Source organism: Microbacterium sp. ZXT2-5, assembly GCF_055329545.1.
This window is the reverse complement of sequence record NZ_JBUZWD010000001.1, coordinates 1440426-1498096: the sequence shown is the minus strand read 5'-3', so window position 1 is coordinate 1498096 and position 57671 is coordinate 1440426. Positions and strand designations below refer to the sequence as shown.

Here is a 57671-nt window from a genome sequence, read left to right as displayed (position 1 = left end):
CGTTCGAGGTCGGCGAGCACTCCGGCCGGGTCGGGGAGCATGCCGGTGATCTGCCGCGGCGTGATCTCGTCCTGACCGCGTAGCCCGCCGGACATGTGCTCGGCCGCGCCGGGCACCCATTTGGCGATCACGCCGGTCAGCACCTCGAGTGCCGGCTTGTGGTCCGCGATGTCGGCCATCCGCGAGTCCACCGTGAATTGGCGGACACCCTCCGGGTCCACCTCGAACGGCTCCCTCCACTCGTGAGTGCCCGCCGTAACCTTGAAGGTCATGCCCGAGGGGAGCACGACGTCGGCCGTGGTCCCGACCGGCACGGTCGCGAAGACCCGCACATGACCGTCGGCCAGCGCCCACCCCGCGGCCGCGGTGCCGTAGGGGGTCTCGAGCTTGGCGGAGGCGGACGTCAGCCCGCGCCGCGGCGGCTGTGGGGCCACGCGGATGCGCCGGTATCCGGGCGCCGCGGAAGCGAGACCGGCCACCACGCGGTGCATCCAGTCCGCGACGGCGCCGAAGGCGTAGTGGTTGAACGAGGTCATGCCGCTGGGATTGACGGTGCCGTCGGGCAGTAGTGAGTCCCACCGCTCCCAGATGGTGGTGGCGCCCTGTTCGACGGTGTACAGCCAGGACGGGGCGTCCGTCTGCAGCATCAGTCGATAGGCGACGTCGGCGTGGCCCGTGGCGCTGAGGGCGTCGGTGATGATCGGCGTGCCGATGAACCCGGTGGCGATCTTGTAGCCGTTGCCCGCGACGATCTCCGCCAGCCGGTCGGCGGCGCGCTGCCGCTGGTCGGCGTCGTCGAGCAGGTCGAAGGTGATCGCGAGGGCGTATGCGGTGGCCGAGTCGGAGAGCAGGCGTCCGGAGCCGGAGACGTACTCGCGGACGAACGCCCGCTTTACCTCGTCGGCCAGCGCACCGTACTTCTCGGCTTGGGCGGTGCGCCCGAGGAGTAAAGCGGTGTCGGCCACGATGCGCGAGGAGCGTGCGAAGTAGGCGGTGGCGACGATCTCGGGGTAGGTCTGCGCCTGTTCGGGGCGGTTGGCGGGGGCGGTCGGGTCGAGCCAGTCGCCGAACTGGAAGCCGGCGCTCCACACCCGGTTTGCGCCCGCGGCCGCGGTCACTTCGTCGACCCAGGCGACCATGCTGTCGAACTGGGCTTCGAGTACGCCGAGGTCGCCGTAGGCCTGGTAGATGGTCCACGGCACCACGGTGGCCGCGTCCGCCCATCCGGCGGTGGGGCCGGTGTAGCCGGTGACGATGGCGGGGACAACCATCGGGGTGCCGCCGTACTTCTTCTGCTCCGCGGCGAGGTCCTTCAGCCAGGAGACCAGGAACCCGGCGGAGTCGTACAGGTACGTTGCGGTGGGGGCGAAGACCTGCAGGTCACCGGTCCAGCCGAGCCGTTCGTCGCGCTGGGGGCAGTCGGTGGGGATGTCGACGAAGTTGCCCTTCATCCCCCAGACCACATTCTCGTGCAGCCGGTCGACCAGCGGGTTGTCGGTTTCGAACGAGCCGGTCCGGTGCATGTCGGAGTGCATCACCTCCGCCGTCACCGCGGCGGGGTCGAACTCGCCGGGCCATCCGGTGATCTCTGCGTAGCGGAAGCCGTGGAAGGTGAATCGGGGCGCCCACGTCTCCTCGCCGACGCCGGCGAGCGTGTAGGTGTCGGTGGCCTTCGCACCGCGCAGCGGTTCGAGGGAGAGTTCCCCGTGCTCGAGGACCTCGGCGTGGCGGAGCGTGATCGTCGTGCCGGCGTTGCCGGAGACGGTGATCCGCAACCGGCCGACCAGGTTCTGTCCGAAGTCCACAATGGTGGCGCCCGATGGGGAGGTCAGCACGTTCTGCACCGCGCGGGTCTCGACGACCCGCACCGGCGGGCCGTCCGGTGAGACCAGCTGCACGTCGCCGAGGTCGCGCACCGCCACCGGCGCCCAGCCCGCGGCCGAGGCATCCGTCGTCGACCAAGCCGGGTCGAATGCCCGGGCGTCGTAGTCCTCCCCGTTGTAGAGGTCCGCGGAACGGATCGGGCCGGTGCCGGCCATCCAGTCCGAGTCGGAGGCGACGGTCTGCCGGGTGCCGTCCGCGTAGTCGATCTCCAGCTGCACGAGCACCCCGAGATCGGTGCCGTAGAGCGCCTTCTTCTCGCCCCAGCCGAGGTAACCGCGCCACCATCCGTCGCCCAGCCAGGCGCCGATCGCATTCACGCCGGCCCGCAGCAGCTGGGTGACGTCATAGGTGGTGTACCGCAGCCGGGACTCGTAAGCAGTCCAACCGGGAGCCAGCTCGTCATCACCGACTCGCTGCCCGTTGAGCTCGAGCTGGAACAACCCGTGGCCCGTCGCGTAGACCCGCGCCCGGACCACCTCGCCGCGCTGCGCGGTGAAGGACCCGCGCACCAGGGGTGAGGCGATGTCGGGATCAGCCGGACCGACCAACTGCGCGGACCAGTCCGATGCTTCCATCAGTCCGGCCTCGACAACCGCCCAGTCGCTCCATCCGCTGGCGGACCCGTCGTCGCCGTGTACGCGGACACGGACCTCCTGGCGTTCCCGCGACCTCAGCGCGCCGAACGGCCACGGGACGAGCACGGACTCGCTGCTCTCGACGCGGATGCTCTCACCGCCGCGCTGCTGCACCTGGTAGGCGGCCTGCGACCAGCCGTCCGGGGCATCCGTCGTGATCCACGACAGACGAGGGCGGGCGTGACCGATCCCGAAGGCGTGGCGGTGGTGCTCGAAGCGGACGGGTGTGACGGTGAGAGACATCAGCGACAGTGCTTTCTGCGGGACGGGTCAGCGGACGGAGCGGATGCGGAGCACGACGGCGCCGGCGAGGACCACCGCGACGGCGGCGACGATGAACAGCAGCGTGTAATTTCGCTCGTCACCCGTGACGCCGATGAGCAGGATCCCCGAGGCGACGAGCGGGGCGATGGACTGCGGGATCGAGGTGGCGAATCCGGTGATGCCCATGAAGCGACCGGCGTCCGTCTCTCGCTCGGGCAGCACGTCCAGCAGCAGCGCCTGGTCGACCGCGGCGAACAGGCCGAGTCCGACGGAGGTGATCAGCGACCCGGCGATGAGGAAGGTGATGTCGGTGGCGAACGCCTGCAGCAGCATCCCGGCCGCCATGATTACCCCGCCCAGCAGCACGAACAGCCGTCGCCGCTTCAGACGGTCGGAGAGGAAGCCTCCGCCGATGGCACCGAGGGTCACCGCGAGGATGCCGCCCAGGCTGAGCGAGGCGATGATGCCCGCGATGGATTCGACGCTGATGCCGAGGCGGTCGGCGAAGAAGAACGCCGTGTAGGTCGTGTTCAAGGTGATGCCGGTGTAGAAGAGGAAGCGGCCGAGCCAGTTCCACGAGAAGTCGGGGTGCTTGCGCGGGTTGTAGATGTACTTCGACAGCAGCTGAACGACCGTGATCGGATCCTTCGGCAGCGCCCGGCTGTCGTCCTCGTGGACGAGCATCACGAACAGCAGGACAAAGAGCACACCCACCGCACCCGGGACCAGGAACAGCAGGAGCGGGTCGCCGGTGAAGAACTGGGCGAGGATCACGCCGAAGACGGGGGCGATCTGCGTCGCGAAGCTGGTCAGGCCGGCGACCTTGCCGCGCTGCGACTCGGGCAGCCGGTCGGCGGTGGAGATCTGCAGGTTGCTGAGCGTGGTGCCCCAACCCCACTGCGCGAGGACCCAGCCCAACCCCACGATGAAGACATTCGGCGCAAGTGCCATCACGATCAGCGAGAGCACGCCCACGAGCATCCCACCCACCATGAAGGGCCGGCGGCGCCCGATCCGGGTGCGGGTGCGGTCGCTCCAGATGCCCATGAACGGCGAGGTGAGCATCACGAACAGCGCGCCGGCGCCGGTGATGTACCCCAGGTACTCGGGGTGGCCGGGGGCCAGCGTGTTGACGCGGATGGTGAGCGAGATCGCCAGCGGCGTGATGAAGGCCATGAAGACGCCGAACTGCGCCAGCACCATGAACCAGATGTAGCGAGCGCCCACCTTCGGCAGCTCGGGAGCCGGGTGGGCCGCCTCGTCCAGCTCCACGGCATTGGCCGTCGGCGCGGGGATGGTCGCAGGAAGAGGGGTGATGAGCGGTTCTTCGTTGCTCGGGGTCATTTCAAAGACTCCATTGTCAGGATGAGTTGCTAGCGCGTGCTAGTTGCTGATTCAGGATGCTACGGTATCTCCACTAGCACGCGCAAGTCGCACGAGGAGATCAGATGCCCGGAGCACAGGCCAAGCGAGTCACCGCGGCCGATGTCGCCCGATCTCTGGGCCTGTCACGGGCGACCGTAGGATTCGTGCTCAACGACACCCCCGGTCAGACCATTCCGGCGGCGACGCGGGACCGCGTTCTGGCGGAGGCGAAGCGGCTGGGTTATCGCGCGAACAGTGCGGCGCAGGCTCTGGCGAGCGGCCGGAGCCGGATCGTCCTGCTGGTGTTGCCGGATTGGCCACTCGACTACAGCATGCGGACGCACCTCGACGAGGCCTCGCTCGCGCTGGATGAAGCCGGTTACTCGCTCGTCACGATGACCCCGCATCCCGGCGGGCAGGCGCGACCGCTGTGGGAAACGCTCCGCCCTGACGTCATCATGGGTATGGCGCCGTTCACCCGGGAACAGCTCACCGAGATCCGCGCAAGCGGTGTGCAACACATCATGCCGCCGGTCGCCGCAGGCGAGGAAGGTGCTGACGGGGAGCTGGGCTTCGTGGACGGGCCACGGCTGCAGGTGGAGCACCTCATTGCACGAGGGCGTCGACGGCTCGCCTTCGCAGGGTCGGGCGATCCGCGGATCGCGGATCTCGTCGCACAGCGACGCGACCTCGCACGACAGACACTGCAGGCACACACGGGCTCGGGGTTCGTCGCCGAGGCCACGATCAGCGAGGACACCGCCGCGGACCAGCTGCGCGGCTGGATGGACCGCAGCGTCGACGGCGTAGTCGCCTACAACGACGACATCGCGGCCATGCTGCTGGGCGCCGCGCTACGGTCCGACATCGCGGTACCTGAACGGCTGGCGATCGTCGGACACGATGACACACCCCTCGCCAGACTCCTCGTCCCCGCACTTTCAACCGTGCGAGTCGACAATGCAGGTCTCGGCCGATTCCTCGCCCAGCTGGCACTCAGCGCAGCCACCGGATCCGCTCCTCCGCTCGCCGGTCCCGAGACCGACGCTCACCTCGTGGTGCGCGAAACGACCTGAACGAGACGGCGCATAAGGCGCGCCCATTAGCCCGCGTCGATCCGCGAAGCCTCAGACGGCCTGGCGTCGAGTTCGGGAAGCTCCTGCCAATCCTGGCGCCCTTTGTCCTCGGTCTGATCGCCAACAAGCAGAGTGGCGCGGCAGGCCCGGCCGGCTCCGGTACCTCCGCGGGCGGAGGCGGCATGGGGACATCATCGGTGGATTGCTCAGCGGCGGTGGCTCCGGCGGGGAATCCTCCGCGGGCGGCATTGACATCGGCGGACTTCTCGGCGGGCTCTTCGGCGGGAAGAAGTAGGTCCGTCCGCAGCGGAGCACCCCAAACAAGCATTCCCCGGCAGCGGCCGGACGCGGGCGGCCATCGGAGCGTTCGGTCGCCATCCGTATGCGGGCATTGCGCGGAAGCGGTTCCACGCCGTGCAGACGTAGCCTTCCGCGTGGAAGGCGCTGCCGCGAACTCTGCTGATGAAACCCGACATCTCAGCGATCGTTGTCTGGCCGATCCATCAAGTATCACTTTTCAAGATGGGATTTGAAGACAAACTAGACATCCAGCTAGCTGCACTCTAGTCTCGCTCTTAGAACGTGCATGAAGGGGAGACGTAATGAACGGCACACTCAGCATCCAGGGCGACCTGGCCCTCCTCAGCAAGCTCGCGTTGAAGATCGACGCCTGGTTTCCAGGCGCCCTTGAGACGTCGGTGGACTCCGACGCGTGGGGAGGTTGGACAGTTGATCGAATGGCACTGCTTCTTGGGCGCGTACACCCCTGGCAATTGCTCCTCGTGAGCTTCGTCGCTCGCGCCGGAGGAACGCGCAGGGATCCCGAAGTTCGCGCGCTGTTCTCCATCGGCGATAGCGGGCTCAAGGGGCAGACTGGTGCAATCTCCAAGCACATCGAGGCGATGAAGAAGACAGGTCTGCTCCCGGACGACGCGAGTCATGTCCTGAAGGTGGATCGCGCGGGCGCGGTGCCGATGTTCATGATTCCGACCGATCTCATGCCGATCGTCGAGGCTGCGTTGAACCTGCCGCAAACCGAGCGCGCCCTTGACGACGCTCGCCGCACGCAGCAACTCGACGAGCGCACCGCGCGTGCGACTGGCGAGGGTGGTTGAGATCATGGTCGAGCTTGTGGAACCCGAAGGACTTCGACGGGCGGCGACGCCTGGACACCAAGACCTGCGTGCGTGGCGATTTCGGGAGAGGTGGTGGAACGATGACACCTCCACTGTGCTGGCATGGGCCACGGAGCATGGCTGCGTATTTCACGAGGCGCACTGTGGCCACACCCCGAAGCTTGACGATCCCACAGCGAAGTGTCGGATGGACCAAGTACGTGCGGTCTTCGACCTCGAGCACGAGAAGGGCACCTTCCGATACTTCGGATTCTGCGGCCACTGCCTGACGGAACGCATCGCCCACTATGGGTGAGTGCCGGCCGAGCACGACCTCGCCCAACTGGAGACCATGCGGAGGTTGCTAAACGATCTCCGGGTTCTACGGGAGAGTCCGGACCAAGGCAGAGCTTGCGCGGAAAGTGGGGCGTTACGACAGCGGTGCGATCAGTCCGCGAGCGCTGGATCGTTTGCTCGGCTACTACCGTCACGCGCGTGGCGACGAGGAGGATGACCTCACAGCCTTCGTCGTCGACTAGCGCCTCCCCACGACGACCCTCGACGGACCGCCGCGGTGCCTCCCCTCGATGCTGACGATCCCGTTGCGTGCAGCGCAGGTAGAGGGACCATGGGGTGCGGCCGGAGCGTGATCCTGGGAGGCTCATGGTTGTGTCTAACGGAGAGCATCCCTCGGATTCGCGAGCTCAGCGGGAAGCTGAGGTGGCGATTATCGCCGCCCTCAGTGCGCAACTGGGCGAGCCGCTCGCGAAGACTTCGGTTCCGACGGGCAATGGCGGCCGGGTCGAGCTAGATGGTGCCACGGCCGATCTCAGCGTCCTGGTCGAGGCTTACGCGCATCAGGGAGCGCTTCGGGGCGGTCAGTCGAAGAAGCTCGCGACCGATGCGTTGAAGTTGACATGGATTGGCCGTCAGGTGGGTGCGAAGAGGCTCATCCTCGCGGTCGCCGACCACGCCGTTGAGTCGTACCTTCACCGACCGAAGGCTTGGCTGACGCAGGCGCTGATCGACATGGGGGTCGAGGTGATCCGCGTTGATCTCGACGATGCCACAGTGACCACTCTCCGGACCGCGCAGACGGTGCAATTCCGATGACCGACCATTCCGCAGCTGATTCCGGTCGATCGTCGACGGCTCGTGACATCATCGTCCGTGCTGAGGCACTCCGCCGACTGCCCTCAACCCGCAGCGATCTGGCGGATGAGCTCGATCGTGGGCTTGCCTTGGCGCGCGACGGTGATCCTGACGCAGCGCGGGTCCTGACTGCCGCGGTCGACGCGGTCGGCAACTTCAGACACATTGTTCCCGTCGATGAAGGTTTCGCGCTCAGCCTCTACGTGAGGGGACTGCTCGACAGCGCGTACTGGGCGCTGGCGTCGCCGTCCACGTCCCCCGACGTTGCGGAGCGCATCCGCGAAGCCGAGCAGCTTATCGCGCGGGGCCGCGAAGAAGGTGTCTCAGCCCTGGAGGCTGCACTGTCCGCGACTCGGTGACGGACAGACTCGACGATCCATATGCGGGCGATGCACGGTGAGGCACCGTGGCGTGCGTCGTCGATTCCCAAGACGGACACTCCAGGCAACCCCGACAGTTGGCGGCGCAGACTAACCAGCAGCGCCCCGTCGCGATCGTGCGGCGGTCTTCACAGCTTCGGCGGCATCCAGGAAGGCGCCTTCTGGGTCGGCGCCGGCGCGAATCCTCTGAATCGCGCCGGACACGAAGCGATCCTCGGACGCCACACTCGCGTTAGCCAGGGCGTAGGCCGCGTCGGCGACGTAGCGCGACGGAGCAATGCCGGCTCGGATCATGTACTTCCAGGTGTTCACCCGAATGGTAACGGCCTGCTCGGTTATAGAGATGCTCCCTGATGCGGAACCACGTTTGTTGACCGCTGCTGTGTACTCCGGGGTGCCGGGCGTGAGGCCACGCTGGGCTGCCATCGCCGTGGTTACTCGCCTCGCGAATGCGCGCCGCAAGTCTGCGGCTTCGGTTCCTTCCGTTTCACCCACGGCGTTGTATGCGAGGCGGCATTGGTCGATGACGGGGAGACGCAGGTAGTTCGCGAGCGATGAGCCGCCCGCGTCGTCGCTCTCATCGGTCATGCGGGGATTCTCCCAGAGTCGATTGCGGGTTCACAGTCTGATGAGTCCGTGATCGCCCCGAGCATCCTCAAACGGGCAACGCACGTAAGCGGGACGACACTAACCGTCTTCCGGCCGTTCGGTCGGCATCCCTAAGCGTGCACGACCGGTCCGCTTCTCTCGCTGGACAGTCAGTGCGGGCAGCGCGAGACTGGCCGCATGAGCGGGGTTGCCCGTGCGATTCGAACGCCGGATCAGCGCTTGCGGGTCTTCGTGAGTTCAACGTTGCGTGAGCTTGAGGCGGAGAGGCGCGCCGTCCGGGCATCCATAGAGCGATTAGCGATGGCGCCAGTGATGTTCGAGCTGGGCGCGCGCCCGCATCCGCCACGGGAGCTTTATCGCGCGTATCTGGAGCAGAGCGATATCTTCATCGGCCTGTATTGGGAGCAGTACGGGTGGGTCGCGCCTGGTGAAGCGGTGTCGGGCTTGGAGGATGAGTGGAATCTCGCGCCGGACATCCCGAAGCTGATTTATTTGAAGTTCAGCGAGAACCGGCAGGAGCGGCTGGAGGGCCTGCTGACGCGGATCCGAGAGGACGATCAGGCGTCATACGTCACGTTCCACGAACCGCACGAGCTTTCCGACCTTGTCACCAGCGACCTCGCGACCCTTCTGGCCGAGCGCTTCGACACGACGAGCCCGCGGCAAGGTCGACTCGGTGAACCCGAGGTTGACGTGGCGTCCACCGCGATGGTCGGCCTACCCACACCGCGGACATTGCTACGAGGCAGAGACGCCGAGGTCGCTGAGGTAACCCGCATGCTCGGCACCGACGAGCATCGATTGGTGACGATCACGGGTCCTGGAGGGATAGGTAAGAGCCGGCTTGCCGTCGCCGCAGCGCGCGCGGCGGATGCGCGGTTCCCAGACGGCATCGCGTTTGTCAATCTCGCCCCGGTGGTCGACCCACAGCTCGTCATGGACGCCGTCGCTAAAGCTCTCGGCGTGAGGGACCCCAGAAAGCGGTCACCCGATGAGGCAGTTCGTACTGCCCTCGGGGATCGTCGAATGCTCCTGGTTCTCGACAACGTCGAGCAGGTCGTGGCTGCTAGCCCGAGGCTGGCGGAACTTCTCGCCGCCACGAAGGCATCGATCCTCGCGACGAGCCGGGTCCCGTTGCGGGTCGGTGGCGAAGAAATCGTCGAACTCGGACCGATGCCCATCGACGTGGCAACGCAGGTCTTCCTGGAGCGGGCACAAGTAGCTAAGCCCGGCTTCCATGAAACCCCCGAAAACGCCGACGCAATCGCGTCGATCGTCTCTGCACTCGACGGCGTCCCGTTGGCGATCGAACTCGCGGCGGCGCGCATACAGGTCATGAGCCCTGGAACGATGGTCGAGCGGCTCGACCACACCTTGCCACTGTTGGCGGGCGGTGCGCGGGACCTGCCGGCACGCCAACGCACGATGCGTTCGACCATCGAGTGGAGCACCCAGCTTCTCGACGAGGTCGCACGTCAGCTGTTGCTGCGGCTGGGCGTGTTCCAGCGGGGCTTCTCTCTGGAGGCAGCCATCGCCATGGCCCAAACCGCGGACCCGACGGAGGCGCTCGACGCCCTGAGCGCGTTGGTGGAGGGCAACCTTATCCGCGAGCAAGACCACGGCGAACGGGCCTGGTACACGATGCCGGGCACCATCCGCGAGTATGCGCGAGACACACTCCAATCCAACGGCGATGCGATCAACGCGCGCGACCTGCATGCACAGTTTTACCTGGAACTGACCGGTCAGGCCGGGCGAGCGCTGATGACCGCCGAGCAGCGACGCTGGATGTCGCGACTGGTCGACGAACGCGATGAGTTGCGTGCCGCGATCAACCACCTCATTTCGACCGACCGGCCCGACCGAGCCATGGACTGCATGTGGCCCGTGCTCTGGTTCTGGTGGGCAGGTGACCAGCTCACCGAGGTCGCCGGATGGGCTGAGCGCGCGATAGACAGCGGGGCGCTATCGGGGCGGGCGCTTGCCATCGCTAGCTTCTACGCGTATTGGCCGGCGACGTGGTTCGGACAGTCGAACGCCTCGGTGCGGCGGAGGTTGAGGAACGCCGTCCAGTTCTTCCGTACCACTCACGATCCGCTCGGTGAAGCCGTCACGCTCATCGCCTTGATATCGGCCAAGTTGGCAAGGCCGATCCCCGACTATCCCGGTGCACTAATAGACGCCCGCCGATGCCACCAATTGATGGTCGCGACAGGTGACCCGTTCGGCCGCGGGTTCGCCGAGACAACCCTCGGGTATCTCTCACTGGCCCGACGAGATTACGCCGGCGCACGGCGACGATTCGGCCAGGCACTCGTGCTCTCGGGCTCGATCAACGACCAACTGGGTGCGTCGGTCGCGCACTACAACCTCGGATGGGTTGGGGTACTCACAGGCGATCTTCCTGAGGCCCGGCACGAATTCCTCGAGCAACTCCGCATGGCCACCGAAATGGACAGCGCCAATGGCGTCGCCTTCGCCATGGAGGGCTTGTTCGCCGTCGCGACGAAGCAAGGTCAAGTCGAACGCAGCGGGCTTTTCTTCGGGGCCGCCGAAGTCATCCGGGAGCGGAAGGGACTCTTCTACGATCAACGGTTCGCCCTGCATGCTCGGACCCTCCGCGCAGTCCGAGCGGGATCGACGGCCGAATCATTCGAGGCGGCCCGACAAGCCGGCCGGAAAGCCGACCTCCGCGACGTCATCGCGGTGGCCTTCAGCAGCGCCACTCTTCAGTAGTCCCGGCGCCGATCGGGGACGCGAGGATCCCCAAGCGAGCATTGCCCGCGAGCGGGGCCCGTTCGTGCGGTTGGCATCCTCAAACGACGCCCACGTGCGGGGGCCGGGAATCGCCCAACGGCGACGCTGTCTCGGCGGGCACTGATGTCAGGGTATCTGCCTCGAGCTGACAACGACTCCCTCTCCGACGCCAGAATTCGCGCCCGCCACACATGTGGCAGCCCGCACTCTGCGAGCTGAACTCCGAGCTGATGCACTTCAGTTGCGTACTCTTGCGGTACCTCCTCCCATAGGCGTTGGAGCACGGGTTCGACCGTGGCACCTAGCGTCACGTTAGGAAGGACACTCGCGCGGACAGAGTCAGGCCATCTTGCGACGCGGACGATGTCCTCCTCGGCAAGTAGTTCCGCGGTGTTGATCACCCGCGCGAAATCGAAAACGTCGCCTCGCGGAGGGTTCGACAGTCAGTTCGATACTGCGGACCCCAGCACCGCGCCCATACGGCGTGCCGCGAGCCGCGGGAGGGCTGCCGGTTGGGGGACAAGTGACACCAAGGCCGACTAGTGCCATCATTCCCACAGGGGTTCCCGCAGTGGGGAGCGATCATGGGGAAGCTTGCTGTGCTGTTGATCGGCGTGAGCCGAGTCGCAGATCTGAAGGAGCTGCAGGCGGTCGAGCGCGCGATCGACGACATGGAAGCATGGGCACGAACGCAGACGCCGCCGCCCGACATCCGGCGAGTAACAGACGCCGACGGCGGCGAGGTGACGATCGATCGTCTGATCGACGAAGTCGATTCGCTTTTGTCTGACGGGTCGGTGAGCAAGCTCATGATCTACTTTTCCGGCCATGGCTTCGCGAAGGATTTAGGGGAGTTCTGGTTGCTCTCGCGCGCCCCGAGGCGTTCCCATGAGGCGGTCAACGTCAAGGGGAGCGCGGCTCTCGCGGCTGAACTCCGCGGTCGACACGTGGTCTTCGTTTCGGATGCGTGCCGCAATCTACCGCGGGACCTCGATTTGGCGCACGTTACTGGAAGCCCCATTTTTCCTAACAAGCATGATGACCGCGCCGACGCGAATGTGGATGAATACTACGGCTGCTTGCTCGGGGCGGTGGCGTATGAGGTGCCCACCAAAGACGGGTCCGGCTACGACGCGGTGTTTACAAAGGCATTCGCGAGTGCGCTCCGAGGTAAGCCTTCGGTTTTCGTGGGAAGGGCGGGCGGCGAACGCGTTGTCAAGTGTCGTCGCCTCGCACAAAAGCTGCCTGGCTATTTACAGACCGTACTCGACGACCTCGGTGTACCTATTGAGAAGGACCAACAGCCGTACGCCCGAATTGTCTCGCCTGATCGTGAATGGATCTCTCGCCTGTCAGCGCCGGATTCGCCCCTCGCCCAAGAGGTCAGCGATGTCCCACCCGCCTACGCAACCGAAGTGGCGTCTCGCGTCCGCGAAGCCATCAAGGAAGTAGCCGAGGACCGTGCGGGACACGAGCACGGGCGCCTCATGCGAGCGGTCGCGCCAAGCTACGCCGAGCGTCTCATCGGTAGCCAGAAGCTTGGCATCGATGAGGCGATGTTGATCGTGACGGGACTGCCCCTTGCCGACCTTGATGGCGCAGGCTGGGAGCCATGGGGCGACGCCGAGCAACCGCATGAGGGCCACGCACAAGTTCACCGGCTTACGCTAGGCAGCCGCGACCGCCCAATCGTGCTTCAACTCGAGGACGGCGGGGTGCTGGCCTTGCCGATCAGCGAATCCACGGTCGTGCATGTGACCGCTATCGATGGAAGCATTTCGAGCGTCTCCTTCTTGCTACACAACGGCCGCTATCCCGAAGAGTACAGACGCGAGACGCTGCTGAGACGCGCCATTCGCGAAGCTTCCGAACTCGGCGTGTTCGATCCCGACGACGCCGACATTGATGAACTGATTCCAGCGATGCGTGGCGGCAAAGAACTCGATCCCACCCTGGCGCTCTACACGGCATATGCGCTCTTCACTCGTCGACGTAGAGCTGAGTTGGCCGACATGCGCTACATCCTGCGCCAGATGACTGGCTATGACTTCTTCGACTTGGCGATGCTCGATCGCGATAAGGAAATCGGACCATTCGGAGCGAGGTACGACAGGATGCCCGAACCCGGCTATCCGCTGCTCTCGCAGGGCTGGCCGTTGCTCAATGCCCTCGCGGAGCCATCGGAGCTTGCACGGGAACTCTTTGCGCTTCGTCGGCCGGGCTTATGGACTTCCTTCTCTCGGGAGGCATGGCAGCTACTACGGAGGGATGCGAAATGACTCGGATAGTGCTGATTCACGGCCGGCAACAGCAGAACTTGAATCCCGACGAAGAGAAGGAGAAGTGGATTCGCGCGATAAATGAAGGTTTGCGAGGGATCAAGTCGAGACACCAGGTTACTGATGAACAGGCGCGCCTCACCTACTACGGCGACGCGCTCGACCGGATCGTCCGCAATGCGCCTAGTGTCGATGTCATCATCCGATCAGCGCAAGATCTCGACGAAGACGAGGCGGCTTTCATCGTCCCATTCCTCGAGGCCCTCGCCCAGCGCATACCGCTTCCGGATGGTCAGCCCATCGATCGGCCGGTCGTTGAAAGGAACGCGTTAGCCAATCCGCAGGTCCAGGGCATCCTCCGTTGGCTAAATGCCCATTGGTCACCGGCCGGGACAGCCGCGCTCTACCTCTTCACCCACGACGTCTACCTCTACGTCACAAAGCCGCGGGTACGCCGGCAGATCGATAAAGGCGTAAGGAAGGCGCTCACCAAACGCGAGCCGATGATCATCATCGGGCACTCGCTCGGAAGCGTCGTGGCTCATTCGATCTTGAGCGATCTCGCGCGCGCCGAGGGTTGGCGAGTGCCACTACTCATCACAATCGGGAGCCCACTCGGTGTCGGAAAGGTGCGGGAGTCGCTGGATGAACCCCTCTTCCCGGAGGCTGTTGACTCGTGGCTGAACGCGCGCGACCCGCTCGATGTTGTGGCGCTGGAGCCCCTCGACGAGGATCACTTTCCGACGGACCGGAAGATCGAGAACGTCAACAACGTGAGAAATCGAAGCGAGGATCACCACAGTCTGGCCAGCTACCTCAGAGATTCGCGCGTGGCGAGCGGTCTAGCGGCTGCGTTGGAATTGATCGAACAGCAAACTCGCGCAGCTAGCGGACCGCTTGGGGGCGGGGCCGACACCGATGGGGGCGCTCCGCCAGCTTGAAGGCCGACGGCATCGCCCAGCTCGAACATCTCACGCTCTTGAACCGGATGCCGCACAACCTGGTCGCTCCGGAGATCCTCATGCGAGCAAACGCCCGGTAACCGACGCCAGCCGCGCATGCGCCTTCCTCGACTGCTTGTCCTCGTGGGACTTGCAGCCGTCGCGCGGACGGACCGTGACGGGCCAACGTGCGATTAGGTGCGGTGCCGAGCGTGGCCGTTGGCGGCAATTGGCGGGCAGCCGGGCCCTGGCGCTGAATTTGAGCGGCCGAATCGGCTCCACCCGGCACGTAGCTAACGGCCCTTGCGCCGTTCCACGAATTCGCGGAGTCGAGTCGCCGCCAAGCGCCCAGCGCTCTCAACTTCCTTTGCGTGATCCTCGGGTCTTTCGGATCCAGGCGCTTTGCCCGCGGCACGCTTGCCCATGCCATATGCGACGATACGGGCCACCCTGCCGTTGTACCGCAGCGTGGCTTGTGCATAGCCAAGTAGCGCAGACGCCGATGGCTCGTCCAGGTGGGCGCGAAGCGGCATGGAGTCGTGCAGGTATGCCGTTGGCAGCGGGGTTGGCGAGGCACGACCCGCGATCCCGATCGCCACCTGTATCTCGGTGATCAGTCCTTCGAGTGTCACCAACTCTCGGTGCTTGGCTTCGTCAGTTGCGATGCCCCGGGCTCGACGGAACGACCATTCCGCCGCGACCAGTGCGAGCAGACCACCGAGCAGGGCTCCGACAAGCGCTGCCCAGATCTGTTCCATATGCAGGACGGTATCTGGTCACCGCTACTCCTGGAACTGGCCCCGCGCCAAATGGAATAGCAACGAGAGAAGGCCAAGCCCGCGACTGACACGACGGGTCTCGAATCTTTCGCGTGTGGATCCCTATTCGCGCGACGCCCGCAAGCGGGACGACACGAACGTGCTGCAGGCCGTTCGGTCGGCATCCCCTTGCGGGCACAGGCCGCCGCGTAAGCAGCCGGTACGGTCGAAGCATGGAACCCGGGGCTGTCGCCGTGCGGCCGGCCGGCGCGTACCGATTGGCGCCGTGGCGGCTGATGATCGCCGCGACCCTCCTCCTGCTCGGAACCATCGCGCTCATCTGGCTCGCCGCCGTCCCCATCGGAACCGGCGTCTGCCCAGCGATCGATCCACCGCCGACGAACTGCCAACCGTCCTACCGAGCCGGGAGCGGCGTGGTGTGGACGATCGTCGTGATCGGGATCTGGGCTGTCACGATCACGGTCGCGTTGGTGCGTCGTGCGGCACGCCCGTTCGTCGTCGCAGGAGTAGTGCTCCTCGCACTCGCCCCCGCTGTCACTTACCTGGCCGTCGCGTGGAGTCCCGGGTTTACCCTCGCCGGTGCGCCCGCTGCGCCCACCGATGACCCCGTCGGGCAGTGGGGCGAGATCGGCGAGCGATCGGCCTACCTGACGATCCTCGAGGACGGGATCGTCACCGGCAGTGACGGATGCAACAGCATCGGCGGAACCTGGGCCTTCTTCGACGGCGTGGTCGAGTTCTCCGACATGCTCACCACGCTGATGGCATGCCCTCCCCGCGACACAGACCTGGGCGGGCCCGTGGTCACCGCGATCGCGAAGGGCGACCAGCTTTACGTCCTCGATGCAGACGGGGAAGTGCTTGGCGTACTTTCACGCGGTGCAGACGAATAGCAGCCTCGCCCCCAACCCACGAATCGACTGCGTCAAGCACACGGTCGCTTCCATTGCGGGCACTGCGCGAAGCCGGAACCATGCGGGCAGGCCTGAGGACGTGCATTAGGCGTTCCGATGCGTGCTGAAAGCTGCTCCCGGCGGGTCGGCGATCACACGTCGAAGCTGTGACTTTGCAAGTTGCCCCGACCTTCGCGGAGCCAATTGACCTTGAGCCAGTGACGCTCATGCCCGTTGTCCTTGCGAACACGGAGTTCAATTGACGACTTATGGGGCACCCGGACGGGAAGGCTGAAGTCCGTACTCACGCGGGTGAGTCCAGGTCGACCGACGATCGTCGTCACCTCAGCTAAGGCTCCCTCGTTGATCAGCCGCACGGTTTCATCGCCTTCTTTGGCCAAGCGCCACTGGAAGGTCGGATTCGCCGGGTGCGTGGTCGACAAGTCGTCCGAACTCTCGTCAATCCGATTCGTGGCGGCCGCCTTTCGCAATCGCCGTCTACGAGCGAGCCACCCGACCGCGCCCAGTACCGCCGCTACGACGAGTCCACCGACGATAGTTGCCCCGAGTTGCGTCTGCGACCATTGCCAGAATCCACTCCATGCGGCCTGGGTCGTGAGTATTGCAAACGACATGAGCGAACACTATCTGGCCATAACCCCCGAAGCGGCGTCGATCCGTATCCGAGCAACGCGCGTTGATGGGGCCTCGCGGGCGCGCTTCGGGTAGCGGCGAAATCCCGGATCTTCCTCAAGTGCGCGGTCCTCTGGTTTGCTGGGGTCATGTCGAGGAGTGGTTCGCGCGTTGCATCGGTGGTGTGGCTCGGCATTGCGGCGATCGTCGCCGTGGCTGTGCTTTTCGCCCCGGTGATCACCGGGGGATGGTGCGCGGACGCTCCCGTCAGCGGAACCTCGACATGCGGAACCTTCGAGCGCTCGATCGTCGGGATCGACACGTCATTATGGCTATGGCTCGCACTGTCCGCCTTTGTCGGCGTGATCACTGCGCTCAAGGCCCGAAGCCGTCGGTCGAGCCGGCCCTAGTCGATCCCTATTCGGGCATTGCCCGCTAGACGTCGGTGGCGAACGGCCTGAGCGCGTTTGTTCGACATCCCTGAGTGGGCACTGAATGCCGACTAGGTGAGAGCCGTCCCCGCGGTGGTGTGTGCAGGAGCTCGGTGTTGATGCGACGCGCGGGGTGGGGTGGTTCGGCCTCGGCATCGATGGTCGTGATGTCTTGAATTACGACCCGAAATGTTCGAACTCGACAAAAGCTGTGAGGCTGGATCGAGCGTCGAAGCTGAAGGGGTCGGGCATGTCATCTGGAACGAATCGCTGGGTCGTCGATCCCGGGACTGGCGGTCTCCTCAGAGGGACGGAGCCAGCGTTGCTGCTCGGCGGTCAGGTGCACAATTCCTCGAGTTCCTCGGCCGCGTCGATCCGTGAGTCTTTCGCGCACGTCCGGCGTATGAACGGCAACACCGTTCTCGCGCCCGTCAGCTGGGCACTCAGCGAGCCCGAAGAGGGGAGATTCGACTTCACGCTCGTCGACCACATGATCGAGCAGGCGCGGGCGTCGGGGTTGCGGCTGGTGCTGCTGTGGTTCGGTGCCTTCAAGAATGCCGCGTCGACCTACGCGCCCCGATGGGTCCGCACGGACGAGAACCGGTTCATGCGGGCGGTGATCGAATCGAAGCAGAAGGGCAGCGCGTTCCACTATCAGGGAGTCACCCCGACACCCGTCCTGTCAGTCTTCAGCAGCGACCTGCGAGAGGCGGATGCTGCGGCGTTCGAGGCGTTCATCACCCATCTCGCGGAGAACGACACCGACGACGTTGTGGCTCTCGTCCAGGTGGAGAATGAGTCCGGCATCCTGATGGACAGCCGCGACCGAAACGAGCTCGCCGAGAAGGCGTGGCGCGACACTGTGCCCGCAGATCTTGTCCGCGCCGCATCGGTCGCGCCCGCGGGATCGCCGCTCAGCACGCTGTGGGTCGATGCCGGACGTCGCGACTCCGGGTCGTGGGCTGACGTGTTCGGGAACAGCAGCGCGGCCGACGAAGTGTTCATGGCCTGGGCGGTCGCCACCTACGTCGAGGAACTCGCCGCTCGTGGCCGGGCGATCAAGCCGATCCCGATGTACACCAACGCTTGGCTAGGACCGCAACCGGGCCAGGATGAGCCCGGCCAATGGCCGAGCGGCGGACCGAGCAGCCGCGTCATCGACGTCTGGCACACAGCCGCACCCTCGCTCGCGTTCGTCGCACCGGATATCTACGTCGACGACGCCGATCCTGTCATGCAGACGTACGCCGCGACTCAACCGTTCTTCGTTCCGGAAAGCCGGCTTCGCGCCGGTGAGCTCGTCCGCGCAGTGGGCACCTACCGGGCGATGGGCTGGTCAGGATTCGGCATCGACGGTGCCAACCCCGACGGACAGGTCGCGGCCACGTTTGCCTACCTTGTCGCTCTCGAGACTGCGATTGCAGCCGCTCAACAGACTCAGCGGATCGCGGCGGTGGTCGTTGAAGGCGACGAGACTGCCGCCGCCGAAGTCGGCTCGCTCCAGATCAGCGCGCGCGGACTGAACAGCATCGTCAGGAACTGTCTCCTCGACGTCGGCGTACAACTACCCGACGAGGCCGTGCCCGTCCCGGACGAGACACTCCCGGGCGAACCTGTTCCCACCCCAGGGGAGCAGCGACCATTCGCGCTGATGTTCGCCGAAGAGGACGACACCGTCGTGATCGTGGGCCAAGGCGTCAAAGTCGATTTCAGGGCCGGGGGCGCCGGTCGAGTCGAGATCGACACCGTGACCGAGCTCCTCATCACCGACGGGCGGATCGAGGACGGTCGGATCCTCAATGGAGACGAAAGACTCCAAGTCGTGCCCGTCGACCACGTCGGTGCCGCCCGGGTGACGCTCCTTCAGCTGCCATAGCCCGCAACGGCTGTCGCATCGCAAGTAATCCCAGCAACCCGCTTCGTTGCGGATCCCTGAGCGGGCACTGGCTCAGACACCGTGGCGAGTGGTCTCGGCAAGGGGCGGCAAGTGATGCTGTTCTCGGCCCGGGCGGGTGACCTAGGTGGTCGCGGGCTGTGACTGCTTATGGGAAGCGACGACCGGACGCGTGCGACTGCGTGCCGCTCACCATGGCGTCGCTCTGACGGTCGCCTGGCCTCGCGGATCGGTTTGGGTCGCTCAGCGCCTCTTCGACGATCGTCGCGAGGTCCGCGTCTCTGCCGTCCTGCCTGGCGGCGTTGAACGGCTCGGAGGCGGGGGATGCCTCTAGCTGTGCGAGCAGATGCTGGTGGTAGGAGAAAACGGTGGGTCCGGTGATGCCCCTCCGGGCGCGGACGTCTTCAGCGGCCCCGAGCAGTCTGCCGGCGCGCTGGATGTCGCGGTTCATCGCGGCTAGCGCGAAGAATCCTTCCAGTCCGTATGCGATGCCTTCGGCATGCTGGACAGCCGTGGAGATGTTGAAGGCGCGTACGAATTGAATCCGCGCGGCACCGGGGTCGTTTTCGAGAATGCTCAACCAACCCAGTTCGCCGAGCGCTGCGGCTTGGGTGACCTTGTCTCCACCGCGCTCGGCGTTCGCCATTGCTCGGGTGAAAAGCTCGCGGGCCGCGGGGATGTCGCCGCGCGCAACTGCGACTCTGCCGCGGAGGAGCAACGCCATGCACGTCAGGAACTTGCTGTCGAGTTCGCTCGCGATCTGTTGGGCGCGTTGCAGGTGCTTATCAGCGGTCTCGAACTGCGGTGGGATGAGCGTCAAGGACAGAAGCGCGATGGAACTTCGTGCGAACATTTCGCCGAAGGTGTCTTGTTGGGCGACGAATTCGTCGAGGAGGCGCTCGTATTTGGGAATAGCACCGGGGTCGGGCGTCACCCAGATGTACGCGGCGGCGCTATAGAACTCCGTGATCAGTCTCGAGCGCGAACTGAGCTTCGATGCCATGTTCCGGAGTGCTTCGATCCATCCGCCGATTTCCATGAAGCGGCCCGAGACCCACCAGAACCAGTAGAGCGGCCAGATGATCGCGGCGACGGCATCGCCGTCTTCGTTGTGCAGATAGTGGTCCACTGCGGCGCGGATGTCTTCGAACTCGGTTTGCAGCCGCGCGATCCAGGGATCTTGGTTGGCGCTGACTAATTGCGGCTCAGCGCGCACGGCGAGATCGGAGTAGAACTCGGCGTGACGCTGGCGGATGCGGTCGAGTTCGCCGTGCTGGTCCAGTTCCTGCAGGGCATATTCGCGGACGGTCGCCAGTATGGAAAAGGAACTTCGGCTCGTCGGGTCTTGAACCTGCACGAGGCTGGAATCGACGAGTGCGGTCAGAAGCTCGACGCCGTCGTCGGGGAGGTCCTCGCTCATCCATTCCACGGCGTCCAGTTCGAATCCGGTACGGAAAACGGCCAGGCGAAGCAGCAGGGCTCGTTGCGGTTCCGTGAGGAGCTCCGCGCTCCACTCGATCGTTGCTCTCAACGTCCGTTGCCGGTCAGGATGATCGCGTGCCCCACCGGTGAGCAGCGGAAGGATCCGATCCAGGCGACCAGCGATCTCGGCGGGCTGCAGCACTCGAACCCGCGTGGCCGCCAGCTCAATGGCCAATGGGAGGTTGTCGACCGCAGCAGCGATCGACAGGACGTACTCCCGGTTTTCGTCGTTCAGCTGGAAGTCGGGCTTGACCGAGCGTGCTCGCTCCACGAACAGCTCAAGAGCGGCCGACGTCTCAATCGGCGCCAAGGTCACGGCCTGCTCGCCGTCGACGTGCAGAAGGATGCGGCTCGTGGTCAATACCGATATTCCGGTGGTGCGAACCAGGGTGCTGATCTCGCCTGCGGCGGCAATGACTTGTTCGACATTGTCCAGCACGAGCAACATTCGACGGCCGGCGAGTGCCGTCGTGACCTTCTGAGTTAGGGGGAAGTCGCCGGCATCCCGGATCCCCAGCGTCGCGGCGATGGTCGGAACGAGAAGGGTTGGATCTCGGATCGGTGCGAGGTCAACTAAAGCGACACCGTCCGGGAACGCGTCCTGCAATTCGCGAGCCGCAGCAATGGCAAGGCGCGTCTTGCCGATTCCGCCGGGCCCGGTGAGCGTGACGATCTTGCACCCGCCGACCCTAAGCAGATCCACGCACCGTTGCAGGTCGTCGGTGCGGCCAATGAGCCGGTTCAGCGCCGGTGGGGGCGCCGCCGGGGCTGTCAGGGATGGACCTTCCAACGACTTCAGTTGGACCGTGCGGTCACGTCGCGCTTCGTCGAAGCTCTCCGCAAGGAGCGTCGCCAGGTCCGATGTGACAAGGCCGTCGAGGTCGTCGGCCTGGTCGAATGTCACGTACGAGGCACGGTCCTCGCTGCGGATCCGGTCAAGAAGCTTGCCGAGGCGCTCTTCGCGATCGTTGCTGTTCTTGACGTAAATGAGAAGTGGAATCTCTGGGGCCAGACGGTACTCGTCCTCCAGTCCCGAGATCTCCTCGCCGGGGGCCACCCAACCGTACGACTCCCAATACACTCCGATGAAGATGTCCGACTGATCAAGGTACGCGCGATACAACGAGCGAGGCGGGTGCGGTCGAGCTCCCAGCTCGAACATCACGGGAGCCAACGCCATGCGCTCGATGACGTTACGGACTATGCGACGTTCCGCCGCCAGCTCGCGCAGGGTAGAACTCACAAACACCCGCAAACGCTGGTCGGGTGTCCGGATCACGCCGGCAGGCTCCGCCATGGCCGCCAGTATCGACCCGCCGCTCGCTGCTGTCCAGAACCCTCGCTTAGTATGCGCGGGTCTGCGCTGGCTTGATTCAGTCGAACTGATCGACCCCGAGCGGATCCCCGTGCGGGCATGGCTCGGAAGGGGACCGTCGCGAGCGCAGGGATCCTGCCACGCTCACCCGATACATCGTCGCCGCAGAGAGCCACTCCAAGGACGCCCTCGACTTGCGGCGATTCGGGCTGAACCGGAACTAGAGCGAGAAGCGGCTCAGTCGCGCTCAGTGTCGCCGGGCTCCTCATCGGATGCCAAGGCCTCCGGAATCATCTCGGTGTACTCCTCACGAATAAATGCGAGCCCCTCGGCGAGCGACGGATCGAACTCGAGCGAGCTGGTCACGAAGTCGAGGCGCCGCTTGTTCTCGGCGATGATGTCGCTCCACCGCCGGACGTACGCACGCACGGCCGGTCGGCCGCGTTTTCGCTCCGGCTCGAGCACCACCCCGATCTCGCGATTGTCGCTATTAAAGGAGTTCTCGATGACCTCGTCGTAGTCCGTCACGACCAGGATGAAGTCCCAGATGGCGCGTTCACTGGCGAACGCAGGCGTGCTCACGACGACGTTGACGTAGTCCTCGATCTGGTCGCGCTCCTTGCGACCGGCGACGATGCCCGGTGCCTTCAGCTCGACAACGAGATGGCGAACGCGGTCGTGCTCCTGAGACTTGGCAGCGACGTGCAGGTCGACGCGACCTGACTTGCCGTCCCAGCGCTTGACCGGCTCGACCTTGCCTTCAGGGAGCCCCTCGAGCTCGAGGTGGGTGCGCAGCATCTGCGTGAGCCCGCGTTCGCTGTTCATGAAGTGGTACTCCTCGCCGAAGATCCAGAGCTCGTGCTCGAGGATCTTGTGGAGGTGGTCCCGCTCGCCGACCTTCTTCGAGTCGTCTGGGTCGAAGAGAAGGTGCTCGAGGCCAGCGAGGAACTTGCGGCGGCTCGTCACCAAGTTCGCGGCTCGAATGACGCCGGCAAGCGTCGTCTCGCTGAGCAGCTTCGTCAGCGCTTCGCGGTCCTGTTCGGTCAGCGCGACGAACTCGCTGACCAGCAGCGCAAGGTTCTCGGGGTCCGTCTTCAGCGCGTCACGAAGCAGATTCAGCGTAAGCTGCGCCCCGTCCTTCCGCTTCGGGATCTGCGGTACGAGTGCGCTCGACACGATGTCGAAGACCGCCCGCTCCGCCTTGTCCGCTTCGGTGGCGGGCTCCTCCTTGTAGGGATAGATGCCCTTGTTCTTCCACTCGTCGATCTGGTCCCGACGACGCGACCGCCGCCTCGACGCGAAGTGCTCACGCACGGCGGTCTTGGTCGCGCGCCAGACCGCCCCAGCAGGGTCGGGCGCCATCTCTCCGAGGCCGAGTTCCGAGAGCGAGTCGACGTCGAACCCCCTCCAGGTCACGTAGGCAGAGAAGGCGGCCTGGCTTTCGAGCTCAGCGCCCGACATCTCGAGGACGAAGCGCTCGTCGTCCTCGCCGAAATAGACCGCGCGGTGCTTACCGGTTCGCCACTCGATAATGCGCACCGAAACGTCCGCCTGCGCATCCGAGTCGAGGGTCACCTGAACGGTGGTGTCGTCGAGGATCTCGTCGGCTGGATCAAGCTTGGCCCCGTCGAACACGACCGTGAGCGTGTCGTCGTTGAGAAGTACCGGCGCGAACTGCGAGGCAAGAGTGGTCACGGTCGTATCGCTGACGAGCGAGTTCAGGCTGCGATCCTGCTCGTTGAGCGCGGTCACCACCGTGCCGGTCTCCGTAGCGGTCGACGGCAGGGCCTCCCAGGTGAAGGGCTCAGCGCGCTCCTTCGCGCCCTCGATCACGACCCGCTCACGGACGCCGGCCGTGTTGACGCTCTCGCTTGCCCACGTGACCCGGGATCCGAGCGCAAAGGCGCGAAGTCGCCCCTCGCCGAGCTTGCCGTGCAGGCCGCGCTTGTCGTTCTTCGAGCGCGTCGCGAGCGCCTTCCAGGAGCCACCGATGCGACCGAACGTCGCCTGCACCTCGTCGGACGTGATCCCGTGACCATCATCCTCGACGGCCACACTCTCGATGGACCCCAGGTCCGAACGGGTGAGGGTGACGCGCACGGTTTCGGCTTCAGCATCGATGGCGTTCCACACCAGCTCTACAACCGCTCGGACAGGGTCACGCTCGCGAGCCAGGCGCGAGACGAGGTCACCGCCGGCGGAAAGTGGAAGGTCCCTCACCAGACTCACTGTAGGGCTCGCGTTCATCCCGAGCCCTTTCACTCAGTCCGGGAACGGCGGCTCGTCGCCCCACATTGCCGAGCCCGCACGGTTCGCGCTGGCGCTCCCAGCCCGGTTCGCAGACGCGGACGGACTCGAGATTCGCGCCGCGTGAGTGGAGCGGTACACGACTCGCTCGCCGACGATTGTCCCGGCGTAGCGGCCTGAGGGATCGAAGACGTAGTCGCCCTTGATCTTGCCGACGTAGGTTCCGGAACGCGCGAACAACTTGTCGCCGCTGCGCCGAAGCGGGCGGCCATTCTTCGTATACAGGTCTGCCACGACTGCAGTGTGCTCCGGGCGTCCGACATCGAGGCAGCCGGCGTCGAGCCGTGTGATCAGGAGGTCGGCACCTCTTCCAACGCGGCGTCGAGCGCGTGAAGCGCGCGCAGCACCACCATCGATCCCGTGAAAATGCGGCTCGCGAGTATGGCGTCATCGTCTTGCGGCATCACCGACCGCGAGACCACCCAGGCTGCCGCGGACTCGATGCCGTTGTCGTCGCTGAACATGTGTGCGGCGACCTCGTTGCGAATATCGACAAGGGTTTGCATGAACGCGCGGTCATCGGCGACCTCTCGAACGGCGTCCTTGTAGGTGCGTTGAGCGGCCGTCAGTAGCTCCAGATCGATGAAGTCCGAGAACGGTCCTGCCTGCAGCCGCGCCGTCCGTTGGAGGTCGCCCAACGCCTTGAACACTCCTGAGATGCTCTCCCGAAGTACCAGCGCGAGCAGTTTCTCGTTCGTCACGCGGGCTACAGGATCCGAAGCCATCGCACGCATGAGGACGCGCATGTCGAAGTCGATCTGCCCGATCAGAAACTTCAACGCCGCGAACGACCGAACGACCGTTCCTTCGTCGCCGGTGCCAGCAACGCTCTCGACGTCGCGAGCCCGAAACTCAAGCGATGCAAGCGAGATCGGTATTGTACGATCGAGCGCCACCACTGAATCAGCGTTGGTCGGCGGATGGCTGGGCGCATTGCTCATCATGTGTGAAAACTACGCCACACGAGCGCTTGTCAGGATCGCGCTAACGCTTCATGGTCAGGCGCAGTTATGGCGCGAGGGGCATCGATCACCGAGCTTCTTGTCGACGACTAGTTCGGGCTCTCTGCCGCTGTCAGGCAGAGATCGTCATTGATCTTGATGACGAGCGCCGCGATCATTCGTATGGCGACCAAGTAGGTGTGGAAATGTGCTTGATCGCTGTCGGTGTGGGCCTGCGCGCCGTGCAGGTATCGGTTGCGCAGGTTCGGCCCGTTGCTGAACCCAACCCTATTGAGGAAGTAGTTGAAGTAGTCCGCTTCCGCGTCGGTCAACAACGATGATTGACGCGTCAGCCACCCTTTTCGGACCATTTGATCCGCCTGCGTGCGGGCTGGTGCTGAGAGGTGGAAGTAGCTAGCAGCTTGAGTGCTGAACATCCGGGAAAGCACGAGGAGTTGATCCATGTCGACGAACGCCACCCGATTACCGGCGGCTTCGAGAACCCCCAGGCTGACGAGGCGGTTGATGCCTGCCTTCTGGTAGTGGTGAAAGTCGTCGTACGCGACTTGGTTGTTCAGGATGAGGCCCACCGCGTTTCGGTCTCGAAGCGCTTCATCGATGTAGGTCAGGCTGGATTGGTCGGAGAAAAGCAGATGGAGAACACTTTGCACCTCCTGGCTGTCCGTCGCGTAGAGGTACTTGCCGTCGAGCAGACTGGGTATCTCCTTGTATCGGATCGGATCTGCTCCCATCGTGAGCAGGTCCCGGTCAAGTTCTCGGTTCTCGACGAACAGACTGAACTGGGTCGCCACGCTCTCCATCTCCGCGAAGAGGTGCCGAACTCTGTGCAGATACGGTGTTCCGGAGTCGGACGCATTGAATGAGAAGTTGGCCATCCCAAACTCTTCGACTAGGTAAACCTCGAAGAACCACGAGATGACGCGCTCCAGCTCGATGTCCCGTGTCTTCAAGAACCCCATGTACATGTGTGTCTGAAGCAACGATCGGTAGTCCAGTTTTCGGAAGTAGTTGCTGATCTTGTATTCGTCCTGCCCAGCAACGCCAATCACACGTTCCATCACGCCGAACTGTGACGGGTAGGCCGGCAGGGTAAGGAGCGCGTGCTGATCGGCGAACTCGAACAGGTGTTGGAAGTTGTTGAGGATGCTCGCGTTGTCGGTGGTCTCTTCGAGCCAGCGTTTGCTGTAGGTGTATCGCCAGATCGACCCTTCGGACGAATCGATCTCGAACTCGACCGGGACCTGTTGACTGTCGGAGACCTCTATCTCGCAGCCTGTCTTGGACCCCGGGTTGCGTTTGAAGAGTTCGGCGGTCAACTCCTTGCTGCGGCGCTCCGCCCGCAGCCTGAGTTTGGCGTCAATGCCGGCGCCAGCGTTGTCCCTAGCGTTCGCGATAAGTCGCACGTAGTTGAGGTTCGCCTCCTCGCTGTCGATGTATCGCTCGAACAGATCCCGGGCATCAATCGAAGAGAAGCTCGGCGGCAGGTGTATCGACGCTCTCGAGTCCTTCTCCAAGTACTTGCGAGCGAGGTGCTCAGCGTTTCGAGGCACTGCGAGCAACTCGTCCCGCATCTCAGCGTCATAAGCCTTGACGAGGATTTCGCTCGCAAGCATCTCGCTGAGGTGAACGCCTGCCTCCCTGAGGGCCGGAAGTGCCACGGCGCTGTCGCACCGGTCGAAGGCTTTGTTGCGACCGAGGAGGTGTACGAGATCTTCGTGGTACTCGAAGTCGATTGCGGTGACCAGGGTGGTGACGTTGGAGTTGTCGATGCCGGAAAAGAACCGAGCGACGACCGACCTGATCTGGGGTACACGACCAATGAGCACATCGCGCTCCTCCGAACTCAGGGAACTCGGGAGCAGGCCGTGCTCGAGATACTGCTGAACATTGTGGAGCTCAAGGACGTCATTGACGTTGGTCGGAACGTGGGTGGAATCGATACCGGTCGCGAGCTCGACAACACGGGGCGCGTGCCAGTTGGCAGCCATATCAGTGGGGCCATAAAACCGGACCCGCCTCAACTCGTCATCTCCAACTTCCACACGACCGACCTTTCTCTGGCTAGAACGCTCCCATTCTGTCGCCTCGCGGTCGGGCCAATCACTTGGTCACGCCAGGAACGCACGCGGCAGTGCGTCGTCACGAACCACGTGTGCGTATCGGTGCGGCGCATCGGAGGACCTGGCCGACCGTTTGCTTAGGGGTCGGCCTACGCGCCGTTCGCCTCCCCAAGCCATCGATCGACGGCTGCGAGCTCGCTGCGGATCTTATGTCGCTCTTCCGGGGTGAAGCGTCTGACTTGCATTGCCAGGACCGCATCAGCTGCGATCGGACTCAGTCCGAATGCTCCCTGTACGGCATTTCGCAGCTCGCCGGCGTCGCCCTCGATAGTGGAGCAGATCGCAACGAGTTCTCCGAGTCGATCCAGGACCTCGAGGTACGCCGCGAGGATTTCGCGGCGACCCAGCGCATTTCGTCGGTCGTCATCCACGTCGCCACCATACCGACGGGAGCGCGATTTCCACTTGCCGAACATCCCGTCGTGGACGGTGCGGTAGCCGGTCCCGCATCGGGCGGCTGTCGCTCTGTGCGCCGCCCTCAGTTGTACCGTCTCCGCGGGAAACACCCTCTACACGCGTAGGTCTCCGACGAAGCCGTTGCAGATGCCGCTCTCGCGCGCGAGTTCCTGGTCGCCGATGGTGCCGTCGTCACGGGTGACCCACGTCATGTAGTTCTGTTCGGGCATTGTCGCGTCCGCGCGGGCAGCGTATTCCTTGGATGCCGTCGCGTCGTTGTCGACGAAGTACGCATCCCAGGCGGCGAATACGAGCATGCAGTGGTAGACACCATCCGCCGTCATGTAACCGGACCAGTCACCCTGTCCGTGAAAGCGACCGGCGGGTAGGTCGGTTATCGCCGCCGGCCATGCGAACCCGGGCGGAATCGCGTCGGGCCACGCGGCGACTTCCGCGGCATACGCCGTGTCGCGCGGGTCTATCGGGTGGGTCGGAGTGGGGGTAGGTGACGGCGAGGTGCTTGGAGCGGTCGGTGGACTAGTCGGAGTGGCCGCCCGGGCATCGGCAGTTCGGTCCGGTGTCGCTTCGTCCGCGGCACACCCGACGAGAGACAGCGCGAGGGCAACAGCGACAGCCTGGAGCGCGGTCCTGGCGGAGCGGTTCACATGCGAATCCTCACATGCGACGGTGCTTGAGAGCCACCGGGCCGTCGGCGTCTGTCACTGCGCCAGAGTCGGCGTGTCGAACGCCGATCGTTTGCGCGACGACCGCTCGATCAGCGTGCGGACGACGGTTGATCGGCGGGCGGATGGCGGTCCTCCACCGCGCCGATCGGGAAGCGAGTAACCGCACCTGAACCCGCTATTCGCTCGCCACATCCCAGGCTCTTGCGAACACCAGCGGGCGTCGCCCTATCGTGGTGGGATGCGCGGGATCCAGGTCGACGAACGAGACTCGTCGTGGGAATCGAACGAGCCGCGCTACCGGATCTATGTCTTCGAAGGCGCCGGCTCGGCGGTGACCACGGTCGATCTGGTCGACGCCTCGCTCAAGGACGTCGAATGGTCCGCGACGACGCTCGCGGGCGATGATCGATTGTGGTCAGTCGCACTGGTCGTCGATGACACCGCCCACGGGCGCGGCCTGATCTGGCTGGTCGGAGGCGACTACAACTCGCCGCCGAAGTCGCCGCGCGAGTGGCGCATGCGCGCGGAGATGCAAGACCGGCTCCTCGCGCACCGAAGCCGGAAAAGGCTCCCGCTCACCCTCCCAGACGGACGGCGGGTGATCCGGCTCTTCCCGGATTGGGGGCGCGAGTGGCCGCTGTGGGAGTCCTTCAGCGAGCAGTACACGCTCGACGCCGAGGACTTGCCGCTGAGCAGTGAGCTGGCCGCCGACCTCCACGAGTAGAACGCGGTCTGGCAGGCTCGGGACGAGACCGAACCTGTGCCAGATGGGTGGATCGAACACGGGCGACAGCTCCACGCGCGGATGCAGACGGAACTCGACGCGGTCGCCGAGGTGCGTCCAGACTTCGAGTTGTCTTGACAGCATCACTTCTCGAGGCGTGCTGAAGACGGTCCGCGAACGGGCAACCGGAGACGGTCTCCTGCGCGCTCAGGAACCAAGCAGCGCTCGTTCGATCGTGTCTCCGCGTGCGCAGGCACTAACGCCTGGCTCGCCGACTGATGCTAGCCCTCGAGTAGCGCTGCGAGCGCGGCCAGGTCGTGCTCCAGGCTGTGCTGAACCTCGGCAGACATTCCCCTTGCCAGTTGCGCTTCGGCTGGCCCGTCGAGCCATGCAGACAGTGTGACCTCAGTACCGTCGAGCCCCTCGACGGCCTCGTGGTGCACGGTCAACTCCGCCCCATCGAGTTCGGTGGTGTCGGCATAGACAAAGCCCGGCCCCACTGTCGTGACGCGGAACGGTGACTCTTGACCACCGACCGCTTTCAGGACTCCGCGGGCGCCCAATCCGAAGGGCTCTGACAGCTTGAAATACTCCATGCTCGGCGCCCCCTCGGGGTGTGTTTCGATCGCGCACCAGCGCTCGAAGAACAGCGATGCCGAGGCACTAGACGTGCGGCGGGTTCGGGCAATCTCGATCACGAATCGACGCTAGCGCCGATCCCCGACAGTGAAGCGGCCGAGCTCTTTGGCCGCTCTCATGCCGGTCGTTGGTGTCGGTTGAGGGTCCTCGAGCGCGTGAGGCGTTTGACCTCGTCTGCTCTAGGGCCGATATTCGTCCGCGCGGGGCGGAAAGGCCTCTGGCGGAAGCATCGTCTGGGCATTCATCTGCTCGGGCGGTTTGACGACCGAGAAGAATTTGACGACCGAGAAGAACTTGACGACCGAGAGGAAGAAGCCAAGCGCCTTCGCGAGTGTCCTGCCGACCACCGCTGCAACCCGCCAAGACAGGGAACGATCACGATCGGTCATCTCGCCGGCATCCATCACCGGAGTCCCGAGCGTCTAGCGGTCGGCGAGGTGGAACAGCGCGTTCGTCGGTCCAACCGCGCCATGTCCCGGCCTCAAGGAGTCTCGCAGGCGCTCGAATCGGTGAGGCCCGTTTACCCCGCCCGATGAAGATGCCCGCAGGGGCACGCCAACCGCGACATCACGGTCTGGTCAGACGGGACTCCTCGGCCGGTTGTGCGACGGCCATCCCCGTGCCGACTGCCACCTTCACGCGGCAGTCTGCTTCCGATCGCTGAGGAGTGCGTGGAGTTGTCCTGATGCGGCGAGCAGCGCGACGCTGCGGTGGCTGAGATCCGACAGCCGCTCGTCGAGAAGCGCCTGAGCCTCTGACGTCAGTCCGTGCTCGCGAAGCTGGGCGAGTACGCGCGATATCGGTGGGATGCGGTGTCCGCCGCTTCGGAGCGCTGCGACGATACGTGCCTCCGTGATCGCTCGAGCGTTGTATCGACGGGTCTGCGACTGACCGATCCGATCCGGGTTGACGAGGCCTTCATGCTCCCAGTGGCGCAGCGCCGACGAGCGAACACCGAGGGCGTCCGCGAGCTCGCTGATCGTCATGGAGTCGCGGTCGTCGAAGACGAGGGTGGTGTCGGCGAGAACCGCCTGGAGACCGCGGCTTGCTTCGCGGACGTGTTCACGACTGCGCGCCAGCAGGGCGTGCAGGTCATCGATCTTCTCTGCAGCGGCTTCGAGGGTGCCGTGCACCAGCGTGGGCATCATCTGTCGCGCCGGCACGGATCCGATCGCAGCGACCAGTGCGCGATAGGCGCGGAGCGCGACGATATGGCGCTCCTGGTAACAGCGGTATCCGTTGGGGGTGCGCGCGGCGGCGGGGAGCACTCCGAGCCGTTCGAGGTCGCGAACTTGCTGTGTGGAATAGCCGACCATTCGAGCGACCGCGGCCGTCGTGAACATCGTCTCTTGAGACTTTTTGGCTGGCATGCATGCTCCCATCTCGCCAAGGTCCACATAAGCACTTCAACGTGACGATGGAAGGATGGAGATGAAGGAGATTGTCGATGCCGTCAGCGGCTTCGAGGGTGTGCTCGTGGTCATCCCCGGAGAGGGGAGCGGTTCGCCGGAGGTGGCGTGGGGTGACGCGTTCTTCTACTACGCCCCGGATGGAGCGATGCCGGAGCGGACGCAGCCGTACGGGACGATCGTGACGAAGAACTATCCCGATGACGAGGAATCGAGATTGGACGAGTCTGGTCGGTTCCGCGTGAACATCCACGTCGGACGCGATCGCGCACCGCAGATCGCGGATGACGGTGCGAGCCCCGCCGACGCCGACGTGTTCGTCTCGCACCCTCTGTACGGGGCGGCCGGATGGGTGTCGGTGGTGAATCCGGCGTCCGCGACGTCGGAGCACGTGATCTCGCTGCTGCACGACGCGCATGAGGCTGCACGAGCTCGCGCATCTCGTCGTGCTGGCAGCGCGTGATGGGATCGCCGCAGGCGTTGAGCGAGGCTGATCGCCGGATCGGGGCATCGTGGGCGGCTGACTGCGCCGAACGAGTCCTCGCGATCTTCGAGTCGGAGTCGCCCGACGACTCGCGGCCACGCGATGCGATCGCTCGCACGCGGGCATTCGCGCGCGGCGAGCTCGGTGCCGCGGGTGAGATCCGTCGCCGCTTCGTTGCGGGACGCGCTGCGCACGAGGTCGCGAGCCCGCAGGCCATCGCGGCCGCGCGCGCAGCGGCGCAAGCCGCCGGCGTGGCCCACATGGGCGCGCATGCCCTCGGGGCCGCCGCATACGCGGCGAAAGCTGTGGGCTTGTCGAAACCCGATCAGGTGGACGCAGTCCGAGCAGAGATCTGCTGGCAGCTCAACCAGCTGAGCCCGGAAGCCAAGACCGCACTACGACAGCTTCCGCTGCTCGGTGAGGACACGAGTGGTCCGCTCGGGCCCGGTCTCCTCAGTCGAGGCGTCCTCGCAGCGAACATCCGCGCCATCCAAGCTGGTCTGGCGTAGTCCCGCCCCGCGCCGATCAGGACGTCTGCATTGAGAATTGGAGACGTTAGCGCGAGATTCACCTACCCGAAGTCGCCCGGGGCCATGTCGGTGAAGCGCGAGAAGTGGCCCTGGAACGCGACGGTGATGGTGTCGGTCGGGCCGTTGCGGTGCTTGGCGACGATGAGGTCGGCCTCGCCGGCGCGCGGCGAGTCCTTCTCGTAGGCGGCCTCGCGGTGCAGGAGCACGACCATGTCGGCGTCCTGCTCGATCGAGCCCGACTCACGCAGGTCGGACAGCGCGGGCTTCTTGTCGGCGCGCTGCTCGGCGCCACGGTTCAGCTGCGAGAGCGCGATGACCGGGACCCCGAGCTCCTTCGCGAGCAGCTTGAGCGCTCGTGAGAACTCCGACACCTCCTGCTGACGCGACTCGACCCGCTTGCCCGACGTCATGAGCTGGAGGTAGTCGATGACGACGAGCTTCAGGCCCGCGCGCTGCTTGAGCCTGCGGCACTTCGCGCGGATCTCGACGAGCGTCATGTTGGGGCTGTCGTCGATGTACAGCGGGGCATCGTTGATGCGGCCGCGCGTCGCGGCCACGGTCGTCCAGTCGCGCGAGTCGAGCGTGCCCTTGCGCATGGACTGCAGGGGGATCGCTCCCTCGGCGCTGAGCAGGCGCATCGCGATCTCGCTGCGCCCCATCTCGAGCGAGAAGAAGATCGTGGGCATGTCGTGCTTGACGGCCGCCGACCGCGCGAAATCGAGCGCCAGCGTCGACTTACCCATCGCCGGTCGCGCCGCGATGATGATCATCTGCCCCGGGTGCAGGCCGTTGGTCAGCTGGTCGAGGCCCGAGAAGCCGGTCGGGATGCCGGTCATCTGGCCATCGCGCCCGCGTGCGGCCTCGATCTCTTCGACGGCGGCGTCGACCGCGATCGTGAGCGGCACGTAGTCTTCGGCCTGCTCGGCCCCCGTGACCGAGTAGATCTCGGCCTGTGCGTTGTTGACGAGGTCGAGCGCCTCACCCTGGCCGGAGTACCCCATCTGCACGATGCGGGTGCCGGCCTCGACCAGACGGCGCAGCAGGGCGCGCTCAGAGACGATCGAGGCGTAGTACCCGGCATTCGCGGCCGTCGGGACGATCGACGTCAGGGTGTGGAGGTAGTCGGCGCCGCCCGCGCGCTGCAGCTCGCCCGTCTTGATGAGCTCATCGGTGACGGCGACCACGTCGGTGGGCTCGCCGTGCGAGTAGAGGGTGAGGATCGCCTCGAAGATCAGCTCGTGCTTCGGGATGTAGAAGTCGGCGCCGCGCAGCGTCTCGATGACGTCGGCGACCGCGTCCTTCGACAGCAGCATTCCGCCGAGCGCGCTCTGCTCCGCCAGCACATCGTGCGGGGGAGTGCGCTCGAAGTCGCGGGGACCCCCCATGCGCTCTTCGGAGATGTCGGCGATCGACATACGCTGCGCGTCCTCCCTGCCGTTCGGTCACGGTCATCGTTGTTCGTCGTCTGGTGCTGTGGGCGCGGGCGCGCCGACAACACACGAACGCGCAGCGGAACACCCTCTTCCGCTCACCTTCGCGTCGCACTGCGCCGGCTGTCGCACTGCCCCCAGCCGTGCGACACGCGTTCCCGAATGGGCCGCCCCCAACGCTATGGATCCCCTCCGACACTCGCAACAGCGCCTGTGGATAACTGTGTGGAAAGCCTGCGCGAAACGCCGTCGCAGTTGTGCAGAACCCCTGTGGACAACCTCGCGTCATTCCTTCAGATCCGGCTTGGAAAGCGCGTGTGACCTGGATGTGCTTCGTTCACAACCTGTGGAGAGAGACGTGCTTTAAGTCAGGGTTGAAGGTTGAGTCTCCGACGGCACCCTGTGCACAATTCCGGCCCGCTCGCAACAGCCCTCACACTCAGATGAGCAGGTCGCAACCCGCTCGAGAATCCTCTGGACAGCGCATCACTCGCGCGCTAGCCTCTCTAATCCAGGCACCCTCACGCACGATCCGTCCGGAACGTGCGGCTCTTTCGTCGTGGGAGGTGAACGTGGAGATCGCAACCTCGCAGCTGCCGAGGATCGTGCGGCTGGCCCTCATCGGGACCGTGTCCGCGTTCGCCTGGATCGTCCTCTCACTGGTCCTCGGCTTCGGGCTGGGACACGCGCAGGCGGATGAGACCGACGACGGGGGACTGCTCGGGGGTGCACTCGGAACCGTGACGGCCGCCGTCGACACGACAGCGGCGACGGTGACCCAGACGGTCTCGACCGTCACGACAGGCGCGACGACCGCCGTCAACACGGTCGTCGCCTCGACGCCGGAGCCCGTGCAGGAGCCGGTGAGCCAGGTCGTGCACGTCGTCGGCTCGGCGGTCACGACCGTCACTCAGCCGGTCTCGGACGCGGTGTCGGGTGGCGTCGTCAGCGGCATCACCGAGCCCGTGGTCGACGTCGTCACCGCCGTGCCCGTGGTCGGCGACCTCGCCACCGCCGTCGGCCTCGACGACGCCGTCACCGACCTCGGCGGCACGGTCGATGAGACGCTCGACGACCTCGTGGGCGCGGTCGTCGAGACGGGCACGACGGTCGGTCTGCCGCCCGTCGGCGAACTCCCCTCGACCCCCGGCACGCCGGGTCTGCCGGGTCTGCCGGGACTCTCAGACCCCGCCGACGGCGCCTGGCCGAGCGAGACGCCCAACATCGCGGGCGGCGCCGTCACGCTCTTTTCGAGCGCCTCCGCCACCGCCGCAGCGGCCTTGCATACCGCCTGGGCTGCGGCATCCGTCGCCTCCGCTGTTGCGGCGGAAGCGCTGTACGTCTCGTCCGCCGCGCTCAGCGCGAGCGGGCCCTCCAGCTCTCCGGGCGGGCTCTGCCTGCCCTCCGCCTCCGCGGGACCCGGTGGTGCGGGTCCCGGCGCCTGGGCGTTCATCGCCCTCGTTCCACTCGCCGCACACCGTGCCTGGGTGCGCCGAGCAGGTCCCGAGGACGATCACGCACCGCCGGCGCCCGCCGGTTCCACCGACGTCTCCCCCGACTGATCGGCTCTCCGCCGCCTCGCTCTCACGAGCGCGGTGCGGCAGAGATTCAGCGCGCCTCCCGCGCTGAGCAGCGCCTCTTCGCGCGCTGCATCCGATCGATCACAAAGGGGAACACCAATGCGTACTTTCTGCAAGCGCGCCCTGTGGGGCACGCTTCTCGCCGGCGGCATCACGCTGCTCGGCGCCACGGCCGCGACCGCGGCCGAGACCACCGGTGACGACGGGCTGCTCTCTGGCAGCCAGGCCGTCATCAACGTCACACTCCCGGTCACCGTCAGCGGCACGTCGCTGTCGGTCATCGGCGACTCCCACAGCGACGGCAGCACCGCCGCCGCTCCCACGTCGGATCCCGCACCCGCGGACGCGACGACGGGCGGCCAGGACGGCGCCGCGTCGGGCACGCAGGCGCTCGTCTCGGTGAACGTGCCGGTGACCGTCGCCGGCAATGCGGTGTCGGTAGCCGGCGACAGTGAGTCGTCGGATGCCACGACCGCACCCGCACCGGCTGCTCAGCCTGCTGCGGCCGAGACGTCCGGCGACGACGGCATCCTCTCGGGGACGCAGGGAGTCGTCTCGGTCGCCGCGCCCGTCACGGTCTCGGGCAACGCGATCTCGGTCGTCGGCGACAGCTCGAGCGAGGGCGCGACCACCGCGTCGCCCGCACCGAGCAGCTCAAGCGGCACCGACGCCTGGACCGGCGGCGAGGACTCGATCCTCGGCGGCAGCCAGGTCGTCGCACCGGTCACCGCCCCGGTCACCGCCGGCGGCAACGCCATCTCGGTCATCGGCGACAGCTCGAGCGAGGGCGCGACCACCGCGTCGCCCGCACCGAGCAGCTCAAGCGGCACCGACGCCTGGACCGGCGGCGAGGACTCGATCCTCGGCGGCAGCCAGGTCGTCGCACCGGTCACCGCTCCGGTCACCGCCGGCGGCAACGCCGTCTCGGTCATCGGCGACAGCAGCTCGACCGGCGCCACCACGGCGCCGGGCACGGGCGGCGGTGCGGTCGTCGGCGGCACCGCCGGCGACGGATCCCTCCTCGGCGGCACCCAGGTGCTCGCGCCGATCACGCTGCCCGTCGTCATCGGCGGCAACGCCGTCTCGGTGATCGGCGACAGCTCCACCACCGGCCCGGTCGTTCCGACGGATCCCACGGACCCGACCGACCCGACCGACCCGACGGACCCGACCGATCCCACCGATCCGACGGACCCGACCGACCCCACCGACCCAGGCACGCCGGGGAACCCGGGTCACGACGGAACCCCGGGCGACGGCGGATCGGGCGGCATGGTCGGCCCGACCGCGTCGGACGGCATGACCGGCTCGACCGCGTCGGCCGGCACGGTCGCACAGCTCGCCGCGACAGGAGGATCGGGCGCGATGCCGTTCCTGCTGCTGGGTCTTTCCCTCCTGGCAGCGGGCGCCATCGCGCGCGCTTCGCGGCGCCGCTCCGCGTGAGTCGACGGGGCAAGTCGACGTTCCCCAGACGCCCCTTGCCTCGACCCGCGTGAGCAGCGGGAGGGCTGTCCCCAGCAGCCCTCCCGCACCCCCTCGAATCACCACGATCTCCCGGCCCGTGGAGTCCGGCGCTGCCTGGACCGGACGCCACGGGCCGCGGAGCACGACCATCTCCGCCGCGATCGACGGTTCGGGACCGTCATCGCGGCGGAGATGCCACGCGCGGATGCCGTGAACCGGGGGGCTCGCGGCATCCGCGTCGGACTCCCCCCGGAGACGACGGATGCCGCGGACCCGAAGGTCCGCGGCATCCGTATGTCGCTTCGAAAGCCGAGGCTTACTTGGCGGGGACCACCTGCAGGGTGATCACAGCGGTGAGGTCGTCGCGAAGACGGACCGTCGCCTCGTGCTCGCCCGTCGACTTGATCGGCGAGGTGATGTGGATCTTGCGCTTGTCGAGGTCACCGAGACCCGCGGCCTTGACCGCGTCCGCGACGTCGGCGGTCTTGACCGCACCGAAAAGGCGACCCTCGGCGCCGGCCTTGACGGCGAGGCGCACCTTGTTGGTCTCGAGGTTGTTCTTGAGAGCCACAGCCTCTTCGTGGTCGTGGATCGCGCGCGACTCGCGGGCGGCGCGGATCGACGCCACCTGCTTCTCGCCACCGCGGGTCCATGCGACCGCGAAGCCCTGGGGGATGAGGTAGTTGCGGGCGTACCCGTTCTTGACCTCGACCACGTCACCGGCGCTACCGAGCCCGGCCACCTCGTTCGTGAGAATGAGCTTTGCCATGTCGGTACTCCTTAGCGGCCAGCGCCGGCGTAGGGCAGGAGCGCCATCTCGCGCGCGTTCTTGATCGCCTTGGCGATCAGACGCTGCTCCTGCACCGAGACACCGGTGATACGACGGGCGCGGATCTTGCCACGCTCCGAGATGAACTTGCGAAGAGTCGCGACGTCCTTGTAGTCGATGAGACCGACACGGATCGCCTTCGCGGGGGCCGCGTTCTTCGCGCCCTTCCGCGGCTTCCGGCGGTCGCCGGTTGCCTTTCCAGCCATGGTGCTTCCTTTACGTTTTCTTGATCGGATGCCTCGTCACGAGGCATCCGGAATCTTCTTCTGAGATCAGAACGGGGTGTCGTCGCCGTAGGCACCCGGGGCGGCCCAGGCATCGCCGCCACCGGCACCGCCGGCGTTGGACGAACCGGGCGTCGACCACGGCTCGTCGGCGACCTGCGCCGGACGGGACTGGCCGCCGCCACCGCCGAAGCTGCCGCCGCCACCGGAGCCGCCCGCAGCGCGGGTGACCTGTGCGGTCGCGTAGCGCAGCGACGGGCCGATCTCGTCGACCTCGAGCTCGATCGCGGTGCGGTTGTTGCCCTCGCGGTCCTGGTAGCTGCGCTGCTTCAGACGGCCGGTCGCGATGACCCGCATGCCCTTGGTCAGCGAGCCGGCCACGTGCTCGGCGAACTCACGCCACACGCTCGCGCGGAGGAACAGCGCTTCGCCGTCCTTCCACTCGTTGGCCTGACGGTCGAAGTTGCGCGGCGTCGACGCGATCGTGAAGTTCGCGACGGGGAGGCCGTTCTGCGTGTAACGCAGCTCGGGATCTGCCGTGAGGTTCCCCACGACGGTGATGATCGTCTCGCCGGCCATGTTCCTCAGGCCTTCGCAGCCTTGGCGCTCTTGCGGGCGGCGCGCTCGTCGGCACGCTGCTTCTCGGAGGCGATCATGGCGATCGCTTCCTCGGCGCGGAGGACCTTGGTGCGCATGATCTGCTCGCTGAGGTTCAGCTGGCGATCGAGCTCCTGCGTGGTCGCGGCGGTAGCCGTGAAGTTGACGACGGCGTAGATGCCCTCGTTCTTCTTCTGGATCTCGTACGCAAGACGGCGCTTGCCCCAGATGTCGACGTTCTCGATGGTCCCGCCGTCGGTCGTGATGACCTTCAGGAACTTCTCGAGGTTGGCGCCGACCTGGCGCTCGTCGATCTCAGGGTTCAGAATGACCATGAGTTCGTACTGGTGCGTCACTAACCCACCTCCTTCGGACTAGAACGGCTGCCGGGCATTTCCCGGCAGCAGGAGGGTGTGTTGCACGTCATCCGGCTTCCCGCGTATAGAACGCGTGCGGACAACCCTCCAATGGTACCGGATGCCGCAACCGTCGCCGAATCGCCGGTTCAGCGGAAGGCGCCGAGGCCCGTGAGGTGCTGCCCGAGCACGAGGGTGTGCACCTCGTCGGTCCCCTCATAGGTGCGCACCGACTCCAGGTTGGCGGCGTGACGGATCGGCGAGTGCTCGAGCAGCACGCCGTCGCCGCCGAGGATCGTCCGCGCCTCCCTGGCGATCGCGATCGCCTCCCGCACGTTGTTGAGCTTGCCCAGCGAGACCTGCGTGGGCGTCAGGGTGCCGGCATCCTTCGCCCGTCCGATGTGGAGCGCGAGCAGCGCACCCTTCTGCAGCTCGACCACCATGTCCACGAGCTTGCGCTGCGTGAGCTGGAAGCCGGCGATCGGCCGGCCGAACTGCTCGCGTCGCAGCGCGTGCCGCAGCGCCGCCTCGTAGCTGTCGCGCGCGGCGCCCAGCGCACCCCACACGATGCCGTAGCGCGCGTCGTTCAACGCCGAGAACGGCCCGCGCAGTCCGCGTGCACCCGGAAGCAGAGCGGATGCCTCCACCCGCACGCCGTCCAGGCGGAGCTCGGTCTGCACGGAGGCGCGCATCGAGCCCTTCGGCGCGAGCACCGTCACCTCGAAGCCGGGCGCGTCGGTCGGCACGAGGAAGCCGCGGACGCCGTCGTCGGTCTGCGCCCACACGACCGCGAGCCGGGCGACCGCGGCCAGCCCGATCCATCGCTTCGCTCCGGTGATGATCCAGTCGCCGCCGTCACGACGGGCGAACGTCTTCATGCTCGACGGGTCGGAGCCGGCGGTGGGCTCGGTGAGGCCGAAGCTGCCGATCACCTCGCCGGCGGCCATCGCCGGCAGCCACTGCTCCTTCTGCTCGGCGCTGCCCCAGCGGTGGATCGACCCCATCGCCAGCGAGCCCTGCACCGAGACGAAGGTGCGGATGCCGGAGTCACCCGCCTCGAGCTCGAGCGCGGCCAAGCCGTACTCGACGGCGCTGCGGCCGGGGCATCCGTACCCCTCCAGCTCCATGCCGAGCACGCCCAGCCGCCCGAGGGCCGGGGCGAGCTCGACGGGGAAGTGGGCGCGGTCGAACCAGTCGGCGATGTGAGGGCGGATCTCGTCGTCGACGAACGCGCGCACGCGGTCGCGGGCCGACCGCTCCTCGGCGCTGAGCAGTGCGTCGATGCCGAGGATGTCGGATGCCTCGCGCAGCGCGTCGAGGTCGTCGGGGTCTCTGCGGGCATCGGTCATGGCGCCTCCTCGCGTCCCTCCGATCATGCCTTCCCGGGCGCGGGCGTGCAGAACCCTGGACTGGACCCGGCCGCCGGTACCGTGGTCGGGTGAGCGATCCCTCCGCTGCCCGCTCGGCGACGACGTATCCCTTCGATGCGCGTCCGCTCGTGGAGCCCGTGCCGCACGGCGCGCCCCGTGCCTTCGCCGACGAGCTTCGCCGCACCGGCCGGCTCCCGGGGTCGGGGAGCAGCCCGTTCGTCGCCATCGTCCTCGGCGCCGTCTTCCTCATCGTGTTCGGCTCGGTCGCGCTGACGATCGTGTCGACCGTCGTGGGGGCGCTGTCGTCGGGCATCAGCGGCGGTGGCGGACTGGGCGTGCTGTTCGCGCTGTTCCCCCTGATCGTGCTGGGCGTGATCGCCGCCCTCGCGATCACGCTCTTCGTCCGCGGCACTCGCGGCAGGCAGGAGCGCATGTACCGGTTCGACCGGTTCGCGCGCGCCAACGGGATGACGTACCTGCCGGCGCTGGACGGCCCCGGCCTGCCGGGCATGATCTTCTCGATCGGCAGCTCACGGCAGGCGAGGGACCTCATCCGCGGCGACGTCCCCCGCTTCGTCGAGTTCGGGAATCACCGCTACACGACCGGCTCGGGCAAGAACCGGCAGACCCACCACTGGGGCTACGTCGCGGTCAAGCTCGACACCCCGCTGCCGCACATCGTGCTGGACGCGACGAGCAACAACTCGCTGTTCGGCTCGAACCTGCCGATGACGATCGACCGCGACCAGCGCCTCAGTCTCGAGGGCGACTTCGACCGCTACTTCGCGCTCTACTGCCCCGCGGACTACGAGCGCGACGCCCTCTACCTCTTCACGCCCGACATCATGGCGCGCTTCATCGACAACGCCGCCGCGCTCGACGTCGAGATCGTCGACGACTGGCTCTTCCTGTACGCCAAGCGCGACTTCTCGACTCGCGACCCCGCCACGTGGGCGTGGCTGTTCTCGGTGGTCGGCGCGCTGCTGGACAAGCTCGCGCAGTGGGCGCGGTGGCGGGACGAGCGCTTGGCGGCGGATGCCTCGACCCAGGGCGCTGCGACCGCCGCGGGCGGCGCGGACCACGCCGGCGCGGCATCCGCCGTTCCCTTCACGCCGCCGCTCGAGTCGCTGCGGCCGCCGCCGGGCGTCGCCCCCGAGGGACGCCGTCTGCAGCGCGGGATCCCGTGGGTGTCGATCGTCGTCGGCGGTGTCGTCGTGGTGCTGTGGATCCTCTCCCGCCTCGGCGGCTCGTTCTTCCCCTGAATCACGGGCCTCCCGGAAGCAAGGAATCATGCACGCATTCACCGAGCAGGACATTCGCGCGTCCTTCGTCAACGCCGAGTAACCGCGTACTCGGCGAGATCGCACGCTATCGGCGCCGATGGCGTGGTCATTCGCCGAGTAACCGCGATCTCGACGGGGGCGGGCCGGAAGGCCGGTGACGAACATGCCGCCGGGACGACCCGGGCGGCGCGTGGGGCGCTCCGCCCGGGTCTGCGGGGAGGATCAGAAGAAGCCCATCGCCCCGTCGGCATACGACACCAGCAGGTTCTTCGTCTGCTGGTAGTGGTCGAGCATCTTGAGGTGGTTCTCGCGCCCGATGCCGGACTGCTTGTAGCCGCCGAACGCCGCGTGCGCGGGGTACTGGTGGTACGTGTTCGTCCAGACGCGGCCGGCCTCGATCGCGCGTCCGGCGCGGTACGCGGTGTCGCCCGAGCGGCTCCACACCCCCGCACCGAGGCCGTAGAGGGTGTCGTTGGCGATCGAGATGGCGTCGTCGAAGTCGTCGAAGGAGGTCACCGAGACGACGGGTCCGAAGATCTCCTCCTGGAAGATCCGCATGTCGTTCGTGCCCTCGAACACCGTGGGGGCGACGTAGAAGCCGTCCGAGAGGTCGCCGCCGAGGTCCACGCGCTCACCGCCGGCGAGCAGCTTCGCGCCACCCTGCTTGCCGATGTCGATGTAGCTCAGGATCTTGTCCAACTGGTCGTTGGACGCCTGAGCGCCGATCATCGTCGCGGGGTCCAGCGGGTTGCCCTGCACGATCTTCGACACCCGCTCGAGGCCGTCGCCGAGGAAGCGGTCGTAGATCGAGCGCTGGATGAGGGCGCGCGACGGGCAGGTGCACACCTCACCCTGGTTGAGCGCGAAGAAGGTGAAGCCCTCGAGCGCCTTGTCGTAGTAGCCGTCGTCAGTGGAGCGGGCGACGTCCTCGAAGAAGACGTTCGCGCTCTTGCCGCCGAGCTCGAGCGTCACCGGGATGAGGTTCTGCGACGCGTACTGCATGATGAGCCGGCCCGTCGTGGTCTCGCCGGTGAAGGCGACCTTGCGGATGCGCTTGTGCTGCGCGAGCGGCGCGCCCGCCTCGATGCCGAAGCCGTTCACGATGTTCACGACGCCCGCGGGGAGCAGGTCGCCGATGATGTCGAAGAGGAAGAGGATCGACGCCGGCGTCTGCTCGGCGGGTTTCAGGACGACGCAGTTGCCCGCGGCGAGCGCGGGAGCGAGCTTCCACGTGGCCATCAGGATGGGGAAGTTCCACGGGATGATCTGGCCCACCACCCCGAGCGGCTCGTGGAAGTGGTACGCCACCGTGTCTTCGTCGAGCTGGCTGAGCGAGCCCTCCTGCGCCCGCAGGACGCCGGCGAAGTAGCGGAAGTGGTCGACGGCGAGCGGAATGTCGGCGGCCAGGGTCTCGCGCACCGGCTTGCCGTTCTCCCAGGTCTCGGCGACGGCGATCCGTTCGAGGTTCTGCTCGATGCGGTCGGCGATCTTGTTGAGGATCACGGCGCGCTCGGCGGGCGTCGTGCGCTTCCACGACTCGAACGCCTTGTACGCGACGTCCACCGCGCGGTCGATGTCCTCGACCGTGCCGCGGCCGACCTCGGTGAACGGCTTGCCGTTGACAGGGCTGATGTTCTCGAAGTACTGGCCCTTGATCGGCTCGACCCACTCGCCGCCGATGTAGTGGCCGTAGCGGGGGCGGTAGTCGGCGATCGAGCCGCGCTGCCCGGGAGCGGCGTAGATGCTCGAGACGCCCTCTTCGACGATGGTCATGATGGTCTCCTTCGACGCTGTCCGCGACGGTCGTCGTCGCGATGGGTCGAAGGTAGGCCGGGCCAGGTTGCACAACGTTGCGCGACCCCGAGCAAGGCGCAGCGGGCGGCTACTCGTCGGACTCGAGCTTCTCGATGCGGGCGACCAGCCCCGCGCGCCGGGGAGAGCGGGGAGGCAGCATCGAGAGGCAGAGCCGCAGCAGCTCGACGTCGCCGGCGGCGGCATCCGTCTCGGCGAATGCGAGCAGGACGTCGACGGATGCCTCCGCCATCAGCGCCTCGCGCAGCGCCGTGCGGACGGTCTCGCGGAACTCCTCCACACCGGGCGCGACCGAGTCGGGGAGCACGTCGCCGCGGTATGCCGCGAGGGCGACCCGGTGCGCGCCACGATCGAGGAGCGACAGCAGCTGGTGGGCGTCGGTCTCGACCTCGACGCCGAGCCGGTACGGGCGGGATTCGGGCACGAGGGCGGGAGCTGTCTGCGCGAGCGCCCTGCGCAGCCGCACCATCTCGGCACGGAGCGTCACCGAGCCCTCCGGATCGCCGTAGACGAGTTCGCCGAGGCGCTCGGCCGACAGGCCCTGCCGGTGCACGGCGAGCATGAGCAGCAGCTCGGCGTGCCGCGGGCCGAGCTCCGACAGGGTCTGGACACCCTCGCCGACCACCTCGAGCAGCGCCCGATCCCGCCCGAGCACGCGGAGGGTCGCCCGCGTCGGCTCAGGGCGCCGTGTCGGCGTGCGGCGGGCCCCCCGCGTCGATTCGGGAGCGTGACGAACGGCCGCGCGCTCGCGCAGGCGTGCCACCAGCAGCTCTCCCTCGATGGCGCGGGCCGTCGCGTCCACGAGGAGCTGGGCCTGCGGGGTCACCGCCTCCACGCCCCCGGTGACGTCGATGACGCCGAGGATGCGGCGCGTCTCGGGGTCGTGGACGGGCGCCGCCGTGCACGACCACGGCTGCACCAGCCGGTTGAAGTGCTCCGCGCCGCTGATCTGCACCGACCGGTCGAGCGTGAGCGCCGTCCCGGGCGCGGCGGTGCCCACCGCGTCCTCCGACCAGTTCGCGCCCTCGACGAAGCCCATCGCTCCGGTGAGGCTGCGGACGTGCCGGTCGCCCTCCACCCACAGCAGCCGTCCCGCCGCATCGCCCACGGCCACGACGACGCCCGATTCGGATGCCTCGCCGGGCAGCAGCAGCCCGCGCACCATGTCGATCACCCCGGCGAGCGGGTGGGCGCGCCGGTAGGCCTCGAGCTCGTCGGCCGTCAGATCGAGCGGCGGGAGGGCCTCCGCCGCGACCAGGCCCTCGAGCGAGCGGCGCCACGACTCGCGCACGAGGGCGCGGACGTCGCGCAGGCGCTCGTCTCCCGCGTTGCCGGCGACGAGCTCCTCATGGGCGCGCTCGATGAGCAGGCGTGAGGTCTCGGGCGACACCTCCCGTCGCTGCGACCACGGTGAGGACACGGCGGCTCCGATCGACGTCGGGGAGCGTGCGTCCAGTGTAGGGGCAGGGTCGACCGCCGGTTCAGGCCCGCGCGGCCCACCATTCCCGCAGGCGCCGCTCGGCCTCGGCCTCGCCCACGATCCCCTCGTCCAGCCGCAGGTCGAGCAGGAAGCGGTACGCCTCGCCGACCTCGCGGCCCGGGCCGATGCCCAGCACCTGCTGGATGCGGTTGCCGTCGAGCTCGGGACGCATCGCCTCGAGCTCCTCCTGCGCGGCGAGCTCGTCGATGCGGCGCTCGATGTCGTCGTATGCGCGGGCCAGCCGTGTCGCCTTCTTGACGTTGCGGGTGGTGACGTCCGCCCGAGTGAGGATGTGGAGACGTTCGAGCTCGGCGTCCGCGTCGCGCACGTACCGGCGCACGGCGGAGTCGGTCCACGCGCCCTCGGAATAGCCGAAGAAGCGCAGGTGCAGCTCGATGAGCCGGGTCACGGCAGCGATGGTGGCCGAGTCGAAGCGCAGCGCCTGAAGCCGCTTGCGCGCCATCCGGGCGCCCTTGATGTCGTGGTGGTAGAACGTCACCCCGCCGCCGGGCTCGAGGCGCCGCGTCGCCGGCTTGCCGATGTCGTGGAGGAGCGCCGCCAGCCGCAGCGGCACGTCGGGCGCGGCATCCGGATGCCGTGTCTTCTCCAGATCGATGGCCTGCCGCAGCACCGTCAGCGAATGCTCGTAGACGTCCTTGTGGTGGTGGTGCTCGTCCACCTCGAGCTGCAGCGCCGGGACCTCGGGAAGGAACTCGTTCATGAGACCGGTCTGCACGAGCAGGCGGATGCCGCGCACCGGGTCGTCGGTCGCCAGCAGGCGGGCCAGCTCGCCCTGGATGCGCTCGGGGCTCACGATCTCGAGCGTCTGGCGCAGCTCGGCCATGGCCGACACGGTGGCGTCGTCAACCTCGAAGCCGAGCTGCGACGCGAAGCGCGCGGCGCGGAGCATGCGCAGCGGATCGTCGCCGAAGCTGACGTGGGGATCGGTCGGCGTCCGCAGCACGCCGCGCACCAGATCCTCGACGCCGCCCGTCGGGTCGATGAGCGTCTGGCCGGGCACGTGCAGCGCCATCGCGTTCACGGTGAAGTCGCGACGCAGGAGGTCGCCGTCGATCGTGTCGCCGAACTCGACCGTGGGCTTGCGGGTGACGCCGTCGTAGCTGTCGGCGCGGTACGTGGTGATCTCGACCTGTTCGCCGTGCACGCGCGCACCGATCGTGCCGAACGCGCGGCCGATGTCCCACTGCGCCGTCGACACGGGGGTGACGATCCGCAGGATGTCATCCGGCCGCGCATCGGTGGTGAAGTCGAGGTCGTTGGTGGTGCGGCCCAGCAGCGCGTCGCGCACGGGCCCGCCGACGATGGCGAGGTCGAACCCGGCGTCGGAAAAGGCGCGGGCGAGCGCGGCGACAACGGGGGATTCGGCGAGCGCGCCGAGGCGCGCGATGCCCTCGGCCATGTTGAGCATGGGTTCCAGCCTACCGAGCGCGTCCTCTCCCGCCGCGCGGTCAGCCGCCGGGGGCGAACCGCAGGAAGCCCGTGAACAGCAGCTCGCGCACGCGCGGCAGCAGATCCGCGCGCAGGGCGCCGGCGTCGACCTCGAGCAGCTCGGCGATCGCGTCGATCAGCACCCCGACGGGCAGGTCCCCGTCGCACGCACCGACGAGTGCGGCGAGACCGGGGTCGACCCCGAGAGCCCGCCCGAACCCACCGCCCTGCCGCAGCTCGATGATCGTGGGGTCGTCGGCGCCGGGGAGGTGGTGGCGGGCCTCGGTGACATCGGGCGCCACCAGGAGGACGGATGCCGCGAGCGCGACGTCGTCGAGGGTGCCGAGGCGGTCGTGCGCGTCGAGCGCTGCCGCGAGGTGAGCGCCGAGGCCGTCGCCGGCGAGCGCGGCGTGGAGCGTCTCGTAACGGGAGAGGGTCGGCACGCCGTCGAGCGGCCGCCGCAGGAGAAGGTAACCGAAGCCCACCTCGGTCACGCCGCGCGCGCCGAAGTCGTCGAGCCACGCGTCGACGAGGCGCGCGAAGCCCGGCGTGCCGGGAAGCGTCCCGCCGTCGCGCACCCAGAGCTCGGCGTACGACAGCGGGTCCAGTCGCTCGCGCTCCACGACCCAGGCGTCCAGCGGCACGGGCGAGGACTCGATCCACCCGCGCACGCGGTCCAGGCCCGCGATGCGGTCGCGGGTCTCCCAGTTGCCCAGCAGCTGTGCGACACCGCCGGGTGCGAGGTGGCGGCCGACCCCTGAGACGAAGGCCGCCACGAGGTCGTCGCCCACCATGCCGCCGTCGCGGTACTCGTACGCCGGCACGTCGGCGACGCGCGGCGTGATGACGAAGGGCGGATTGGACACGACCCGGTCGAACAGCTCCCCCTCGACCGGCGCGAACAGGCTTCCCTGCCGCACCTCGATGCCGTCCACGCCGTTGAGCAGCGCGTTCAGCCGCGTGAACGCGAGGGCGCGCGCAGAGATGTCGGTGGCGACGACGTGGTCGACGTGGGCGCGGGCGCGCAGCGCCTGGATGCCGCATCCGGCGCCGATGTCCAGTCCCCGCGCCGCCGGCGTGGGCAGCTGCAGGCCCGCCAGGGTCAGCGACGCGCCGCCCACCCCGAGCACGTGGTCCTCGGGGAGCGGCCCGCCGAGCGCCGCCTCGTCGAGATCGCTCGCGACCCACCACTGGCCGGATCCCGTCTCGTCGGCGTACGACTGCGGCCGCACCAGCGCCAACGGGCGCACCTCGCCGCCCTCCGCCGACGCGAGCCCCAGCCGGGTCAGGCCCTCGACGCCGGTGCGGACGAGTGCACGATCGACGGATGCCGCAGCCTGCGGCATCCCGAGCACCAGAAGCCTGCCCAGCACGGCCAGCGGATCCTCGCGGTCCCCCAGCCCGCGCGACGCCGGCGAGCGCAGCCCCCGCGCGATCGCGTCATCCGCGGCCTGCCCCCACGCATCCCGCAGCGCCTCGGCGGTGAACCCCGCGTCGCGCAGGTCGGCGGCGAGGTCGCGGCAGCGGGCGGGATCCGGTTCGCGCAGCATCCGACCATTCAACCGCGCGAGCGGGCCGCCGTCGTGCCGCCGTCCGCGGCACGTGACGCCGGTGCGGCCCGGCATCCGGCGGGCTCGGAGGCACGGACCGTAGAATCGCAGTCGATCGTGCGGTCAGGACATCGCACAGGAGCGAACCCCCGACAGGATGATCGTGACCCAACCGCGAGCACTGCGGCGCACGCCTCGCCGCGCACAGCGCCTCGTGACCGCCGCCGTCGCCGCGCTGGCCGTGCTCGCGACCCTCCTGCTGCCGGCCCCGTCCCTCGCCGCACCGTCCCCCGAGCCCACGCCCACCCCCACGTCGGCCGTGCCGCCCGGGACGACGGCGTTCACGCTCTCTCCGCTTGCGAACGGCGTCGTGCGAGCCGGCGAGTCGCTGAGCGTCTCGATCTCGCTGCAGAACGGCACGGCCGCCGACCTGGCGCCGGTCGACGTCACGCTCTCGCTCGGCACCGCTCCGCTGGCCGACCGCACCGCGCTCACGAGGTGGCTCGAGGGCGGTGCGCCGAATGCCTCGCTGCAGCCGGTCGCCACCACGTCGACCGGGACCGTGGCGCCGGGGTCGTTCCAGGTGCGCGGGGTGACCGTCCCGGCGGACGATCCGGCACTCGCGGACCGCGCCCCGGGCGTCTACCCCCTCTCGGCGTCGTACGAGGACGCCTCCGGCACGGTGACCTCGGTGAGCGTCATGATCGTGCCCCCGGCCGAGGCGGCCAACGTCGGACTCGGCGTGATCGTCCCCATCACCGCAGGCCCCCTCCGCGCAGGGCTGTTGACGGCCGATGAGCTGGCGGTGCTGACCGGCCCCGACGGCAGCCTGACCGATCAGCTCGACGCCGTGCGAGGCACCCAGGCGATCCTCGCGGTCGATCCGGCGGTGCCCGCCTCGATCCGCGTGCTCGGAACGTCGGCGCCCGAGTCGGCCGCGGAGTGGCTCGCCGAGCTCGAGAGCATGCAGAACTCGCGCTTCGCGCTGCAGTTCGGCGACGCGGACGTCACCCCCCAGCTGCAGGCCGACCTCCCCCGCCTCCTCGCACCCACGTCGTTCCGGGCCTACATGTCCCCGTCGGACTTCGCGGACGTCACCCCCAGCCCGACCCCCACGCCGACACCGACGCCCGGCGACCCTACCGCCGCGACTCCGACGCCGACCGCGCCGCCGGGACCAGCGCTGCCGAGCACCGATGAGCTCCTGGACATCGGGCCCGCCGCGCGGGCAGGCGTCTTCTGGCCGGCCGACGGCACCGCCGACGCCGACGTCGTGGCGCAGCTCGGCGAGATCCCGACCGACGGCGGCGTGCCCTCGATCACGGTGATCCCGTCCGCGACGACCGAGCCGGGAGCCGCCGGGCGCACCGTCGCCGCCCACGGCGTCGTCGGCGAGTCCGAGGTGCTCGTCTACGACAGCGACGTCTCGACGGCGCTCGACGAGGCGTCGCGCAGCGAGGAGTCCTGGCTGCGCGGCGCCCCGCTGTCGGCCGCCACCGCCTACCTCGCGTTCGCCACGGCCGATACGCAGGGTCCCGTGCTGGTCACCCTCGGCCGCGGGGACGACCGCTCGCGCGTGGGGATGGAGGCGGCTATCTCCGCCGCCGTCACCGCGCCCGATGTGCTGCCCCGCAGCCTGCCGGCGGTGACCACGAGCGCCTCGGACGAGATCGCGCTGACCGGCGTCGAGCCGTCCACCGAGCGCGCGGCGGCCGCGGCGACCCTCGTCGCCGACGAGGGCGAGCTCGGCCGGTTCGCGACCATCCTGGACGAGCCCTCACTGCTCAACGGCCCGGAGCGCAACGAGATCCTCCAGCTCCTCGGCGTCGCCTGGGTCGGCGACCCCGACTGGGCCGCCGCCATCGCTGAGCACCGCGAGCAGACCAGGACGACGCTCGGGTCGGTCGCGCTGCTCCCCACGGTTCCGAACGACCTCTACGGATCGAACGCCTCGCTGCGCTTCTGGGTGCGCAACGACCTGCCGTATCCCGTCAACCTCGTGCTCTACACGACACGCGACAACCTGCGGCTCGACGTGCAGAACGAGACGCCCGTCGTCGCCACCGCGCAGAGCAACACGCGCGTGGAGGTCCCGGTGCAGGCGCGGGTGGGACGCGGCGAGGTCACCCTCACGCTGCAGCTGCGCAGCCCGGCCTTCGTCGCGATCGGCGAGCCCGAGTCGGTCGAGGTCAACGTGTGGGCCGACTGGGAGGGCGTCGGCATCGGGGCCCTCGCCGTGCTCGTCGGAGCGCTGCTGATCATGGGGATCGTCCGCACGGTGCTCCGCGTGCGTCGCCGCCGGCGCGGGACGGATGCCGACATCGCCGTCCCGGCCGACACCGCCGTCCCGGCCGATACCGCCGTCCCGGCGCAGCCCGGCCCCGACGGCGCGGTGGAAGAGCCGCAGCCCCGCGAGGAGACGAAGCCGTGAGCGGGATCGGGCGCGCGAGTGTGCTCATCGGCGCGGGCACGGTCGTGTCGCGCCTGACGGGCTTCCTCCGCGCGGTCGTCCTGGTGTCGGCGGTGGGCGCGACGACAGCGGGCGGCAACGCCTTCGCCGTCGCGAACCAGCTGCCCAACAACATCTACGCCATCATCTCGACGGGTCTTCTGAGCGCCGTCGTCGTGCCGCAGATCGTCAAGGCCGCCGCCCATGACGACGGCGGGCGGGCGTTCGTCTCCAAGCTGTTCACCCTCGGCACCGTGGTGCTCCTCGGCACGACGCTGGTGGCGACCGCGGCGGCGCCCTGGCTGGTCGCGCTCTACGCGCCGGCGTTCCCTCCCGAGCAGCAGGCGCTGGCGACCGCCTTCGCCTACTGGTGCCTGCCGCAGATCCTCTTCTACGGGCTGTTCGCGCTCGTCGGCGAGTCCCTCAACGCGCGACGGGTCTACGGGCCGTACACGTGGGCGCCGATCGTCAACAACCTCGTCTCCATCGCCGGCTTCGTGGCCTTCATCTGGCTGTTCGGTCCGGCCGGGAGCTCCACGCAGTGGACGCCCGTGATGATCGCGGTGCTCGCGGGCACCGCGACCCTCGGCATCGTGGTGCAGACCGCGATCCTGTTCGCGTTCTGGCGCAAGACGGGCCTGCACGTGCGTCCCGACTTCGGGTGGCGCGGCGTCGGGCTCGGCCAGATCGGCCGGCTGGCCGGCTGGACCTTCCTCATGGTGCTCGCGGGCCAGCTCGCCGGCATCGTGCAGTCCCAGGTGATGTCGCGCATCCCCGAAGGCGACCCCGGCGTCTTCGTGGCCGGCAACGCCTGGCTGCTGTTCATGCTCCCGTACTCGATCATCGTGCTCTCGATCGGGACGCCGTACTTCACCCAGCTCAGCGAGCACGCCGCGGCGGGACGCGACGAGGACGTCCGGGGTGACATCGGCCGCAGCATCCGCACCCTCGGGCTCTTCGTGGTGGGTGCGACGGCGGCGCTCGGAGTCGCCGCGATCCCGGCATCCCGCATCTTCACCGACAGTCCGGACGAGGCGGTCGCGGCATGCGCGGTCCTGCTGTGCTACCTCATCAGCCTCATCCCGCTCGCCGTGCTGTTCGTGGTGCAGCGCACGTTCTACGCCTACGACGACACCCGCACGCCGTTCCTCTTCACGATCCTGCAGTGCACGCTCGTCGTGCTCACCGCGTGGGGGGCGCTGTGGGCGTTCACCGCGGGCGTGCTGCCGGCCTCCCGGCTGACGGCGGCCGTCGCGCTCGGGCAGTCGCTGGCGAGCGTCGTGCAGGTGATCGTCGCGACGTGGCTCCTGCACCGCCGGCTCGGAGGCATCCGGGTGGGATCCTGGATGCTGTCGCTCGGCCGGTTCGCGCTGGCCGCCGTTCCGGCCGCCGGCGCCGGCTGGCTTACCTTCCAGCTGCTGGGGGGTGTGGACGGGTGGACCGTCGCCGACAAGGTGCTCGGCGCCGTGGGTGCGGCGATCATCGGGGTCGTCGTCCTCGTGGTCTACGCGGGGTTCCTGGCGCTGCTGCGCGCGCCTGAGCTGTCCGTGGCCGTGGGCCTGGTCCGACGGTTCCTGCCGGGGCGCGGCTGAGACACCCTGCGCCTCCGGCCGGTGTAGACGTGTCGCGCCGCGTCGGCAAGGGGGAGGGCGCGGAATGCCACGCGGTTACCATGTGTTGAGGCATCCGGAAGCCCCGCTCCGTCGACGGGAGCCCGGGGTTCCACGAGGAAAGGTGCGCACGTGCGTCAGGTCATCATCATCGGTTCGGGCCCCGCGGGCTACACCGCCGCCATCTACGCCGCCCGGGCGAATCTGAGCCCGCTCGTCGTGGCGAGCTCGGTGGAGGCCGGCGGCGAGCTGATGAACACCACCGAGGTGGAGAACTTCCCCGGATTCCCCGAGGGGATCATGGGTCCCGACCTGATGGCGAAGATGCAGGAGCAGGCCGAGAAGTTCGGCGCCGAGGTGCTGTACGACGACGTCGTCTCGCTCGACGTCGACGGCGCGGTCAAGAAGATCACGCTCGGCAGCGGCGCCACGCACGAGGCCGACTCCGTGATCTTCGCCACCGGCTCCGCCCCGCGGAAGATCGGCATCGAGGGTGAGACCCGCCTGTCGGGTCGCGGCGTCTCGTACTGCGCGACGTGCGACGGCTTCTTCTTCCGCGAGCGTGTGATCGCCGTGGTGGGCGGCGGCGACTCCGCGATGGAGGAGGCCACCTTCCTCACCAAGTTCGCATCGAAGGTGTACGTCATCCACCGCCGCGACGAGCTGCGCGCGTCGAAGATCATGCAGGACCGCGCGTTCAAGAACGAGAAGATCGAGTTCATCTGGAACGCCGAGGTCGTCGACATCCTGGGCGACGAGGCGGTCAGCGGCGTCGTGCTGCAGGACACGGTCGACGGCTCCACGCGCGAGCTGCCGCTGGACGGCGTCTTCGTCGCGATCGGCTACGACCCCCGCACGCACCTCGTGCACGGCAAGCTCGAGCTGACCCCGGAGGGCACGGTCTGGGTCGACGGGCGCTCGTCGCGCACGTCGGTGCCGGGCGTCTTCGCCGCCGGCGACGTCATCGACCCCACCTACCGGCAGGCCGTCACCGCGGCGGGCAGCGGCACGGTCGCGGCCCTCGACCTCGAGCACTACCTCGCCGCTCTCGGCGAGGCGGGGGAGCCCGACGCGCACGGCGACCAGATCGCGGGGCTGCCCGAGGTGACCCCCGTCTGAACCTGGGAGTCCGGGGCACGTGGGGAACAATCCCGCCGCGGACCACGTTCAACCCCTCACGAAGACTTCCACCGAAGGAGAGAACCAGATGACCGCCAAGGCGACCACCTCCGCCACGTTCGAGCAGGACGTGCTCCAGGCTGACGGCCCGGTGCTCGTCGACTTCTGGGCCGAGTGGTGCGGGCCGTGCCGCATGGTCTCGCCCGTCCTCGACCAGATCCAGTCGGAGCACCCCGGCAAGATCACGATCCTCAAGCTGAACGTGGACGAGAACCCCGATCTCGCGATGAAGTACCAGATCACGTCGATCCCCGCGATGAAGGTGTTCAACAAGGGCCAGGTCGAGACCACGATCATCGGCGCCAAGCCGAAGTTCGCCCTCGAGCAGGATCTCGCCGCGTACATCGGCTGAGTCCCCGCTGATTTCACGAGACCCCGTCGGCTCCGGCCGGCGGGGTTTCGTCGTCTCATCCGATTCTCCGTCATATTCCGTTTTCGGAATCCGTTGACTCTGGAAAGATCTTCTCGGCCGATGTCGATCGGGGCCTCGATCGTTCGACGTACCAGGTGAAGGCCCACAAGGGCCGCCGAACGGGCGATCAGCCCCTACGAGAGGAACACCCATGCGATACATGCTCATCATGAACGTCGACGCCGCGGCCGCTGCTGCCTTCGACCCCACCACGACCGACATGGCGGCCGTCTACGCCGCCATGGGCGCGTACAACGAGGAACTGCAGAAGGCGGGCGTCTTCCTCAGCGCGGAGGGCCTTTCCGATGCCGCGGAAGGCTTCCGTGTGGACTTCGACTCCGTCCCTCCCGTGGTCACCGACGGACCCTTCGCAGAGGCTCGCGAGGTCTTCACCGGGTTCTGGATCCTCGAGGTCGCGTCGCGCGAAGAAGCGGAGCACTGGGCGCGCAAGTGCCCCCTGGGCCCCGGCACGTCCCTGGAGGTTCGTCGCGTCAACGAGATCAGCGACTTCGACCAGAGCGACGAGTGGGTCGCGAAGGAGCAGGAGTGGCGCGCCGCCAACTCCTGATGCGGCCCCTCAGTGTGCGTCGGCACGCACCGTCGCGTCCCAGCGGCGGTGCGTCTCGGTGTCCCCGAGGAGCCGCCACACGGCGCGCGTCAGCGGCGGGTAGTCCAGCGAGATCTGGCGCAGCACCCGGTAGTGCCGGCTCGCGTTCGGCAGAGCGCCGCCGTTCGCGGCGATGTTCTCGGCACGCAGGATGAGGACAACCAGCTCATCCACGGTCGGAAGCTCGTCCATGAAGTCCCACGGATCTTCTCCCGCGCGCAGCCGCTCGGTGACCAGCACCGACAGCTCGTCGGCCGCCTCGGCGCGCAGGAGCTCGAGGCTCGCGCGCCGGCGCGGGGTCTGCTCGTTGTGGGCCACCCGTCAAGGGTACGTTGCCCGGCCGACGCCGTGGCTCATTCCGCCTCGCTTACGCTGACAGAATGACCGACCACGACGAGCACGCGCGCCGGGCGGTCGAGGCCGTGTGGCGCGCGCAGTCCGCCCGCATCGTGGCTGCTCTCACCCGGCACACCGGCGAGTTCGCCTGGGCGGAGGACCTGGCCCAGGAGGCGCTCGTCGAGGCGCTCGCGGCATGGTCGAGCAGCGGCATCCCCGACAATCCCGGAGCCTGGCTCATGTCCGTCGCCAAGCGGCGCGCGATCGACGGCTGGCGTCGCCGGGAGCGCCTGGCACAGCGCGAGCCGCTCTTCGTCACCGACGCGATCGTCGCGGAGTCCGTCGACCCCGTGCCGGACCAGGCCGACCCCGACGCCATCGACGACGACGTACTGCGCCTCGTCTTCGTGGCGTGTCATCCGATCCTGCCCGCTCAGACCCGGCTCGCCCTGACCCTGCGCACGGTGGCCGGGTTGACCACCGAGCAGATCGCCCGCGCCCTGCTCATGAGCGTGCCCACCGTGCAGCAGCGCATCGTGCGCGCGAAGCGATCGCTCGCCGCGGAGCACGTGCCGTTCGAGGTTCCGGATCGCGCCGAGCGCCCGGCACGGCTGGCGAGCGTGCTGCAGGTGATCTATCTGCTGTTCACCGAGGGCTATGCCGCCGCGGACGGGGAGGGGCACATCCGCCCCGACGTCGCCCGAGAAGCCGTGCGCCTGGGACGGCAGCTCGCCGCGCTCATGCCGGGCGAGCCCGAGATCTGGTCGCTCATCGCGCTGATGGAATTCCAGTCGTCGCGGTTCGCCGCGCGGGTCGGCGCCGACGGCCTTCCGGTCACCCTCGAGGACCAGGACCGGCGCCGTTGGGACCGGTCGGCGATCGGCCGGGGCAACGACGCGATGAGAAGAGCGGATGCCGCCCCCCGCGGACTCGGCTACTACGGCGTCCAGGCCGCGATCGCCCAGTGCCATGCGGTGGCGCCGACCTTCGCCGACACGGACTGGGACCGGATCCTTCGCCTCTATGACGCACTCGCCGCGCTGGCGCCGTCAGCCGTCGTGCGGCTCAACCGCGCCGTCGCCCTCTCGATGGTCGAGGGTCCAGAGCAGGCCCTGGCCGCCGTGGACGCCCTCGAGCCGGAGCTGGCCGGCTTCCGCCCGTTCGCGGCGGTGCGGGCCGAGCTTCTCCAGCGGATGGGACGACCGGATGCCGCGGCCGCCGCGTTCCTGGACGCCGCCGGCCTTCCGGGCAACGACGCCGAGGCCGCTCTGCTGCGACGCCGGGCCGCCGCGCTCGGCGCGTGAGGCGTCAGTTGTCGCCGTATCCCGTCTCGCCGAGCTCGGCCAGGATGCGGTTCAGATCCTGGATGCTCGCGAAATCAATGTTGATCTGGCCTTTCTTGGCGGTCAGCGAGATCTTGACGCGGGTGTTGAGGCGGTCACCGAGCCGCTCGGCGACGTCATCGAGGTGCGCACGGCGGGAGCCGGCCTGCGGTTTCACCGCGCGCGTGGGGGAGGCATCCGGAAGCTTCGCGGCGGCCTCGGCGGCACGCACCGAGAGGTCTTCGTTCACGATCTTGTCGGCGAGACGCTGCATCGACGCCGGGTCCTCGAGCGAGAGGATGGCGCGCGCGTGGCCGGCGGTGAGGACACCGCCGGCGACGCGCTGCTGCACCGGCATCGGCAGCTTGAGCAGGCGGATCGTGTTGCTGATCTGGGGACGCGAACGCCCGATGCGGGTCGCCAGCTCCTCCTGGGTGATGCCGAAGTCCTCGAGCAGCTGCTGGTACGCCGACGCCTCTTCGAGGGGGTTGAGCTCGGAGCGGTGCAGGTTCTCGAGGAGCGCGTCGCGCAGGAGGTGCTCGTCGGCCGTGTCGCGGACGATCGCGGGGATCGACGTCAGTCCCGCCTCGCGCGCGGCACGGGTGCGGCGCTCACCCATGATGAGCTCGTACTCGCCGTTTTCGTTGGTGCGCACGACGACGGGCTGGAGCACGCCGAACTCACGGACACTGTGGACGAGCTCGGCGAAGTGCTGGGGGTCGAAGTTGGTGCGGGGCTGACGCGGGTTGGGAACGATCGCGTGCGGGTCGATGTGCGCGAGGCGTGCGCCCGGCACGTCGACCAGGTCTTCCTCGATCTCCTCGACCGCGACGGGCCGGGGGAAGAACACGTCCGCGGGGCGCTCCTCGACCTGCTCGTTGGTCGGGATCAGTGCACCGATTCCACGTCCGAGTCCCGTGCGCTTCGCAGCCATCAGGCGTCCTCTTCTTCCTCGTTCGAGGCGCTGTCGCGCCGGATGATCTCCACGGCCGCTTCACGGTACGCGATCGCGCCGGCGGACTGACCGTCGTAGGCGATGACGGTCTGGCCGAAGCTCGGCGCCTCGGAGACGCGTACGGAGCGGGGGATGACGGTTTGCAGCACTTCGCGGGGGAAGTGCTGACGCACCTCGTCGGCGACCTGCTGGGCGAGGCGGGTGCGGCCGTCGTACATAGTGAGCATGATCGTCGATAGATGCAGCCGCGGGTTCAGGTGCTTCTGGATCATTCGCACGGTGCCGAGCAGCTGGCTGAGTCCCTCCAGCGCGTAGTACTCGCACTGGATCGGGATCAGCAGCTCGCCGGCGGCGGTGAAGGCGTTGATCGTGAGCAATCCCAGCGACGGGGGGCAGTCGATGAGGATGAAGTCGAGGCGCTCCTGGAGGGTATCGAGGTACTCCTCGACGGCCGTGCGAAGCCGGTGCTCGCGGGCGACCTGCGAGACGAGTTCGATCTCTGCGCCGGCGAGATGGATGGTGCTCGGGGCGCACAGCAGGTTCGGCGACTCAGGGCTGACCTGCACGATGTCGGCGAGCGGGAACTCGTCGATCAGCACGTCGTACACGCTGGGCGTCTCAGCGGTGTGCGGAACGCCGAGAGCCGTGGAGGCATTTCCCTGCGGATCGAGGTCGATCACGAGCACGCGTGCGCCCCGGTCGGCGAGTGCGGCGGCGAGATTGACGGTGGTCGTGGTCTTTCCCACGCCGCCCTTCTGGTTCGACACCGTCAGCACGCGGGTGCGGCCGGAGAGCTGGACGTCTGTTGCTTCCAGGACCTTCCGGCGAGCGGAGAGATCTGCGATTTCCCGGGCGATCGGTGAGTCGTCGAACGAGAAGGATGCCGGAGCTTCGGTCTCGTCGGGCTGTTTCACGTGAAACACTCTCCCTTTCGCGAGCCGGTGAACAACGCCTTCCACTCTATCCCGAGCCACCCCCGCCGCCTTCCGCGACGTCCCATTCCGGGCCTTCGCTCCCCGATGTTTCACGTGAAAACACCGCGTTCGCCCGTCGAGCAGCGAGGACCGAGCGTATCGAGACCCACCCGCCCCCCGCCGGTCGAGTAGCGAGGACCGAGCGTATCGAGACCCTCAACTCTTCCCCCGAGGAAGACGCGCGTATCGAGACCCTCAACTCTTTCTCCGCCGGTCGAGTAGCGAGGAACGAGCGTATCGAGACCCCCCGACCCCGGAATGG

49 protein-coding genes (1 of these 49 only partly in view) are annotated in these 57671 nt (G+C 67.6%); 21 read left to right on the top strand and 28 right to left on the bottom strand.

Annotated elements, in window-relative coordinates:
• Positions 1-2762 carry the 5' portion of a family 78 glycoside hydrolase catalytic domain gene (locus ACZBH1_RS06505; protein ID WP_463645862.1) on the bottom strand. Its footprint begins 2281 nt before the window's first position, so only the first 2762 of its 5043 coding nucleotides appear in the window; it begins with the start codon at positions 2760-2762; its stop codon lies off the left edge, out of view.
• A gap of 27 nt (positions 2763-2789) precedes the next feature.
• Positions 2790-4127 (bottom strand): MFS transporter, encoded by a 1338-nt coding sequence (locus ACZBH1_RS06500; RefSeq protein WP_463645861.1) that lies wholly within the window; start codon positions 4125-4127, stop codon positions 2790-2792.
• A gap of 104 nt (positions 4128-4231) precedes the next feature.
• Between ACZBH1_RS06500 and ACZBH1_RS06495 the strand changes: the two genes are divergently transcribed.
• The 4 genes from ACZBH1_RS06495 to ACZBH1_RS06480 all read left to right on the top strand — a co-directional run bounded on the left by ACZBH1_RS06495 (position 4232) and on the right by ACZBH1_RS06480 (position 7850).
• Complete coding sequence (locus ACZBH1_RS06495) at positions 4232-5224, top strand: LacI family DNA-binding transcriptional regulator (protein WP_378879226.1); 993 nt, start codon at positions 4232-4234, stop codon at positions 5222-5224.
• Positions 5225-5826: 602 nt separating this feature from the next.
• On the top strand, positions 5827-6339 hold the full coding sequence (locus ACZBH1_RS06490; RefSeq protein ID WP_463645860.1) for a hypothetical protein: 513 nt from the start codon (positions 5827-5829) through the stop codon (positions 6337-6339).
• A gap of 720 nt (positions 6340-7059) precedes the next feature.
• On the top strand, positions 7060-7452 hold the full coding sequence (locus tag ACZBH1_RS06485) for a hypothetical protein (protein ID WP_463645859.1): 393 nt from the start codon (positions 7060-7062) through the stop codon (positions 7450-7452).
• Positions 7449-7850, top strand: coding sequence for a hypothetical protein (locus tag ACZBH1_RS06480; protein ID WP_463645858.1), 402 nt, complete (start codon positions 7449-7451; stop codon positions 7848-7850). Before ACZBH1_RS06485 ends, ACZBH1_RS06480 begins: the two co-directional genes overlap by 4 nt.
• Positions 7851-7961: 111 nt before the next feature.
• On the opposite strand, the gene ACZBH1_RS06475 is transcribed toward ACZBH1_RS06480, so the two are convergent.
• On the bottom strand, positions 7962-8459 hold the full coding sequence (locus ACZBH1_RS06475; protein ID WP_463645857.1) for a hypothetical protein: 498 nt from the start codon (positions 8457-8459) through the stop codon (positions 7962-7964).
• A 198-nt stretch (positions 8460-8657) separates the two neighbouring features.
• Between ACZBH1_RS06475 and ACZBH1_RS06470 the strand changes: the two genes are divergently transcribed.
• The 3 genes from ACZBH1_RS06470 (at position 8658) to ACZBH1_RS06460 (ending at position 14457) form a co-directional block, all read left to right on the top strand.
• Complete coding sequence (locus ACZBH1_RS06470; protein WP_463645856.1) at positions 8658-11216, top strand: DUF4062 domain-containing protein; 2559 nt, start codon at positions 8658-8660, stop codon at positions 11214-11216.
• Between the two features lie 605 nt (positions 11217-11821).
• Positions 11822-13516, top strand: coding sequence for a hypothetical protein (locus ACZBH1_RS06465; RefSeq protein ID WP_463645855.1), 1695 nt, complete (start codon positions 11822-11824; stop codon positions 13514-13516).
• 8 nt (positions 13517-13524) lie between these two features.
• The gene (locus tag ACZBH1_RS06460; RefSeq protein ID WP_463645854.1) at positions 13525-14457 is read left to right on the top strand and encodes a lipase family protein; all 933 of its coding nucleotides are present in this window, start codon (positions 13525-13527) and stop codon (positions 14455-14457) included.
• A 293-nt stretch (positions 14458-14750) separates the two neighbouring features.
• Here ACZBH1_RS06460 and ACZBH1_RS06455 read toward each other — a convergent pair whose 3' ends face one another.
• Positions 14751-15215 carry a hypothetical protein gene (locus ACZBH1_RS06455; RefSeq protein WP_463645853.1) on the bottom strand — a complete coding sequence of 155 codons (465 nt, stop codon included), beginning with the start codon at positions 15213-15215 and terminating at the stop codon, positions 14751-14753.
• A 233-nt stretch (positions 15216-15448) separates the two neighbouring features.
• Here ACZBH1_RS06455 and ACZBH1_RS06450 point away from each other — a divergent pair, with 233 nt between their 5' ends.
• On the top strand, positions 15449-16129 hold the full coding sequence (locus ACZBH1_RS06450) for an META domain-containing protein (RefSeq protein WP_463645852.1): 681 nt from the start codon (positions 15449-15451) through the stop codon (positions 16127-16129).
• A gap of 152 nt (positions 16130-16281) precedes the next feature.
• Here ACZBH1_RS06450 and ACZBH1_RS06445 read toward each other — a convergent pair whose 3' ends face one another.
• Positions 16282-16764 (bottom strand): hypothetical protein, encoded by a 483-nt coding sequence (locus ACZBH1_RS06445; protein ID WP_463645851.1) that lies wholly within the window; start codon positions 16762-16764, stop codon positions 16282-16284.
• A gap of 679 nt (positions 16765-17443) precedes the next feature.
• Here ACZBH1_RS06445 and ACZBH1_RS06440 point away from each other — a divergent pair.
• Positions 17444-19069, top strand: coding sequence for a DUF5597 domain-containing protein (locus ACZBH1_RS06440; RefSeq protein ID WP_463645850.1), 1626 nt, complete (start codon positions 17444-17446; stop codon positions 19067-19069).
• A gap of 166 nt (positions 19070-19235) precedes the next feature.
• Here ACZBH1_RS06440 and ACZBH1_RS06435 read toward each other — a convergent pair whose 3' ends face one another.
• The 7 genes from ACZBH1_RS06435 to ACZBH1_RS06405 form a co-directional block, all read right to left on the bottom strand.
• Positions 19236-21866 carry a DUF4062 domain-containing protein gene (locus ACZBH1_RS06435; RefSeq protein WP_463645849.1) on the bottom strand — a complete coding sequence of 877 codons (2631 nt, stop codon included), beginning with the start codon at positions 21864-21866 and terminating at the stop codon, positions 19236-19238.
• A gap of 255 nt (positions 21867-22121) precedes the next feature.
• Positions 22122-24104 carry an ATP-binding protein gene (locus ACZBH1_RS06430; protein WP_463645848.1) on the bottom strand — a complete coding sequence of 661 codons (1983 nt, stop codon included), beginning with the start codon at positions 24102-24104 and terminating at the stop codon, positions 22122-22124.
• Positions 24105-24146: 42 nt separating this feature from the next.
• Positions 24147-24425, bottom strand: a complete 279-nt coding sequence (locus ACZBH1_RS06425; protein WP_463645847.1) for a hypothetical protein — start codon at positions 24423-24425, stop codon at positions 24147-24149.
• A gap of 56 nt (positions 24426-24481) precedes the next feature.
• On the bottom strand, positions 24482-25135 hold the full coding sequence (locus ACZBH1_RS06420; RefSeq protein ID WP_463645846.1) for a hypothetical protein: 654 nt from the start codon (positions 25133-25135) through the stop codon (positions 24482-24484).
• Between the two features lie 107 nt (positions 25136-25242).
• Positions 25243-27195 (bottom strand): hypothetical protein, encoded by a 1953-nt coding sequence (locus tag ACZBH1_RS06415; protein WP_463645845.1) that lies wholly within the window; start codon positions 27193-27195, stop codon positions 25243-25245.
• 167 nt (positions 27196-27362) lie between these two features.
• Positions 27363-27644 (bottom strand): hypothetical protein, encoded by a 282-nt coding sequence (locus ACZBH1_RS06410; protein ID WP_121057221.1) that lies wholly within the window; start codon positions 27642-27644, stop codon positions 27363-27365.
• A gap of 138 nt (positions 27645-27782) precedes the next feature.
• Positions 27783-28334: a hypothetical protein gene (locus tag ACZBH1_RS06405; protein ID WP_463645844.1), complete on the bottom strand. Its 552-nt coding sequence runs from the start codon at positions 28332-28334 to the stop codon at positions 27783-27785.
• 259 nt (positions 28335-28593) lie between these two features.
• Between ACZBH1_RS06405 and ACZBH1_RS06400 the strand changes: the two genes are divergently transcribed.
• Entirely contained in the window at positions 28594-29079 is a 486-nt protein-coding gene (locus ACZBH1_RS06400; RefSeq protein ID WP_463645843.1) for a hypothetical protein, read from the top strand.
• A gap of 281 nt (positions 29080-29360) precedes the next feature.
• On the opposite strand, the gene ACZBH1_RS06395 is transcribed toward ACZBH1_RS06400, so the two are convergent.
• From ACZBH1_RS06395 to ACZBH1_RS06385, 3 genes are all read right to left on the bottom strand, one after another.
• Positions 29361-29777: a hypothetical protein gene (locus ACZBH1_RS06395; protein WP_463645842.1), complete on the bottom strand. Its 417-nt coding sequence runs from the start codon at positions 29775-29777 to the stop codon at positions 29361-29363.
• 120 nt (positions 29778-29897) lie between these two features.
• Positions 29898-30122 carry a hypothetical protein gene (locus tag ACZBH1_RS06390; RefSeq protein WP_336394043.1) on the bottom strand — a complete coding sequence of 75 codons (225 nt, stop codon included), beginning with the start codon at positions 30120-30122 and terminating at the stop codon, positions 29898-29900.
• Positions 30123-30353: 231 nt separating this feature from the next.
• Positions 30354-31088, bottom strand: a complete 735-nt coding sequence (locus ACZBH1_RS06385; protein WP_463645841.1) for a MerR family transcriptional regulator — start codon at positions 31086-31088, stop codon at positions 30354-30356.
• Positions 31089-31149: 61 nt separating this feature from the next.
• Between ACZBH1_RS06385 and ACZBH1_RS06380 the strand changes: the two genes are divergently transcribed.
• On the top strand, positions 31150-31590 hold the full coding sequence (locus ACZBH1_RS06380) for a DUF6194 family protein (RefSeq protein WP_378879245.1): 441 nt from the start codon (positions 31150-31152) through the stop codon (positions 31588-31590).
• Positions 31590-32120, top strand: coding sequence for a putative immunity protein (locus tag ACZBH1_RS06375; protein WP_452323782.1), 531 nt, complete (start codon positions 31590-31592; stop codon positions 32118-32120). Before ACZBH1_RS06380 ends, ACZBH1_RS06375 begins: the two co-directional genes overlap by 1 nt.
• 62 nt (positions 32121-32182) lie before the next feature.
• Here the strand turns inward: ACZBH1_RS06375 and dnaB are convergent, their stop codons facing one another.
• A complete protein-coding gene (dnaB, locus tag ACZBH1_RS06370; RefSeq protein ID WP_336394039.1) occupies positions 32183-33556 on the bottom strand; it encodes a replicative DNA helicase in 1374 nt (457 codons plus the stop codon).
• A gap of 587 nt (positions 33557-34143) precedes the next feature.
• Here dnaB and ACZBH1_RS06365 point away from each other — a divergent pair.
• Together ACZBH1_RS06365 and ACZBH1_RS06360 are read left to right on the top strand one after the other, a co-directional pair.
• Positions 34144-35133: a hypothetical protein gene (locus tag ACZBH1_RS06365; RefSeq protein WP_463645840.1), complete on the top strand. Its 990-nt coding sequence runs from the start codon at positions 34144-34146 to the stop codon at positions 35131-35133.
• Positions 35134-35250: 117 nt separating this feature from the next.
• Complete coding sequence (locus tag ACZBH1_RS06360) at positions 35251-36594, top strand: LPXTG cell wall anchor domain-containing protein (protein ID WP_463645839.1); 1344 nt, start codon at positions 35251-35253, stop codon at positions 36592-36594.
• Positions 36595-36931: 337 nt separating this feature from the next.
• On the opposite strand, the gene rplI is transcribed toward ACZBH1_RS06360, so the two are convergent.
• The 5 genes from rplI to ACZBH1_RS06335 form a co-directional block, all read right to left on the bottom strand.
• Positions 36932-37384 (bottom strand): 50S ribosomal protein L9, encoded by a 453-nt coding sequence (gene rplI, locus ACZBH1_RS06355; protein ID WP_336394034.1) that lies wholly within the window; start codon positions 37382-37384, stop codon positions 36932-36934.
• Between the two features lie 11 nt (positions 37385-37395).
• Complete coding sequence (rpsR, locus tag ACZBH1_RS06350) at positions 37396-37650, bottom strand: 30S ribosomal protein S18 (protein WP_045301896.1); 255 nt, start codon at positions 37648-37650, stop codon at positions 37396-37398.
• A 66-nt stretch (positions 37651-37716) separates the two neighbouring features.
• The gene (locus ACZBH1_RS06345) at positions 37717-38247 is read right to left on the bottom strand and encodes a single-stranded DNA-binding protein (RefSeq protein ID WP_336394033.1); all 531 of its coding nucleotides are present in this window, start codon (positions 38245-38247) and stop codon (positions 37717-37719) included.
• 5 nt (positions 38248-38252) lie between these two features.
• Positions 38253-38621 (bottom strand): 30S ribosomal protein S6, encoded by a 369-nt coding sequence (gene rpsF, locus ACZBH1_RS06340; RefSeq protein WP_336394032.1) that lies wholly within the window; start codon positions 38619-38621, stop codon positions 38253-38255.
• Positions 38622-38770: 149 nt separating this feature from the next.
• A complete protein-coding gene (locus ACZBH1_RS06335; RefSeq protein WP_463645838.1) occupies positions 38771-39970 on the bottom strand; it encodes an acyl-CoA dehydrogenase family protein in 1200 nt (399 codons plus the stop codon).
• Between the two features lie 89 nt (positions 39971-40059).
• Between ACZBH1_RS06335 and ACZBH1_RS06330 the strand changes: the two genes are divergently transcribed.
• A complete protein-coding gene (locus tag ACZBH1_RS06330) occupies positions 40060-41253 on the top strand; it encodes a hypothetical protein (RefSeq protein ID WP_463645837.1) in 1194 nt (397 codons plus the stop codon).
• A 243-nt stretch (positions 41254-41496) separates the two neighbouring features.
• Here the strand turns inward: ACZBH1_RS06330 and exaC are convergent, their stop codons facing one another.
• From exaC to ACZBH1_RS06310, 4 genes are all read right to left on the bottom strand, one after another.
• Positions 41497-43047: an acetaldehyde dehydrogenase ExaC gene (gene exaC / locus ACZBH1_RS06325; RefSeq protein WP_378879261.1), complete on the bottom strand. Its 1551-nt coding sequence runs from the start codon at positions 43045-43047 to the stop codon at positions 41497-41499.
• Positions 43048-43156: 109 nt separating this feature from the next.
• Complete coding sequence (locus ACZBH1_RS06320; RefSeq protein WP_463645836.1) at positions 43157-44506, bottom strand: GAF domain-containing protein; 1350 nt, start codon at positions 44504-44506, stop codon at positions 43157-43159.
• A 61-nt stretch (positions 44507-44567) separates the two neighbouring features.
• Entirely contained in the window at positions 44568-45995 is a 1428-nt protein-coding gene (locus ACZBH1_RS06315; RefSeq protein ID WP_463645835.1) for a CCA tRNA nucleotidyltransferase, read from the bottom strand.
• Positions 45996-46035: 40 nt separating this feature from the next.
• The gene (locus tag ACZBH1_RS06310; RefSeq protein ID WP_463645834.1) at positions 46036-47565 is read right to left on the bottom strand and encodes a DUF7059 domain-containing protein; all 1530 of its coding nucleotides are present in this window, start codon (positions 47563-47565) and stop codon (positions 46036-46038) included.
• A 163-nt stretch (positions 47566-47728) separates the two neighbouring features.
• Between ACZBH1_RS06310 and ACZBH1_RS06305 the strand changes: the two genes are divergently transcribed.
• The 5 genes from ACZBH1_RS06305 (at position 47729) to ACZBH1_RS06285 (ending at position 53783) form a co-directional block, all read left to right on the top strand.
• Entirely contained in the window at positions 47729-49996 is a 2268-nt protein-coding gene (locus ACZBH1_RS06305; protein WP_463645833.1) for a DUF6049 family protein, read from the top strand.
• Positions 49993-51606, top strand: a complete 1614-nt coding sequence (gene murJ, locus ACZBH1_RS06300) for a murein biosynthesis integral membrane protein MurJ (RefSeq protein WP_463645832.1) — start codon at positions 49993-49995, stop codon at positions 51604-51606. The genes ACZBH1_RS06305 and murJ overlap by 4 nt, the downstream gene beginning before the upstream one ends.
• A 150-nt stretch (positions 51607-51756) precedes the next feature.
• Positions 51757-52743: a thioredoxin-disulfide reductase gene (gene trxB / locus ACZBH1_RS06295; protein WP_336394021.1), complete on the top strand. Its 987-nt coding sequence runs from the start codon at positions 51757-51759 to the stop codon at positions 52741-52743.
• A 19-nt stretch (positions 52744-52762) separates the two neighbouring features.
• Complete coding sequence (trxA, locus tag ACZBH1_RS06290; protein WP_336394020.1) at positions 52763-53155, top strand: thioredoxin; 393 nt, start codon at positions 52763-52765, stop codon at positions 53153-53155.
• Positions 53156-53366: 211 nt separating this feature from the next.
• Complete coding sequence (locus tag ACZBH1_RS06285; protein WP_378879278.1) at positions 53367-53783, top strand: YciI family protein; 417 nt, start codon at positions 53367-53369, stop codon at positions 53781-53783.
• 9 nt (positions 53784-53792) lie between these two features.
• Here the strand turns inward: ACZBH1_RS06285 and ACZBH1_RS06280 are convergent, their stop codons facing one another.
• Positions 53793-54140 (bottom strand): tryptophan synthase subunit alpha, encoded by a 348-nt coding sequence (locus tag ACZBH1_RS06280; protein WP_378879281.1) that lies wholly within the window; start codon positions 54138-54140, stop codon positions 53793-53795.
• Between the two features lie 62 nt (positions 54141-54202).
• Here ACZBH1_RS06280 and ACZBH1_RS06275 point away from each other — a divergent pair, with 62 nt between their 5' ends.
• Positions 54203-55462, top strand: a complete 1260-nt coding sequence (locus ACZBH1_RS06275) for an RNA polymerase sigma factor (protein ID WP_463645831.1) — start codon at positions 54203-54205, stop codon at positions 55460-55462.
• Positions 55463-55466: 4 nt separating this feature from the next.
• Here ACZBH1_RS06275 and ACZBH1_RS06270 read toward each other — a convergent pair whose 3' ends face one another.
• Together ACZBH1_RS06270 and ACZBH1_RS06265 are read right to left on the bottom strand one after the other, a co-directional pair.
• Positions 55467-56414, bottom strand: a complete 948-nt coding sequence (locus ACZBH1_RS06270; protein WP_463645830.1) for a ParB/RepB/Spo0J family partition protein — start codon at positions 56412-56414, stop codon at positions 55467-55469.
• Positions 56414-57349: a ParA family protein gene (locus ACZBH1_RS06265; protein ID WP_378879288.1), complete on the bottom strand. Its 936-nt coding sequence runs from the start codon at positions 57347-57349 to the stop codon at positions 56414-56416. The genes ACZBH1_RS06270 and ACZBH1_RS06265 overlap by 1 nt, the downstream gene beginning before the upstream one ends.
• Between the last annotated feature and the right edge of the window lie 322 nt (positions 57350-57671).

Coding starts and splice junctions, on each gene's coding strand:
- ACZBH1_RS06445 (WP_463645851.1), bottom strand. CDS start 16,764: ATGTCGTTTGCAATACTCACGACCCAGGCCGCATGGAGTGGATTCTGG.
- ACZBH1_RS06455 (WP_463645853.1), bottom strand. CDS start 15,215: ATGGAACAGATCTGGGCAGCGCTTGTCGGAGCCCTGCTCGGTGGTCTG.
- ACZBH1_RS06360 (WP_463645839.1), top strand. CDS start 35,251: ATGCGTACTTTCTGCAAGCGCGCCCTGTGGGGCACGCTTCTCGCCGGC.
- ACZBH1_RS06285 (WP_378879278.1), top strand. CDS start 53,367: ATGCGATACATGCTCATCATGAACGTCGACGCCGCGGCCGCTGCTGCC.
- ACZBH1_RS06480 (WP_463645858.1), top strand. CDS start 7,449: ATGACCGACCATTCCGCAGCTGATTCCGGTCGATCGTCGACGGCTCGT.
- ACZBH1_RS06450 (WP_463645852.1), top strand. CDS start 15,449: ATGGAACCCGGGGCTGTCGCCGTGCGGCCGGCCGGCGCGTACCGATTG.
- rpsR (WP_045301896.1), bottom strand. CDS start 37,650: ATGGCTGGAAAGGCAACCGGCGACCGCCGGAAGCCGCGGAAGGGCGCG.
- ACZBH1_RS06470 (WP_463645856.1), top strand. CDS start 8,658: ATGAGCGGGGTTGCCCGTGCGATTCGAACGCCGGATCAGCGCTTGCGG.
- exaC (WP_378879261.1), bottom strand. CDS start 43,047: ATGACCATCGTCGAAGAGGGCGTCTCGAGCATCTACGCCGCTCCCGGG.
- ACZBH1_RS06315 (WP_463645835.1), bottom strand. CDS start 45,995: ATGCTCAACATGGCCGAGGGCATCGCGCGCCTCGGCGCGCTCGCCGAA.
- ACZBH1_RS06380 (WP_378879245.1), top strand. CDS start 31,150: ATGAAGGAGATTGTCGATGCCGTCAGCGGCTTCGAGGGTGTGCTCGTG.
- ACZBH1_RS06390 (WP_336394043.1), bottom strand. CDS start 30,122: ATGGATGCCGGCGAGATGACCGATCGTGATCGTTCCCTGTCTTGGCGG.
- ACZBH1_RS06375 (WP_452323782.1), top strand. CDS start 31,590: ATGGGATCGCCGCAGGCGTTGAGCGAGGCTGATCGCCGGATCGGGGCA.
- dnaB (WP_336394039.1), bottom strand. CDS start 33,556: ATGTCGATCGCCGACATCTCCGAAGAGCGCATGGGGGGTCCCCGCGAC.
- ACZBH1_RS06400 (WP_463645843.1), top strand. CDS start 28,594: ATGCGCGGGATCCAGGTCGACGAACGAGACTCGTCGTGGGAATCGAAC.
- ACZBH1_RS06420 (WP_463645846.1), bottom strand. CDS start 25,135: ATGATGAGCAATGCGCCCAGCCATCCGCCGACCAACGCTGATTCAGTG.
- ACZBH1_RS06500 (WP_463645861.1), bottom strand. CDS start 4,127: ATGACCCCGAGCAACGAAGAACCGCTCATCACCCCTCTTCCTGCGACC.
- ACZBH1_RS06310 (WP_463645834.1), bottom strand. CDS start 47,565: ATGCTGCGCGAACCGGATCCCGCCCGCTGCCGCGACCTCGCCGCCGAC.
- ACZBH1_RS06440 (WP_463645850.1), top strand. CDS start 17,444: ATGTCATCTGGAACGAATCGCTGGGTCGTCGATCCCGGGACTGGCGGT.
- ACZBH1_RS06495 (WP_378879226.1), top strand. CDS start 4,232: ATGCCCGGAGCACAGGCCAAGCGAGTCACCGCGGCCGATGTCGCCCGA.
- ACZBH1_RS06345 (WP_336394033.1), bottom strand. CDS start 38,247: ATGGCCGGCGAGACGATCATCACCGTCGTGGGGAACCTCACGGCAGAT.
- rplI (WP_336394034.1), bottom strand. CDS start 37,384: ATGGCAAAGCTCATTCTCACGAACGAGGTGGCCGGGCTCGGTAGCGCC.
- ACZBH1_RS06385 (WP_463645841.1), bottom strand. CDS start 31,088: ATGCCAGCCAAAAAGTCTCAAGAGACGATGTTCACGACGGCCGCGGTC.
- ACZBH1_RS06270 (WP_463645830.1), bottom strand. CDS start 56,414: ATGGCTGCGAAGCGCACGGGACTCGGACGTGGAATCGGTGCACTGATC.
- ACZBH1_RS06275 (WP_463645831.1), top strand. CDS start 54,203: ATGACCGACCACGACGAGCACGCGCGCCGGGCGGTCGAGGCCGTGTGG.
- ACZBH1_RS06490 (WP_463645860.1), top strand. CDS start 5,827: ATGAACGGCACACTCAGCATCCAGGGCGACCTGGCCCTCCTCAGCAAG.
- ACZBH1_RS06475 (WP_463645857.1), bottom strand. CDS start 8,459: ATGACCGATGAGAGCGACGACGCGGGCGGCTCATCGCTCGCGAACTAC.
- ACZBH1_RS06435 (WP_463645849.1), bottom strand. CDS start 21,866: ATGGCGGAGCCTGCCGGCGTGATCCGGACACCCGACCAGCGTTTGCGG.
- ACZBH1_RS06335 (WP_463645838.1), bottom strand. CDS start 39,970: ATGACCGATGCCCGCAGAGACCCCGACGACCTCGACGCGCTGCGCGAG.
- ACZBH1_RS06465 (WP_463645855.1), top strand. CDS start 11,822: ATGGGGAAGCTTGCTGTGCTGTTGATCGGCGTGAGCCGAGTCGCAGAT.